Below are 49,713 nucleotides of genomic sequence, written 5' to 3'. Positions count from 1 at the left end.
TAGAAATAGGAGAAAAGTTTAGGTTTATACGAGGAAGAGATGATGGGTATTACCCGATAGGCTTAAATGAAGGCTCGTGGATCAATAAAGAACACCAAAAGGTGTACAACTCCGGCAATCAATTTATCGATGAATACGATGGAAGCGCACCTGGGTTATACGAAGTAGACACAAATAAAATATAGAACTGAATAACACAAGATCTCAATCTAAAATGTTTCCAGATTGAGATCTTGTTTATTTGATTATCAATATTTAAATAGGTAAGATTGCTTATTTTCCAACATTGATTATTAAAGAATTTTTGTATTGTCCAGAGCTTAAACACAACAACCATTTAATTTATTCTAAAATATATATGCTTTGACAGGTCAAATATAGTCGGTAGGAAAGCTCTGGTCAAGCTAACTTATGCTCTGAAATGACAGGGAATTTAAACGAAAGGATAAAAATAAAACTGTATATATGAATTCAGCTGTTTTATAATTTTGATGCAACCATTTCCGTTTTTATAGACTCTAATAGATAGAAGATTTAAATTAATTGTTGGAGATGAAGGGAGCATTCGACTTGGCAAATTATGTGTTTTTAGTTAAAAAGGCTCAAAAGGGAAATCAAGAAGCATTTATTCAATTGATTCAAGAGTATGAAAAGGTACTTTACAATATGGGAAGACGATTTTTAAAGAATGAACAGGATATAGCAGATGTACTGCAAGAGACCGTGATTATAGCTTATCAAAAAATAGATCAGCTTAAAAATCCAAAATACTTCAATACTTGGCTGTGTCGAATAATGATTAATCAATGCAAAAAAATAGTAAGTGCGGAAGCCTATTTTGATATAGAGGACTACCAATTTCCAGTGAATAATCAAGAGGTAGAGCATTTGGCTATGAATGATTTGCTTGTTGGACTAAATCCAATCTACCGAATTCCGCTTGTGTTGTATTACTATAATGGATTTACAGTGAAGGAAATCAGTGAAATTTTAAATGAACCTTCTGGCACGATCAAATCTCGCTTAGCTCGAGGGCGAAGGTTACTGCAAAAAGAATATATTGAACCAGAAGGAGGAGTAGTTTAATGAATAATTTTGAAAAAGAATTGCAAGAAACATTGCAAGAAACTCAAGCGGTTTCTAAAGAAGCTCGTCAAGCTTTTGATATGGCGTATCAAAAAATCTCTCAAGAAAAAAAGCGAGTAAAGCCTAAGAAAAAGCGTATTTTTCCTTTAGTTATAGTTGCAGCAATTCTACTATTAGGGTTTTCATTGGCCTTCACTCCTATCGGTAAAGCAGTGACTAATTTTTTACGTCTAGATCAATTTACTTCTAAGTCTCTTCGGAACGATGGATTTATTACAAAACAAAGTACAAAGGCAGTAAATGAAGAGATTGAAATCAAGCTAAATGAAGTTTATGCGGATCAAAATGAAATTGGGTTGCATTTTACGATTCAGTTTCCCAAACAATCAAAATTCACTGATAAAACGCTCGAATATTATGGGATTAACTTTGCGTTAAAAAATGGAGACGGTCGTTATCTAGTCGATTTTAAAAGTGGGTTGTCAGAAGTACAAGAAAATCTGAATTTATTCTCTTCAATTGTGCCTGATTCTCATTTTGATCATAGTACGAATCAATTAGAACTGACCTATCGTCTAAAGGCAAGTGCGGGTGATGTTCCTCCGCTAGAAAATGCGGTAGTTGTAATTACTCGTTTAACGGCAATGTATCCTATTGATGATACTCCAGGATTTCATGAGGGAAAAGAAGGAGAAACCTTTGAAAAGCTAGAAGGACTTTGGGAATTACCTATCGATACGTCAAAAATTAAATCATTTGATGCGCTTGAATTTACACCGACTGATCCTGCAAGATCAGAAACAGTGTCCGGATTGGTTTATCCAAACTCATTTGTATTGACAACCAGTGATGATAAGTTTACGGCAATGATCGATCCAGATGATATTTGGCTTCAAGCAGTAATCAATGGTCAAGAAGAGCGTTACTTGGCAAGAGAATTTAGCTCTGTTGAAGAAGACGGAAAAGAGTACTATCAGATAATTTTTGATTATCCAGGATATGATCAAGCGGATCTGCTAACATTCCATTTTGGTGATACAGAAATCGAATTTAAGCGTCAATAACCAGAGATCAAAAAAATTCATTGACTTTCTAGACCGATAAATAGATAAAAACCTGTATAAGCAGCTTGCCTCAGCAAAATACTTATACAGGTTTTTTTATCTAGAGATTAATCATCAAGCCAGATTTTCTCCATTTGATTCAATGACTTGCTTATACCAATAGAAGGACTTCTTCCGGCTTCTTTCAAGTGAACCATTTCCTTCATCATCACGATCAACATAAATGAATCCATAGCGCTTACTCATCTCGCCAGTACCAGCACTGATTAGATCGATACAGCCCCAAGGAGTATAGCCAATCAAATCTACGCCGTCCTCGATCGCCTTATCCATTTCAATGATATGCTGTTTGAAATAATCGATTCGATAATCATCATTGATCGTGCCATCTGCTTCGACTTCATCAAAAGCTCCTAAACCATTTTCGACAACCATTAAAGGCACTTCATAACGAGAGTAAATTTGATTTAAGGTATAACGCAATCCAATTGGGTCGATTTGCCAGCCCCAATCGCTGCTCGGTAAGTATTCATTAGACACGCCGCCAAAAAGATTGCCGCCTGATTTGTCATCGCGTTGATCCAGATCAGCTGCAATACAAGTAGTCATATAATAACTGAACGTATAATAATCGACTGTTCCAGCCTGGAGGATTTGTTCATCCTCTTTGGAGATATCTACTTGAATATTATTTTTTTCAAAGTAACGCTTCATAAAATAAGGATATTTTCCTTTTACTTGAACATCTCCGCAGAAATAATTGAACTTATCATTGATTTGCTGCGTTTTTAATACATCTTCAGGACGACAGGTTTTTGGATACATGGTGATGTACGCCAGCATACAGCCGATTTTGAAGTCCGGATTGATTTTATGTCCAGCACTTACGGCTCTTGCTGAAGCTAGGAACACATTATGCAGCGCTTGGTATTGCTCTGATTCGCTATATTCACGGTTGAATAAACCACTGATACGCAAGCCATGTTCCATCGTACCAAAATTGATTTCATTGAACGTCAACCAATACTTAACCTTATCTTTGTACCGTTTAAAAAGAGTTGTTGCATAACGTTCATAAAAACTGATCGTACGTTTATCTAAAAAACCATCATATTTTTTACCTAAATGAAATGGTAATTCAAAATGGGAAATCGTCACAAGCGGTTCAATTCCGTATTTTGCCAGTTCATCAAAGACATCATCATAGAACCGTAAGCCAGCTTCATTTGGTGTTTCTTCATCACCGTTAGGGAAAATACGTGTCCAGGCAATCGATAGTCGATAGACTTTAAAACCCATTTCAGCAAATAAGGCGATATCTTCTTTATAGTGATGATAAAAATCAATCCCCGTATGGCTAGGGTAGTAATAGTTCTCTGTATCGATCTCTAAGTCAAAGGTACGATGAGTACCAGCAGTCCGGCTGCCAGCACGATTATGATCATTGATCGAATCCCCTTTGCCGTCGACATTCCAGGCACCTTCGCATTGATTGGCAGCTGTAGCGCCACCCCATAAAAAATTCTTTGGAAAAGTCATATTTTTGCTCCTTTATCGTTTAAAATAGTGTGGATCAATAAATGAAAACTTGCGGGAAGAAAGAACGCTTATTCCCGCAAGTTTATTTAAGTTGTTAGTTTGAAATAACTGTAGTGATCAATACATCGCCCTGTTTAACAGAGTTTTCAGAAGTTGGGATCACATCAGCATAATCAGGTGTATTTGTTACAATGATCGGTACTTGCGTACTATAGCCAGCTGCTTCGATTTCTTCAATATTAAACGTGACTAATTTATCCCCTTTTTTAACAGCAGCATTTTGCTCTACAAATGATTCAAATCCTTTGCCTTCCAGCTGAACAGTGTCGATACCGATATGGATCAGTACCTCTGTTCCATTATCTGAGATCAAGCCGATGGCATGTTTTGTAGGAAATAGAGTCATGATTGTTCCGTCAAATGGTGCGACGATTTCGCCGCGGCTAGGTTCGATTACAACACCTTTACCCATGATGCCTTCAGAAAATGCTGCATCTCTTGCTTCGCTTAAAGGCAATACAGTTCCTTCTAGTGGAGAAAAAACTTCATCTTTTGCTAATTTCTTTTGTTGACCAGTAGCTGCTAATTTAGCTTCTTCTTTTGATAATTGAATCGTTGGTTCATCGTCTTTAAAGCCTAAAGCCCAAGCTAAACCAAAACCAGCTGCCAGAGCACAAGCATCCAAAATCATATTGTAGATTGCAAATTTCATATTACCATCGGGTGAAATAGTTGCTGTGTATCTAAAAATACCAAGACCGCCCATTTGATAAGCTTCGATACCTAAGCCCATTGCAATGGCACCAGTCACACCACCCACGATACAAGATGCCCAGAAAGGTTTCTTTTTAGGTAAGGTGATCCCGTAAATCGCAGGTTCAGTAACACCGAAGATCCCAGAAATAAAGGCAGGTATAGATAATTCTTTTAGTTTTAGATTTTTTGTTTTTAACATAACTGCCAGAACTGCACCTGTTTGCGCAAACGAGACACTACCTGAACCTGTTAAAAGAGAGGTCGGCTGGCCTTGAGAAAGTGCAATGATCACGAATGGAATCAATGCCCAGTGCATGCCGAACATAACAAGAAGCTGCCAAGAGAATCCGATGATAGCACCGAAAATGATTGGGTTAAAGGCTTGAATTGCAAGTAAACCATTTCCAAGACCATCAGCGACGACATTCATTATAGGGCCGATCACTAAAAAGGTTAACGGAATCGCAATCAATGCAGTGAAAAACGGTACCAAGAACAATTTAACAACATCAGGAATAATCTTTCTTAATTGCTTTTCAAGAAACGCACTAAAGGCTGTTGCGGCAATAATAGGCATTACCGTTGATCCGTAGCCAGCAGCTGGAATCGAGAATGGAATCCCAAAGAAATTCAATCCGCCGGCTTCCGCAAAGGTTGCCGTAGCAGAACCATCAATAAATCCTGTATAAACCAAACTTGAAGCAATCATCATACCTAAAAACGGTGAGCCACCGAATTTTTTCATAGCAGTGTAACCAATGAAGATCGGCAGGAATAAGAATAAGCCATCGCCCATTGCATTGAATACAGCATAGGTTGGACTCGCTGCAAAGCTTGAGCCTAAAGCAAACGCTAGGATCGCATTGACCCCTTTTAGCATACCGGCTGCGGATAAAGGCGCAAGAATAGGTTGAAAAATACCAGAAATCATATCGACGAATCGATCGAATAAATTGCCCTTAGATCCTTCATCAGCAACGGGTTCTAAAACGCCAAGGACTGCATCGACATCTTTACGAACATCAGGGACATGGTTTCCAATAACGACTTGGTATTGTCCACCAGCCTGCATTACAGTAACGACACCATCCATATTTTTTAAAACTTCCGTATTAGCTTTGCTTTCGTCCTTTAATTTGAAACGTAGACGAGTGATACAGTTTGTCAGTGAATTAACGTTTTCTTTTCCTCCGACTTCTTTCACAATGTTTTTTGCAAGTTCTTCATATTTGCCCATTTTCTTTCCTCCAAATGTTTTTTTGTTTAATTTAGAGGTCTCGCCAACTGAATGTCACGATCCATGTCCTTTCCACAGACGGGGGATTGCCAATGCTCCTTTCCTTTTAGAATGTTTATCTTAAGAGAAGCTTCTCTTAATTTCTAGTTTTTTCGATGATCCGAGCTAAGTGGATGGTAATGTAAACTTGTTCATCTTTTGAAATCGTATAATTTCGCCGTGTTTTTAATAGCTCAGCGACTTTTTTTGTTACTTCATAAGCTTCAGGATACTGTGTTGTTACAAGTAAAAACAACTCATTTTCTACCTGATTTTCTTCTTTTTCTGAGGTATTGTTTTTTAAGACACGTTCAGAGAAAAATTTTAAGTGTGTGATAAATCGCTGGAAATAAATGTCATTTTCAACAAAATTGATTTTCAACGTATACTTGATCACAGTCAAAATCTCTTCGATCAGCTGTGTCAAACTAACGGCATCTTCGTGACTATTGTCAATTCCTGCATTTGTGATATGCAGGGCTAGAAAACCAGCTTCATCATCGGTCAAATTTACTGCCAGTTTTTGATTGACGATCTGGATAGCTTTTCTGGCGATTTTTAATTCATTTGGGAAAAAACGTTTGATATCCCACAACAGAAAATTTTTGACTTGGATATTCTTTTTTTCTCGCTGGATCGCTGAGTGTAGATGATCAGCAATAGCGATGAAGGCTATTTCATTTAACTCCTTATTTAAAGTACGGGTAGCGTAGGAAACAATTTCATAGGAAATATTAATGATTTCTTCTGGGATTTCTGAAAACATGCGCTCAATCTGCTCAGATTCAACTCGATTTTCTAATTTAAAGACTTTCTCAACTTTTTCCTCATTGACTTGTGCGCCAGCTTTCATTTGAAAACCTAGACCGTTGCCCATTAGAATAACTTCTTCCTTGTTGTCATTTGTAACGATCACGACATTGTTGTTTAGAATTTTTAAAATCTCCAAATCAGTATTCCCCCCTCAGCCCTATGAAATAGAAAAAACCTAAACAAGCCTTTTTCAGGCGTTGTTTAGGTTTAGCTTAACTTAATAATCACTATCCTATTCACAATGCAAATATACAATATAGAGAAAGCGCTGTCAATGCTTGTTTTAGGAAATAACTCAAAGAATTTGAATTTTCTATATTTTGGAAGAGGATATGATATGGGAGATGAGGTACAAGATTACAATACAATAGATTATTTTTTAAATGTATTTAAAGAATAACCCAATAAGAGTGCACAAATAACGATAAATCGAATTTAAAACAGTAAACATCGTGAAATCTTTGGTTACAATCGATTTCACCTATATAGACCTAATCTGTCGAGGTGATAGTCCAATCTTTAAAAAAGGCTTCAGTACCAATATCGACGAAGAAACCAAGTGCGCCCTTCGCATCCTTACCGTGTTTCATATGTTCTACGACTAAAACAGGTTCTTCACAATCATTTAAATAAAATTCAGCTTTGGCATCAGTAATCACTGCTTTTAAGCTGATCCATTCATCAAGACCAATATCCGCCGGACCTTCAAAATCAGTGATACCTAAATTTCGGAAGTAATCAAAGGTGTATTTAGGATAAGAGAAATATTGAACACCGCGATTTTTTCTGACAGGATCATTGATTCGACCATTTGTGGGTCTCACGTAAAAGGATTCGAAGGCAGTATCATCTTCATTGATTCTAAATGCAATACCAATAAATCCACGTGCAAAATCAGGTGCATCCGGCAATAAGCGACTCAACATTTTTACTTCGATTGTTCCATTATGAAAAACGGAACCAGTTAATTTGGCGTACGTATTTTCATCAAATGCCATCAATTTGTCTTTTTTCACAACTCTTAAAACAGGCTCGTCATTTAGTGTTACATATTCAACAGCGGTATGAACGGCTTCGATGGGTGTTGTTTTACTATTCATCAAAAATTCCTCCTTAAATGCTTATCATCTTTAATGAAAGTATAGTTAATCTTTTTGAAAATGTGAAGTAGGCACTAATTTGTAACTGTCTATCCAAGCTGCTGTTTATAAAACTGCCCCCATTGTCTCATCGATTCAATAACTGGCAGCAGACTTTCTCCTAACGGTGTAAGTTGATATTCGACATGAGGCGGCACTTTTTGGAAATCGATTCGCTCTACAAGGCCATCTAAGATCATTGCGTTAAGACTTTCCGTCAGCACTTTCTGGGAAATACCTGACAATGAGCGCTTTAGCTCCGCATTTCTTTTGGGGCCGGATATGAGATCACGAATGATTAACGTTTTCCATTTACTGCCGATTAATTGAACAGTTGTTGCCACGTCACAAAGCGGCATTTCTTCTTTTTTTATCATTGAAGCTTCGCTCCTAGTCTTTGGAAAAAAATTGTTTACAGATGTTCCTTTTGCATAAAAGAATTGTGTCATGTTTAAAGTGGAAAATCAACTAGAAATAAAAAAATGAGAGCAACAGAGTTATGTAGTTGAAAAACAGGATTGAATTGTTACCGTTAATACTGTAAACTGAAATAAGTGATATAATTTTTGTCAATTTGTCGTAGTTACCGTTGTCAAAGCATGATAGTAAAAAATGAAGCAGTCGTAGAAATGGATTATTTGGCTTATCATGATTTGGAAGCGTTAACATCCCTTCTGCAAATCAAGTTTTTTTATTTGAATGTATCTAAAAGAAAAGAGGAATAGAAAGATGAGTAATGAGAATGTAGTACTAGCAAGGAATACGGAGAAGGCACCGCAAAGCCCCTTATCGTCACAAACTGTCGCTTTTTCCCACTACAATAACCTTTCGGCACAATTGCCGATCGATCCTGTATCGGGTAAATTGGTTGCTGGGGGTATCAAAGAACAAGCAGAACAATGTTTTAAAAATATCAAGGCAATTGTAGAGAGTATCGGTCATGCGATGAGTGATTGTATTAGAGTCTCTATCTTTGTTAAGAACATCACAGATAGCGATGCAGTAGATGATGTGTATACTTCTTTTTTCAAAAGCTATCAGCCTTCAAGAACAGTCGTTGCTGTAGATGCGTTGCCTATGGGAGCGTTAGTTCAAGTTGAAGTGCTGGTTTCAAACGGAGAAGGAACGATTCCCAATGCACCGCAGGCAGGCGATCTAATCAAGTTGACAAACAATACACAACATGCGCCAACTAACGCGTTATCAACACAAACAGTTTCGTTTTCTCATTACAATAATTTGTCAGCACAATTGCCGATTGATCCTAAAACTGGCAGAGTAGTAGCTGGCTGTATCAAACAACAGACAAGTCAATGCCTAAAAAATATCAAAGCGATTTTAGAAAGTATTGATGTACCGCTTGATGATATCGTCAAAATCAATATCTTCCTTAAAGATTTATCAAAAATAGAGGCAGTGAATAAAGTCTATACGACATTTTTCCCAGATTCAGGGATTGCTCGAACTGTGGGCTATGTGCCAGCACGTACTGTGATTGCAGCAACGGATTTACCGATGGGCGCTGCAGTGCAAATCGAAGCCGTAGTCTCTCATGGAGATGGCACGCCACCACAAGCAGTTGAGGATAGACATGGACTGATTATTGAAGCGAATAATACCAATAATGCACCAAAATGTCCTTTCTCAACCCAAACTGTCGCTTTTTCACACTATAATCATCTTTCCGGTCAATTACCGATTGATCCAAAGACAAATGAAATCGTAGCTGGCGGGATCAAGGAGCAAGCTAGACAGTGCTTAGAAAATATCAAGGCAATTATTGAAAGTGTCGATCATCGAATGGAAGATATGGTTAAAGTGAATATCTATGTTAAAGATCTGGAAGACATGGATGCTGTAGATGAAGTCTATGCGAGCTATTTTCCAGATGGTGTACCAGCTAGAAGAGTTGTTGGTGTGTCAGCCTTACAGAAAGATGCATTGGTTCAAATTGATGCAATTGCAGGAAATGCAGAAGGAACACCACCAATCATGTAGTGATCAGAGGCAACTGACAGGGAGTTTTCCATCTAAAAATCAGTTTTAAAGTAAACTCATGACACCTTTGATTCTCAGAGGGCGCATGAGTTTATTGTTCTTTGGTGTATACTAAAGAAAAGAAGATAAGGAAGGAGCGGATCGAAATGATAGGTATATTTTCTTCAATAGATCAACTATTACTATTTCTGGTGGCGTTTGGCATCGTTGTGTTGTTTTTTGCAGTACTTATTGATCGTTCTAACGGCTTGTTTTTAGCTAGAAATCCGCTGAATGTTAGCAGTTATGAAACGACTCCTGAAAATGAGGCAGAAAGAAAAGCAGGCAAGCTATTTGTTTATTGGGCGTATCGTGGAGTGAGTGTATTGATTCCGATCTGTTTGTTTTTGCATAGTGGTATTTTATCGAAGCTCCTGGCAATCCTATTTATTATAGGAAACGTATATCTTTTGACAGTACGAAAAAAATGAAATAGGTTGCTTGATGAAGTGTGGTATTAGATTGTTCCCTTGTACGATGCATTTCAACCTACAGTTGAGTGCAAATTGTTCCTGTTCAACAAATCGTTTATTGAAACTTTCACATCTAAGGGGGTATATTGATGTTAGAGATAGGAAAAAAAATAAAAGAATTAAGACAATCAAAAAAGATGACGCAAAAAGCGCTAGCAGATATTTTGAACGTTACTCCCCAAGCCGTCTCAAAATGGGAACGAAATGAGAGCTATCCAGATATCGAAATGCTAGTGAAGTTGAGCGACTATTTCAATGTTTCTACCGATGAACTTTTAGGAACAAAGAGTCAAAGCGTCTTTGATTCTCTTTATTCAAAGCTGAAGGGGAGAACGCAAATGAGCAAAGTACAAAATCACTCACCAAAGGAACGCTCAAATCGAGAAGAGCAACAAAAAAAGATCATCATCTTTGATATGGCCTTTAGCTTTATTTCAGACAAAGGGCTGATGCAGACGCAGGTTTTAAGTCACAAGCTTAGCTTATTGATGAAGCAGCAGGAACAGGCAATCAACATTGATGTATACAATTCAAAACTGATAGACCGATATGGAGATCAAGCAGATGTTATCTTATTGACACCCACATTTAGTTATGCAAAAGCAGAGCTGGAAAAAAAGTTTCCCGAAACACCAGTCCTGGCTATTTCTAAAAAACAATACGGGATGTTGGATGTTGAAAAATTGTATGATGAGATAATCGGAGTCTTAGGTTCGGTGGGCAGCTAAACAGTATTTTCATAGTAGTATGGACGAATCCTTAAAAGACTTGTAACGTTTTTAAACGATATAAGTCTTTTTTCTATCAAAACATTTTCACAATAAAAAAGTGTTGACAAATCATATCAATGAATGTATTATATAAATATAAACAGACCGACAGTCGGTCTTGGGAAAAATGAGAAAGGAGGTTACCTAGTGAGAGTAGTAAAAGAACATGACGAAAGAAAAAACGAAATCATAGACACAGCAGAAACATTTTTCATCACAAAAGGCTATGATAAGACTACGATCAATGATATTTTGAAAAAAATCGGTATTGCCAAAGGAACATTCTATCATTATTTTAAATCAAAAGAAGAAGTGATGGATGCAGTGATCATGAGAGTAGTTGAAAAAGATGCCGCTATAGCAAACGACATTGCCAAACAAAATGGTGTAAGCGCACTGGATAAGATTCTTCAGTTTTTAATCACACAAGCATCAAGTGAGGATGAACAGAAAAGCGACATACTTGAGCAGTTTTCTAAAGTAGAAAATGCATTGATGAAGCAACGTGCATTAGAGGCAACGATCGAACATATTTGTCCAATTCTGGCGGAAATTATTGAAGCAGGAGTAAAAGACAAAGAATTTACTACACCGTATCCATTAGAAGCGATTCAGTTTTTGATTGCAGGAATTCAATCTTTAGTAGATGAAGGAACAGCGAACCAGACACAAGAAGTGATGGAGCAGAGAGTCCACGCATTCATTGATATCATTTTCAGAGTGTTAGGGATCCATGAAACAAAAGACAACAAAGCAGACGTTATGAAAAAATTTGCATTAATTTTCGAACAATAAACTCAACAAAAAATATGTTGAGTTTAAAAAATAAAACAAAAATGACCGTCGGTCGGTCTATAAAAGAAAGAGGAGAATAATATGAACCACACAAAAACAATCCAAGCAGTAGCACAAAGAAGTTTAGTCGCAAAAGATACATGTGAGCAAGTTTTAGGAGCGTATGAAAAGTATAGTGAGAAGAACATGAGTCGATCTTCAAGAAAGCACATGATTGAGATCACAGCGGCTATTTCAGAAACAACAGGAGTAGAACCAGAAGTCTGTGAAACAGTGATGAGTCACTTTTTCGATTTACTATCTGAAGAAGTAAAGAAGAAAATTCCCTTTGTAAAATAGTTAAAAATAAGACAAATAAAAAATAAGAGAGAAAAGAAGAGGAGAAATTTATTATGATAACAAAACTTATGGTAGCGGCTGGTGTACTTGTATGTTTAGGAATTGTCTCTCAAGGAGTAGAGCGTTCAATCGATAAAGAAGAAGTGAAACACTTTGTAACAGAGCATTTTGAAGAGCAGGATGAAGGAGAAGACTGGATCGATTTTCAAACAGATGATAAAAAACAAGAAACATTTATTGAAAGAATAGGGTTTTAAAAAATAAGAGATCCTTTGTAGGAAATGAATAGAGTATCAGCGAAGACTTAGACATTCTAGGTGTTTGTTGATACTCTATTTGTGATTATTAGCCAATAATGATAAAAAGCTGTTTAAATAGTAAATAATGAACTTCCATATCGTAATCAGCAGCAAATAAGTTTATAATAGATGGCAGTATATAAATATCGGAGGGTTCTCACATGAAACAACTGGGGTTTGATCCACAAAAATACATCGAAGAGCAATCAAAATATATCCTTGAAAGAGTCGATCACTATGATAAATTGTATTTAGAATTTGGTGGAAAGCTAATCGGGGATATGCATGCTAAACGTGTACTGCCAGGCTTTGACGCAGATGCCAAAATCAAGCTTTTACAAAAATTAAAAGATCAGGCTGAGATTTTGATTTGTGTGTATGCAGGAGATATCGAGCGGAATAAAATTCGCGGCGATTACGGCATTACCTATGACATGGATATTTTACGTCAAATCGATGAGTTAAAAGAGTATGGTTTGGCAGTCAACAGTGTGGTCATCACACGCTACAGTGGACAACCTTCTACAAAAATGTTTATTAATAAGTTAGAACGAAGAGATATCAAAGTCTATAAACATGCGGCAATCGAAGATTATCCATCCAATCTCGAAAAAATCGTCAGTGAAGAAGGCTTTGGCAAAAATGAGTACATCCCAACCACTAAACCAATCGTGGTGGTTACAGCACCAGGACCAGGGAGTGGAAAATTAGCCACTTGTTTGAACCAACTTTACCATGAAAGTCGTAACGGAAAGACCGCCGGCTATTCAAAATTTGAAACCTTCCCAGTTTGGAATGTACCATTGAAGCATCCACTAAATATTGCGTATGAAGCAGCAACGGTTGATTTAAAAGATGTGAACATGATCGATTCATTCCACTTTGATAAATACCAAGAAGTTGTTGTTAACTACAATCGTGATGTTGAAACGTTTCCTGTGATCAAACGGATCATTGAAAAAATTACGGGAGAAGAATCGGTTTATCAATCCCCAACAGACATGGGGGTTAACCGTGTGGGCTTCGGGATCATCGATGATGAAGTAGTCAAGGAAGCTTCGAAGCAAGAAATCATTCGCCGTTGTTTTGCGACAGAATGTGACTTTAAAAAAGGCTTGATCGATGAGGAAACAGTCAATCGGATTAAATTGATCATGGAAGAAGTCGAGCTGAAAAAAGAGGACCGAAAAGCCGTACTGCCTGCTCGTCAGTATTCAGAGCAATTAAGAGAACAAACCCAAAGTAACGATACACCGGCTGTTATTGCATTTGAGCTAGCGGATGGCAGGATCGTAACTGGGAGAACCAGCAATTTAATGGATTCTTGTTCATCGGCTATTTTAAATTCAATTAAAATGTTAGCAAATATTTCAGATGAAATTTTATTATTATCTCCAGTGATCCTTGAAACGATTCAAACAATGAAGAAGAAGGACTTACACAGCAAAATAACTGCTTTGAAAGCCAATGAAATCTTGATTGCTTTAGCAATTAGTGCCGTTACGAACCCAACAGCGCAACTAGCTTATGATAAATTATCCGAATTGAATGGGGTACAGGCGCATTCTACGGTTATGTTGAGTAAGAATGATGAGCAAACATTAAGAGAGTTAGGCTTGGATATTACGAGTGATGCAGTTTATCCTTCTGAGAATTTGTATTATATTTAGGGTGTGCAATGATCCACTAAAAAACGGGCATCACTCTGCTTAAAACGATTCAACTTATTGATTCAAAGGCTAAATTAAAAGACAAAACACTAAGAATAGCGGATAATTTCATCAGTTGATGGGGCTACCGCTATTTTATTTTTTAAGCTGAAGCAACGAAAACTATTTACTTTAGTTCAGTAATTTGTTAATATGAGAATGATCGTTCTAGAAAAGGTGGGAGGCAAGAATCCATGGGAAGAGTAAAAGAATTTGATGAACAAATTGTTTTAGAGAAAGCTATGCAGCTCTTTTGGGAAAAAGGTTACGAGAAAACCTCTATGCAAGATTTAGTTGATTATATGGGTATCCATCGTCGTAGTATTTATGACACGTTCGGGGATAAGCATGAACTATTTTTGAAATCACTTGATTGCTATGAACGTAGACTAAATGGAATCATCAATCAACAAGTGACACAGAAAATGACAATTCATGAACAGCTGGAAACACTATTTTTAATTACCTTATCTGTAAATGATGAGAATCCCAAAGGCTGTCTGATTGTTAATACAGCAACAGAATTATCTTTATTGGATCGAGCAATAGAAAACAAAGTTCAAGAAATATTTAAAAAAAGTGAAATGTATCTTTATCAGTTGCTGATTGAGGCTGAAGCAAAGGGAGAGCTAGCTAGAAACCAGCAGTTGCCAGAGTTAGCAAGTTATTTACATAATGCTTGGGTTGGTCTTAGAGTGTTAGTGAAGACCACGAATGATCAAGCAAAATTACAGTCGATCGTAAAAACGACATTGTCGATAATAAAATAGAAAGAAGGAAACGAATTGAACAAAAAGTATGTAGTCATTACAGGAGCCAGCTCGGGGATTGGTTATGAAACAGCTTTAGCTTTTGCAGAAAAGAAAAAGCACATGATACTAGTAGCAAGAAGAAAAGAGCAGTTATCAGCATTACAAAAAAAGATTCAAGAACAATATCCTGAATTGGAGATTATTATAAAAGTTAGTGATTTATCAAAAAAAGAAGAGGTTTATGCATTATACGATGCACTAAAAATATATGAAATCGAAACATGGATCAATAATGCCGGAGTAGGAACGTTCGGCGCATTAATTAATAATGAGTTGAAACAAATCGAGCAGTTAATCCAAGTCAACATAGAAGCGACGACTATTTTATCCATACTCTATGCAAGAGACTATGCCAATAAACCTGGAGCACAACTTATCAATGTCTCATCAGCGATGGGCTATGTGATTGGACTAGGGAATGTTGCATATTCCGCTTCAAAATTTTATGTGAGTGTTCTGACCGAAGGCCTTGCTGCTGAATTGAAAAACGCGACCTTAAAAGCAAAAGTTTTGGCACCAGCGTATACTGACACTGCATTTATCCAACAATCGAGTGAGAAAAAATCAGTAGCTACGAATATTCAGCTACGTTCACCGCAGGAAGTTGCAACTTACTTACTAGCACTTTATGAAAGTGAGCATATTTTAGGGATTGTTGATGAGAAAAACCAATTTACCTTAAGTGATGCAAGGTTTCCAGTATTTTCTCTATAATTTTTTTAAATTTATTAGAACGATCATTCTAATAAAGCGTCCTTTGGTGAGCTATAGAAAACCGTTTATCCAAGCGAAAGAGAACATAAATAGGCAATAAAGGCAATTAATTTTACGAAATATCAAACAAGAAAGTAGGAAGCGAAAACATGAAAGCAGCTCAAATTAATAAATATACTAAAGAAATCCACGCTCAAATCAAAGAAATACCAATTCCGGAAATTTCAGACACACAAGTATTAATAAAAGTAAAAACGGCGGCTGTAAATCCATTAGAAATGTTGAACATCACTGGAGCAGTAAAACTGATTCAAGAGTATCAAATGCCTTTGACACTGGGAAATGAATTAACAGGTGTCGTAGAGAAAGTTGGCAAAGGTGTCGAAGATTTTAAAGTCGGAGACGCAGTGTATGCGAGATTACCAATTGATCACATTGGCGCTTTTACAGAGTATGTTGCTATCGATGCTCAGGCTATTTATTTTTTACCTAAATATTTAGATTTTGTTACAGGAGCAGCCGTTCCATTGACTGGTTTAACAGCGTATCAAGCTCTTCATGAAAAATTAAATGCCCAACCAGGACAAACCGTTTTTATCTCAGGTGGTTCAGGCAGCTTTGGTCAGCTGGCCATACCGATTGCCAAATCAATGGGCTTAACCGTAATCGTTTCAGGAAACGCAACAGCTAAAGAAAGAACATTAGCTGTTGGTGCAGATCGCTTTATTGACTATAAAACAGAAAATTATTGGGAAGTGATAGAGCCAGTCGATTTTGTGATTGATACTTTGGGCGCTTCAGAATTTGAACGGGAATTATCGATCATTAAACCAGGCGGTCGTTTACTGAGCCTCAGAACAGGACCGAATAAAGACTTTGCTGTAAGTCAAGGTTTACCGAAATGGAAACAATTTTTATTTGGTTTAGCCGGTTCAAAATATGATAAAAAAGCAAAGGAAAAAAATGTCGAGTATCAGTTCATTTTTGTTCGAGCAGATGGGAAACAATTGGAGCAGGTATCAAAGATTATCGAGAAAAACAATATAGTTCCTGCAATCGATCCGTCAGAATTCCGGTTGGAAGATATCAATCAGGCGTTAGAGTTAGTTGCAAAAGGTCATCCACAGGGGAAAGTAGTGATAAAATTTGACTAATGAAATAGTTAAAGGTTATCTAAAAAACCAGTTAGATAAGCTGTATGAAACAAGCTGGAAAAGGATACCAAGTGCTAAGTAAACATGGAATGTGAAGGCTATTCAAAAAAATAAATCGATGGTTATGAGACTTAAAGGGAGAACTCTTTGAGTCTTTTTTTATGTTGCAAGAATTGTAATAAATAAAAAGGCAAATCGTCATGAAAGGTGTACTTAAGCGAAAAAACGTATTCTCATAAAAAAACACCCCCTTTCTTTTTCTCGTTTCATAGCGTAGAATAGCAAATTGAAGAAGCCAGTCAAAAATGAGGAGGTTAAGTCATGAGAATATATAAAATATTAAACAACAACGTGATCATCACAAAAGATGAGCATGAAATAGAACATGTGATCATGGGTAAAGGAATTGGATTTAAAAAAAGTGCAGGAGAAACATTAGATATAACAAAAGCCGACAAAATTTTTCATTTAGAGGATGCTGGCTTGCAACAACATTTTAATTCACTTAGTAATGAAGTACCTTATCCAATTCTAAAGGTAACAGAGGAATTTATTGATATCGCCAAGAAAAAGCTAAAGCAGAAATTAAATGAGAGCTTGCATGTATCTCTTGTGGATCATATTTTTCATGCGCTAAAAAGACATCAAAATGGACAAGCAATCACCAATTCGTTGATTTGGGAGATCAATCGCTTATACCCAAATGAATTTGAGCTGGCAAAAGATTTACTAGATATGCTTGAGCAGGAAACAAAGGTTCGCTTGCCAGATGATGAGGCAGGTTTTATTGCAATGCATTTGATCAATGCAGAAATGAATGAAGAAATGAATACCACCGTTGCAATCACGAAAGAAGTTTCGGCTATTTTAAAAATTGTGAAATATCATTTAGGGATCGAATACGATGAAGAGTCATTGAATTTTTATCGTTTTTTGACGCATCTGAAGTTTTTTGTACAGCGTATCACCAATGGAACGTTACTCGACAGCGAAGATCATGACCTGTATCTATTAATGAAAAAGAAGTACCCATTAGCGTATGATTGTGCAAATAAAATTGCAGAGTATGTGTATACGACTTTCCATCTGGATTTAACGTCTGAGGAAATGCTGTATCTTGTGATTCATTTAAAACGTTTATATACGAGAGAGAAAACACTTTCAAAAAAGGATTGACTTCCATTTTTGAAAATGCTATCATTTGAGACAGATAAATAAATAACGTATCAGGTTAGTGGATTGTGACTGTTCGGCAGGCGACACCTAAACTTTTACTAAGGAATTGCACACAGGGGTAGTGTATGCATTTTTTAGTAAAGGTTTAGGTTTTTGTTTTGCCAAAAATAGATCCGGAACTATTTTAAACCAGTTGAAAACAACCTTTTGCAAGTATGTTCTTAGGAGGATTTATCATGGATACGAATCAATTAGCAGAAAAAATATTAAAAGAAGTCGGTGGCGAAGAAAACGTACAATCACTCGTTCATTGTGCGACACGCTTACGATTTAAATTGAAAGATAGAACGATTGTGGATAAAAATGCTGTGGAAAGTATTCCCGGTGTTGTAACGGTAATGGAAAGTGCTGGACAATTCCAAGTGGTGATTGGCAACACAGTGCCTGAAGTGTATGAGGCGATTGGAAACATTTCAAATCTAACTGGTGATCAGACCAGTTCAGATAATAGTTCAAATGAAAATGAAACGATTTTTGGTAAATTTGTAGATATGATTTCCAGCTTATTTACGCCTTTACTTGGTGTGATGGCAGGAGCAGGGATTTTAAAAGGGCTACTTTCTATTGCTACGACGACAAAATTGATCATCCCTGAAACGTCGACGTATATCATTCTAAGTGCAATTGCGGATAGTTTGTTCTACTTCTTGCCCGTTTTACTAGCAATTACAGCGGCAAGAAAATTTAAAGCCAATGTCTTTGTTGCTGTAACGATTGCAGGTGCTCTGGTTTATCCAACGATTATTGGGTTGGCAGAACCAGGAGTATCGGCTGATTTCTTTGGAATTCCAGTGGTGATGGTGAAATATACGTCAACAGTTATTCCGATTATTTTGTCTATTTACGTCATGAGTATTTTAGAGAAATTCCTGAATAAACGTTTGCATCAAAGTATTAAAAACTTTATTACACCAATGATTCTGTTGGTTGTAGTGGTACCTTTAACGTTAATGATTTTTGGACCATTCGGCGTATATGTAGGGAATGCGATTGCGGATGTGTTGATCACAGTGATTAATTTTAATCCGATTATTGCGGGTGCCTTAATTGCAGCTTCATGGCAAATTCTTGTGATGTTTGGTTTACACTGGGGTATCGTGCCGGTGATGATGAACAATATTGCTACAATGGGGAAAGATCCTCTGAAACCAAGTGTGGCGATTTCTGTATTTGCACAGGCTGGTGCTGTTTTAGGTGTGATGTTGAAGACCAAGAACAAAGAATTTAAAGCATTATCAGCTTCTGCTGTTGTCACTGCTTTATTTGGAATCACAGAACCAGCTGTTTATGGTGTGACATTAAGATTAAAACGTCCGTTTATTATTGGTGTGATTTCAGCCGCAGTTGGTGGCGGTATAGCTGGTTATGCAGGTAGTATGGGATATGCAGCCGGTCCATCTAGTATTTTAATGATTCCAGCTTTTTATGGACCAACAGGAGAAGGCTTTGTCGGCTTCTTGATCGGTATTGCCGTAGCATTTGTTTTGGCGGCGGTTTTAACTTATTTCATCGGATTTGAGGATATTCCAGAAACAACAACAGGAACAAACGAAGTATCGACAGCAAAAACAGCAACACATGTTGGCGTAAAATCAGAAATGATCAGCAGCCCACTAACGGGTGACATTGTGCCACTAGAAAACATTAATGACAAAGCGTTTGCTTCAGGAACATTAGGGCAAGGCTTAGCGATTTCCCCAACCAAAGGAGAAGTGGTTTCACCAGTCAATGGCACAGTGACTATGGCCTTTGCAACAGGACATGCGGTTGGTTTAACTTCAGAAAATGGTGCGGAAGTATTGATTCATATTGGTTTAGATACCGTTCAATTAGACGGGAAACACTTTGAATTAAAAGTAACACAAGGCCAAACTGTAAAAGCTGGCGATCCGTTGGTCGTATTTGATATCGAAGCCATTAAAGCAGCTGGCTTTGACGTAACAACACCAGTTATTATCACGAATACAGCAAATTATGAAGATGTTGTAGTCAGCGATCAAGCACAAGTGGATACAAGCGATCGTTTGATTACATTATTATAAAAAGGAGTGGCATTTATGACACAAGAAACTATATTTCCAGAGAATTTTTTATGGGGCGGCGCGATTGCAGCTTGCCAAGCGGAAGGAGCATACGGTCAGTATGGTCGTGGTATGGCCGTTTCAGATATTTCCTTTTTCGATAGTCAAATCGATCGTCAAGATTTAGCCAAGCATCGTAATGTCACAACAGAAAAAATTGAAGAAGCGATGAAAGATCCGAATACAAAACGATATCCTAAACGTCGTGGAATCGATTTTTATCACCGTTATAAAGAAGATATCGCCTTATGTGCGGAAATGGGCTTTAAAGTGTTCCGTTTTTCAATGGCTTGGAGTCGTATTTTCCCAACAGGGGAAGAGGTAAAACCGAATCAAGAAGGACTGGATTTCTACGATGCTGTTTTAACTGAAATTGAGAAATATGGCATGGAACCACTTGTGACCATCTCTCACTTTGAAATGCCTTTAGCACTTGTGAATAAATACAAAGGCTGGACAGATCGTAAAGTCGTTGACTTATTTGTTCGCTTTGCGGAGTGTTTGTTTACGAACTTTGGGCAACGAGTGACTTACTGGATTTCATTTAACGAAATTAATGCAGGACGTTTTTCAACCTTTAAATCTACAGGTGTCGTAGCAGATAAAACCGATAATTATATCCAAGATTGCTATCAAGCAGTCCATCATCAATTTGTTGCAGCAGCACTTGTTACCAAACGATTGCATGAAATCAATCCCGCTGGCAAAATGGGCTGTATGATCGCACGTTTTACAACGTATGCGGCAACCTGTAAGCCAGATGATGTCTTACAAATGATGCATGACGATCAATATGACAACTTCTTCTATACAGATGTGATGCTTCGTGGGGCTTATCCTGGCTATATGAATCGCTTCTTTAAAGAAAATGGTGTTTCAATCGTTTGGACAGACGGAGATAAGGAATTATTAAAAGAGTACACCTCTGATTATTTAGCATTTAGTTACTATATGTCGAATGTGTCGAGTGCACAGCCAGATGAAGGTGAAATGACAGATGCCAACTTGAAGAAAGGACTAAAAAATCCTTATCTAGAAAGTTCTGCCTGGGGCTGGCAAATTGATCCTAAAGGGTTGCGTTATACGTTAAATAATCTATATGATCGCTATCAAGTGCCTTTATTTATTGTAGAAAATGGCATCGGTGCCGAAGATAAAGTAGAAGCTGATGGAAGTATTCATGACACCTACCGCATCGATTACTTACAAAAACATCTTGTGCAAATGAAAGAAGCTTTGATTGATGGGGTTGATTTAATTGGGTATACGACGTGGTCTTCGATTGATATTGTTTCTTCAGGTACTTCTGAAATGTCAAAACGTTATGGTTTTATCTATGTCGATCAAGACGATGACGGTAATGGGACGTTGGCGCGGAGTAGAAAGGATTCGTTCTATTGGTATCAAAAAGTGATTCAGAGTAATGGATCAGAGTTGCCAGTTTCGTAAAAATAGAATATTTAAGCACCATACGCAGATTGGATGATTGCGTATGGTGCTTGTTTGTTAAAGTCTTTACTCGATGTTAGTACTTTGTTTGTACCCTATCTATTAAGAGAGTTAGGCTTGGATATTACGAGTGATGCAGTTTATCCGTCTGAGAATTTGTATTATATTTAGGGTGGTTATGATTAAATTAAGTTTTAGAGAAGTGACGGTATATCATTCTGAGGGATGATTTGAATTACCTTTAATGAAAAGACAAGTAGTTGGATAGTCAATTACTTGTCTTTTTTTTGTTCGATGTTTTTTTGAATGTTTTTAAGTCATTGTGATAAATTTAACGATAAGAGTATTTTCATTTATTAACTTTGTGGTAAGATTAGTTTATATTCATTGGTAAACGGTGTGGATAAAATGGAAAAACAGGAATAAACACAAGTGTGGCTACTGCTCTAATAGCGCAGCCTATCGAGGAAATAGAAGAAAAAATGAGATAGGTAACTGTGGCAGGTTATAAAACATTAAAGAACCAACCAAACATGATGGTAACGCCTTGTGCCATGATGCAGTTGAACATTGGCAATTTGAAGCGAGAATCATTTAAAACAATTTTAATTAAAAGTTTCAAGTTGTTTTCAAAATTAGCGTTTCCGGATTCAAAACAGTGTTCTACATGTTCAGAAGAAAATTATTATAAAGGATATATTTCAGAAGCCATTATAAGAAAAGATTCAGTTAGTGTATGTAACTGGAAAGTGAAATAGTAAGGGATATTGTGTAAAATTATTTGATCTTGTATATGAGATTTATAAAAAGATTTAGTGGTGAAAAATAAGATGGTACTATCAGTGGTAGTGTATCATTATGAGGAGAATCCGTTTATGAATAGTTAAAATTACTTTACTTTGAAAGAATTAAGAAAAAATCAAAGAGACAAATTTCTGTTTCTCGATAAGTAAAGGTGAGAAAAAAATGGAAAAAAATAAAGCGTTCAAAAAGCTGGTTATCGGTCAAATGTTTGCGAATATTGGCGATATTATATACACAATTGCTGTCGTGAGTTCGGTTTTTACCCTAACAAATTCTGCGTTAGCTGCTTCTTTAGCACCAGTTATTATGACTGTTGGGACAGTATTTTCCGGATTGTTGACACCGGTTTTAATTAATTATGCTACATTGACAGAAGTTTTGCGGAAAACGCAATTGTTTAAAACATTTATATTAATAGGATTAGCTGTGTATTTGAACTTAAAAGTAAATAATGAAAATCTGTTCTTTTTATATACATTTATTTTTAGTATTTCTTTTTTAGATGGTTGTGCAGAGCCAATCACCAGGGCACTTATACCTCATTATGCTGAAAAGTTTTATTTGATACGTGCGAATAGTATTTTCAGTACAATGCTTCAAATTGTTAGTATTGGCGGTTGGGCAGTGGGCTCTTCTTTATTGATACTTTTCTCTATTTCAGGCCTGATTTGGATCAATGTTGGTATCTTTGCTATTGCTACTTTAGCTTTTTGGTATTTACCAACCGTTTCTACGACTGATAATGCTGATGAAAATAGATGGAAAAACTTGATTTCTGGATGGCAGGAAATACGCAAACAACCTATTATATTTACAATTGTGAGTATGGATATACTTGAGAGTATTGCAAATACGGCGTGGATTTCAGCCGTTGTATTGGTTTTTGTGAAAGATGTTTTACATGTTTCAGAGAATTGGTGGGGCTACATTAATGCCACTTATTTTCTCGGCGCTGCTTTGGGAAGTATGCTTGTATTTTATTTAAATGTAATGGTCGATAAAAATAAATCTAAAGTAATAGTCATCAGTTCGATCCTAGGCGGAGTTATTACATTACTCGTTGCTTTAGGAGGAAATCCACTTCTTATTTTAGTCTATTCAATTCTGATAGGTATTTTTTTGCAAGTTAAGAATATCCCTCAGGCGACGATCTTACAACAGAAGGTTGATAGAAATAAATTAACATCTGTGTATGCTGCAACAGGTATATTAAATACTGCAACCTTCTCTTTATCGTCATTATTGATGGGGGCTGTAGCGGATACGTTAGGTGTGAATATTGTTTTTGTCTTTTCAGGAATACTACTATTTGTAGTTGCTTTTATAGCGAGAAATAAAAGGAAATTATTAGATGAGTAGACAAAAGGAGTAAACTGTCAATTCAGCTAATAGTAATGAAGCTAGTTTATAGAATTATAAGTGACTATTATGAGATCTGAAGGGAAGTCTGCCTCAGGTCTCTTTTCTTGTTGAAAAAGATTGTATTAAATGAATAAAAAAGGGAACCTGATAAAAAACGTCTGTTGATCCTATTATATAGGGGCTTTTTACCATACAATCAAACAAAGGAATGATCGTGTCGAAGGCTTCACGGACTTGTGAAGTGTATCCTTCGGTCGGCATCGAAACAAAGACCAATCATCATCATAAGAAATTGTCTATCTGCGTCATCAAGTCGCTTTACAAAAGCAACAGATCGAAATACTAAAAAACGAATTCTATCAATCGTAGGGCTATCAAAGCTTCACGCAAGAAAAATTCCAACTCATCCAAACATTAACTACTCGAGACAACAATCTGTTAAACATTACGTGGCTATGCGAAATCATCCAAGTTTCACGTTCTAGTTATTACAACTGGAAAAATAATTACAAGCAATGAGATCGACGAGACGCCAACAATTAAGCGGATTTCGAGGGGATTTGAAAAGTCTATCAAATACGTGGGAAAGACAAAGGCTAAAGTGGAATCCATATGACCCTGCTTCATATGGGTATTTTGATGAATCGAAAAAAGGTTCAACGTTTGATGCGGAAATTCAACTTGTTCTGCCCAATTCGCAAACCCAATCCTTGTAGGCTGTTTGTTTTTAGGATTATTTGTAAATGAAATTCATAATATAAAGTCCTGGAAGATAAAAATAAATTATTAAATGAATTGTTAATTATGTTTATTATGATATAATTTGTTCATAATTGAGAAAGGAGAACCTATGAAAAAATTTTGTTTAATAGCTCTGCTATTATTGTTGGTTGTAGGATGTACAAAAATTAATGGTAATGATAAAGACACTGAGAATGAAAAATCCTCAATTAGTTTGGGGTTTCAAGGAATGAAATTGTTAATTAAAAATAACACCAAAGACATTATTACAATTATAGACTCTGATACTGAGTTTTTAACAAAGAAAAACAATAAATGGGTGTCAATTGATGAGACTCAAGGACTTACGGTGTTTACAACAAATGTTTTGAGCAATGAAGAGACAGAGCTAGATTTAGCGAATCGACTTTCGCAGATTAATGAAAAAGAGGTTAAGGTAACAATTCATTACGAACATGAAAATGAAAGTAAAGAAAAAAGTATTGTATATACGAGATAGGGGAGAGAAGTATGAAAAAGTTGTTGTTGTTAGTTTTATTGAGTTTTTCATTTGTAGGAAAAGAAGCTGAGGCATTATCGATTGAAGAGAGTCTTAGTCAACATGAAAGTGAAACGATTGATTTTAGTAAAAGTGTAACTAAGAGTAAAAATATGACTAGAAGTGGAGAACAAGAAATAGTTATAGATGGAGAAAAATGGGACCAAACGATAAAAGATGCTTACAAGGAAAAATATCCGGAATATGAAGGCGAAGTCAAAATTTTTGATATAAATGATGATACGAAAGAAATAAAGTTTGAAGATACAGTTGGAGAATACGAAGATTCTCGTGCTAGAATACGAGTATCGGCACCAGTGACAGGTAATCCAAATAGTAGTATTGGGAAAGTTCAACTTTACTATTTTTTGAGTAACGGTAAGGTAGAAATGGCTTCCGGAACAGCATTTAAAGTTGCTAATGATAGATTTGCTACAGCAGGTCATGTATTCTATGACAAGGAGCATGGGTATGGTTGGGCTGGCTCAGGTAGTATTTTACTGGGCTGTAAAAAATCCTCAACAGGTGGAATAACTACAACGGCATTATATGGTATTACTCAACAAATTGCAAATAATGATTGGATTCAAACACCTTTACATGATGCCTGGAGATCTGATTTTGGTCATTTGAAAGTAAGACATTATGCCGGCACAGCACCAGCTAATTTAAAAATTAAAAAAAATGCACCTAATAGTGGATATGGAATGAGCTATGGATACAATGGAACAGTTAATCAAGTTACCTTTTCAAAAAGTTCTGGCAATATGGTATCTACTAGCCAACCGAAATGGTTTGGTTGGTTATATGAATCTTCTGACATTCAAATCGTAGGAGGTATGAGTGGAGGTCCAGTTATGAATGCATCAAACGAAGTGATAGGAATAAATTCAAATACTGGAAACGGTGTAAGTAGATTTGTAAAAATGCAACCTAGGATAGCAGACTCTTTTTTCAAATAAGGAACTGAAAATTTAAACGTGTCTTGGAAAAAAGCTGTGAGCAATTGTGCTTCCCAAAAATAAAACAAGCCTAACTATGATGATATTCTCATAATTAGGCTTGTTTTTTAGATGCGTAAAACACCTTTTTATATGTTTTTTTGCGAAAAAATCAAAAAGTGAGTGAGAATCGAATTATATCCCATTTTCATAATGCTATCCTCGATCAGTAGTGGTTAGGGCTATTGCTGATTAACTTTAAAATTCGCTTTTAGGTGCTTAAATCAAATTATTTTTGAGTTTTTCTATTTCTTGATCTAAGTTTTTTTAGAGTATTTTTGTTTTGTCATACGTAACTATTTTAAGTGCATTCCATAATCATAAGAAGCATAATGCGTATTGTTTAAATTGCCAAACGAATAGGCATTTGACCAGACATTGGCTCCTCTTTGTTTATCATATCCTACAGAACTTCCTAATTTAGATTTTGAAGCATGTGGTAGTGGATGTTGTACGCCGGAATATCCTCGTTTTCCTCCCCAAACAACATTGGCACTGTAAGACCACTTTCCTCGATTAATAGAAACTGTAGCTCTGGATAAAGGATTTTGAATAGCAGGTTGCTCAGCTGTTAACAAGTTAGGATTTGAGTAATCTACAATATTACCATCTGAGTCAGTAGCGATAAAGCCTGAACTTAGATTACTTGGTAGTATTAAAGATTTCAATGTGTCTGTAGATTCATCCGCATGAACTTGAGTAAAAGAAAAAGCTGATGTTGCGATAGTAATACCAAGTCCCAAAGTTAAAAAAATAATTTTTTTCATTTAATCACTCCTGAATTTTTTGTTAAAGGATTGAACCTTTATGTAAAAAATGGTAACATTTGTTTCATGAAGTGTAAATAGTTTTTTAATTAAAAAAATCTATTTGTATGTAAAAATATACTAAAAGGAGGTTTTTTATGAAAAGGCTAATTTTGAAGATTGGGTTACTTTTTTGTTTTTTTACAATGGTATTTGGATTGATAATTGAACATAATAATAACGAGAATATAAAACATGTGGATTCGCAATATAATATAGATGGATATAAGATAAAACTACCTGAATCGGCAGTAGAAAAAAATCCAGAGCTCGCTTTCAGCATACTCCAGAAGAGTGCGAATAAAAATGACACGTCTTTCATTAACAGAGTGACAGAATATACTGTAAAGAGAGAGCAAGGAGAAATTGATTTAGCATCGGATATTATTAAAGTAACCTACTTTATTGACGACAATGCTAAAACATCTTTTTTATCGAAATTTAACCCGAAAGTAATTAAAGGCGAGACAGAACACTTATTTAATAGCAATGTATTCACTGAAATCAATAAGATAAAAAAAGTTACCAGGTCTGATATTGTAACTGGCGATTATTTTTTACAGGGAACTGATACGCAGATACAAGAGATGGTGCTTGATAATATATCTGCGTATAAAGATCAAATGGGGTTAACAATAGTTGCAGAAGAATTGATCGATGATTCAATGACGCTTCCAATCGAATTGATCCCTACTTTAGATATTCAAGCTTTGCTGGTGTTGGGAGCATTATTTTTTTTATGTTGTTTAGTGATCTATAGTTTGTTAATAACACGAGACATACAGATACTAAGGATGAATGGCTATAGTGTACTGGAAATAGCCTGGCACTATTTATTGAGAGACATCAATAGTTGGATGTTGGCAACGTTACTCTTTCTATTACTTGCTAAAGTTATATTCCCAACTTTTTTAATGAACATTCAATTACTAATTATGCTTATCCTGTTAACTGCTCTATTGAACCTGATTATTTTTATCATGCTAAAGTTTATTTCTCATTTATCAGCAAAAAATGCTCTAAACTATAAAAATTATGATAAGGATTTTTTTTATATCACATATGCAATAAAAATTTTCTTTTTGTTTACAGTTATCACTAGTCTGAGTCCATTAGCAGAGCTTTTAAAAGACTCTTGGCGATATGCATCATCCGTTAGTCAACAGAAGGTTCCCGAAAATGCGAAAGTAGGTATTTTTTATCCATTATTAATTGGTAAAGATAATAAAGACATAACCTATAATACGAATGTGTTTTTTGAAAATTTAAGTCGATCTGCAGATAGAATAGTTGGAGATAGAGGATTTATCATAGATATTTCGTCTTATGAACAAACGGATTCATTCTTCGATAAGGTCATAAAAGTTGATAATAGTTATTTAAAGAAGCATATTAAAGTAGATTATCAAAATAAAAAAATAAAGACAGAGACGAAAGACGGTGAAACGCTCTTTTTAATTTCGGAAAAGCTAAAAGATAGAAGACAAGAAATCAGGGACTATTACAAAGTTAATTATGATATGACACTTACGTTTATCATTATTTCTGATAAAACAAAATTGCCGTTATACAACAATAAAAAAAGAGAACTCACAGGTGCTTTATTAATTGAAGTTCTAAAAAGTCCCGAAGATATTCCTATTATCAAAGGCTTGGGCGGCATTGATCCATTGAAAATAACATTAGGAAATCGTTCTCCAGAATCGATGTATAAACAATTGAAAAATAGTATAGATACGGAATATCTTGATGACAATCTAGTAAACATCGTTAAATTATCGGATGTAAATAAAGTTATTTTATTGAGACAGCTCGGAACGTTTTATATTTATCTGTTTCAAACACTGTTTAGTTTAAGTCTAACGATATTTATTATTATGCAGTGTGCAATAGCCTATTATAATCAAAAGAAAAAAATCATAACGATTTTGAGAATGCACGGCTATTCATTTTTTCAAACATATAAAAATTTCTTTTTGCTATTACTAATTCAAAATACGTTGTTTACCCTATTGTTTATGGCAACATATCCAGAACGATTAATAGGGGCATTGGTTACTTGTTTATTGTTGGCGCTGGTTGAATTTGTGACAAGTATCATTGTAATCGTTACATTTGATCGAGTGAAGAAGGTTGAAGATAGTTAAAAGGAGGATTCGTTATGATTTTAGAACTCAAAAATATTAATAAAAGTTATCGAGATAAACAAATCCTAAGCAACTTTAATCTGCAAGTACAAAGAAATGAGATGCTTGCTATTTATGGAAAAAGTGGCACAGGAAAATCAACAATTTTGAATATAGCGGGTTTATTAGATGATTTTCAAAAAGGAGAATTAAAACTGCTTGGTGAAAAAGCGCCTAAAATAAATTCGAAGAAAGCACTACTACTAAAAAGAACTTGTATCTCGTACCTCTTTCAAAACTATGCCTTGATAGAAAGTCAAAGTATTGGCAAAAATTTAGAGGTAGCTCTTCATTACACTGATTTTTCCAGTAAAGAAAAAATCAAATTAAAGGAAGGTGCGTTAGATAAAGTTGGTTTGTCTACCCCTTTGAATAAGAAAGTTTATGAATTATCTGGGGGAGAAAAGCAGCGTGTTGCATTGGCTAGAGTATTGCTGAAACCAAGCAAACTTATTTTAGCAGATGAACCGACGGGGTCTTTGGATAGTGAGAATAGAAATAATATATTGGATATACTATTTCAAGAACATCAGTTAGGGAAAACGCTGATTATTGTTACCCATGATCGTTATATCTTAAATAAATGTAATAGGCATATTGAACTGTTGTAACCTAGCTAGAGCATAAAATTATTTGTCAGTGGATAGTTTTTAGTTTGTTTGGATTTTTGTTGATGTTTGCATATATAGTTCTATTTGTTGTGAATTAAAAAGCTTGGTAGGCGTTCTGACTGAGAACCATACTGCCAAGCTTTTTTATCTTTTTAAACCTGATACTAATCAATATCGGTTTGGTTAATATGGATAAACTTTATAAACCCATTTGCCGCTAGGATTTTAACTCAAAATATTTTTTCAGTTTTTCTTTTTTTAATGTCAGAGTTATATCTTACTCCACTTAAGTATTATTTCTAGAATTAAAAAACGACGAATCACCTATCCGTCGTTTTAACATTATATTCATAGTATAAGTACTGTCTACAGCTACTCTTGATCATATAACCAATAGAACGATAACTTATTACCATCAGGATCAGAGAAATCAACGTATCGAAGGATACCAGGTACATCCTCTATCACCTCATCAACGATTACGCCAAGTGATTTTAAACGTTCAAATTCTTTGTCTAAGTCTTCTACTCCTAAACGTAAACCATTCTCTGAAACATTCATTTTTTCTTCGAAAAGTTGAATCCAAATAGAACCAACTGGATACTCAATAACACCTTCAACAGGGTTAATTTTTTCATCACTCATAAGAAGCTTTTCATACCAAAGTGCAGATTCATCCAAATTACTTACCGGTAGACCTACAGTGACACTCTTTACATTTAAACTCATAACTATTTCCTCCATTCCATCAACTTACGACTAGTTTATCACTTCACGGTCGAATAATATTATCCTAGATTGTGTTCTTTAAACGGGAGATCAAAAGTTTTCCCACATTCACTAATATTGGCGGGTCTTCTGGTATTGGTTCTCTCAGTTTGATCGTATAATGATTACCGGAACAGTTTGGAAAAGATAACTTGTCATCTTCTTTCCCCCTCAAGCTATTGCCTAAGTTAAAGTAAGATAGAATATTATTAGAACGGCTTATCCCGCAAGCTAATAAATAATAGTCTCCACTTGGAATATTTTTCAATGTATTTCCGATTAAATTTTTTGTAGCTAATCCAGATATAGGCATATGATTCGGGATAAGTGTCCGGAAAAGTCCAATAAATAGGATACCCTTTTCAAATTCATCAGGTACGTCAATCGTTACTGTGCAAAAAGAATGACTCTTTTCTTCAAAATGCGCGATCGATTGATCCTTATCATCCGTTTCAAAACGTTTCATATCATCAAAAAGCTCACTCATTTCAGTTTTGTACGCTCTAGGAGAACTACCTGTATATTTTTTAAACGTATTCGTGAAACTACCGCTGCTTTCAAAACCTGAATGTTCTTGTAGGTCGAGTACTCGCTTTTCTTCATCTAGTTCAAAGATCGCCTTTTCAACTTTTAAACTAGAGAGAAATTCAGCAACACTGAATCCATTGATTTCTTTAAACTTCCGACTAAAATGATGTTTATCATAACCAAAGTGAACGGCAATTTCCTCACTGGTCATTTTTCTACTAACAGCTTCTTCTGAAATGAAAGAAAGAATTTCAGGCATTTTTGTTTTCATTTTTGTTCCTCCTTTAAATAAAAATCCTTGAAAATCCCTATAAATAAGGATTTTCAAGGATTTTTGTATCACGCCCACTCGATAAACTAATAGAATCTATAAGCTGAAAATCACCAGTTTAAAAGGATTTAAGCTAATTTGAATCGTTTAAAAAGCAGTTAGTTTATAAGAGTTAGTATCAAAGTGGTGCTAAGTTTTCAAAGATAACTTTCTCCAAAAGTTCAAGATTGGAATGAATCACACCGTCCATATATGCTTTATAAACTTCTTCCTTATCTGCGGGATTCAATTCCAGTACATATCCTTTTTCTAATGCTAGACAGCGAATAGCTTCTCTTTGTCCTCGACCATTTCCTTCTCGAAATGGGTGCATATGGTTTAAATCATCTAATATAGTAGCAAGCTGTTTACTAATCTCTATTTTTGAAAGATTTCCAGATAAAAATTCTTGAATCAAACCATTAATATACTGCTGACCTTGTGGGAAAGATTGGAATGCCATGAAGGGATAACCTTGTTTACTGATATTGACTTTGCGATATTCACCAGCCCAAGTGTACATATCCTGAAAAAGATACTTATGAATGTCCTTAATAGAGTCCATAGAATTGACTAAAATGGGCTTTTCAGCTAATTCAGCTATCCTGTTAGATACAAAAAGATGTTCAGTTAAATGTAACTTTTCTAAATCGTCAATAGCAGGAATATTTTTTAAAACCTTTGAATTAGGGTAAGTGTAAAGATTCTCGTTATCTATATAGTTATAATTGTTATTCATGAGTTAATTTCCTAAGACAAAAGTAAGAATATCATTTCTGCTTTTCTTTCCATCATGAATGTCTTTTAGAAGTTGAACCATGTCTTTTGTTGGCTCGAATCCCTCATACATACTTGAACCTAAAGAGTTCTTCATTATGGTATATTCTTTTTTTGTTTGAAATTGTACACCTTGAATGGATAATTCTTGTTCATTTAGTTCAATTTGAAATGCCATAATAATCCCTCCTTGTGTTTGTTCATTATACTATGTTTTTTAGCTGTTTTCAAAAAAACAAGTAGTTAGATAGTTAACTACTTGTTTAAATCTATCGCTCATCAGTATCAGTTCGGCTAATACTGATGAACTTTAAAATCCTATTTGCTGCTAGGAGTTTAAATCAAAATATTTTTGAGTTTCTCTTTGCTTTTAAGTTTCTGTGTTTCTTGAGTTAATGTTTTTAGTATTCGCTCATGCTCATAGAAGAGGTTATCGGGAATAGAATGATTATGGATGTTGTTTCTTTGTGAATTGAATGTTTCGTGCCAGTTCTTTAATTGTTGGATTGAATGATTTAGTTTATGTAGATCTTGATAGGTGATCATTTTTACTGGGTGAGCCATGTTGAACCTCCTAATGATTTCTATTTTTTCATTCGTTGTTTTTGTCCTTAAGTCCATTTTAGAGTTTATTGCTCTAAAAGTCAATAGAGTTTATAACTCTATCGTAAAATAATTAAAAAGGAGACAAGTCATGCAATATATAAAGCGGATAAGAGAATTACGTGAAGATAATGATTATACACAGAGAGAAGTTGCAGCGCTGTTAAGTGTTGGACAAAGAACTTATGCTGATTATGAATATGGAAAAACGAGAATACCTTTGGATTCCATGATTATCTTAGCTAAATTTTATGACGTTGACATGAATTATATTTGTGGAATGAGTCATGTGAAGAACTCATTTCCTGAAAAATAGTTAGTTTAATGCTAGATGATAGATAGTTAGTTTAAGAGTTTATAACTCTAGGATAGAATAATCAAAAAGAGGGATGGCTATGGATTATATTAAGCGAATAAGGGAATTACGTGAAGATAACGATTATACACAGAGAGAAGTTGCAGTGTTGTTAAACGTGGGTCAGAGAACTTATGCTGATTATGAATATGGGAAGACGAGAATACCTTTAGAATCTATGATTAAACTTGCAAAATTTTATAAGGTTGATATGAATTATATTTGTGGGGTTAGTGATGTGAGAGTACCTTTTCCGAATAATAAGGGGAAATGAAATTGCAAATATACATGAATAAATTATCTTTATCTTCGTAACAAGACAAGATTGTAGTTATTGAGAAAAACAAGCAGAGTATTTAAACTCTACTTGTTTTTGTTTTTTTAACACCATACATCTATATGTTTTAAGTCAATAAAGTTGAGTCAGCATACTTTTTGACAATAAAAATAATTATTTGGTTACGTCCATAAAATTCTCAGTTAAAAAATCTGCAATAGGTTGAATAATTGCCTGAGCTAGTAGAACAGGTACTGCATTACCAATCTGCTTATAAACCTTATCAATTTGTGCATTTCTACTTATTTCTCTACCTGTTTTTCCTAGTGACGAACCTGAACTAAATTTGAACCAATCTGGAAAAGTTTGAATCCTACTGATTTCCTTAATTGAGAGACGTCGGTTTTCACCATGAAAAATCCATTTATTATGACCAATCTTTTCCATAGGAAACCCGTCAGGATGTTGTGGTGCTTGTCTACCACTAGCTTGAATGGTGAAGCTTTGATCATCCCAAGATTTTTTTCTATTGCGTGACATATAAATCGTACTATAAGAACCTTCAAAATACTCTCCAGGGTTATTTTTCAAATCGCTAATTGCATCTCTTAATGTTGCCCAAGGTAAAATATTAGTAAAGAGGCTTAATTCATTTGGATCTCCATGAGTAGGTTGAGGTAACTCGTAATGATACCCATATTTTTGTTCAATTTTTTCTTTATGAACACCAATTAAAAAGACACGTTCCCTTGCTTGAGGAACACCATAATCACGTGCATTAACTAAATGTGGTGTTACTGTATATCCTGCGCTAGCAAAATCTTCAATAATTTGTTTTAAAACCTCACCTTTTCCAAGTGTCATCATACCTTTAACATTCTCAGCAACGAAGAATGCAGGTTGTGTTTGAATTAGGGCTCGGATAAAGTGTATATAAAGAAAGTTTCTTTCATCATCAATCAATCGAGGTCCTGCTTCGCTAAAACCAGGGCAAGGAAACCCACCAATCATCAAAGTATTTTCTGGGAAATGGGCAACTTTTTTTATATCTTTTTGGTGTTGTAAAATACTATCACTAAAATTTAATCTATAGGTTTCATTGGCCTCTTTAAACATATCATTTGTATATATTGTATGGAAAATACTGTTTTTCCTAATCTTATCATATGTTTTTTTATCACTATTAAAAGCTGACATGGCATTATCATATCCTAAAGTAGAAACTAATCCAGCAAGCTCGGTTCCCAAATCAAGTCCTCCAGCTCCAGAAAAAAGAGATACAACATTAATTTTATCTTTACGAGCATTAACATTTTGAATTAATTGAAAATCCTCTTCGCTTTCAATAATTTTACTTGTTTCCTCTTCTATTTTTTTCATTAAAACAGATTTTACTTCATCGTTAGATAGATTTAATGCAGGCTTGAACTTCCCTCTAGAACGTTGGTTTTTATCTTTATAAGTTACGTTGTTTTTTGCTTGAGTAGTAGACATTATTTTCCCCCTCTGATGTTATTATAGCCAATAAAATCTATTAGAGCTACTATAACAAAAATACGCTAAAAAGGCCAGTTTTTTTCTTTTTTTTATGATAAAAAAATGTAATTGAATCCGAATAATTTTGATCTAAAGAATTTACTTAGATCATATAGGAATTATATTATGTTTCTCAAGATAAGACTCTTTTAAAATATATTTAGATTGTTTTTCAGGTGAAAGTTTAGAGAATGCGAGTTTAGCTTCTTCATACATAGCATTGCCATTCCATTAGTTTTCAAAGGGTCAGCATAATCTAGTGTACTGACCAAACTATCTGTCAATTCATCATAATCCCAGTGCACTCTTACAGCAAAGGGACGATTTCCGTCGTACGGATTAATGCCTTGATATTTTAATGCCCCGGGAAAAAAGTTTATTGCTTTTAATATAATAAAATGTTCTTTGATTGGATAGCTCTCTATAGGTATCAATTGTTTTAAAACATCATTATATGATGAAATATCCTTTCTTTCTGAGACAAGCATCATATTAGCCAAACCAGAATCAGGAATTACAACTCCACAGACAATTGCATTTTTTTTACTATCAGGCAATCCTCTGCCTATATAAACCAAATCACGAATTTCTTTTTCTGTCATTATAAAAGGTTCAGATTTTCTTCTCCATTTTGTTGTAATGTCCACTAACCAACCTAACGTCAAGTAGCCTCCTTTTTTGCTACCAATCCCAGTGGGGCTATCAATAATATCATTCTCGAAAATATTTTGCAAATTTTTAGTTGCTGTTTCTAGGATTCGTTTAGCATCTTCTCCAAAATAATCAAAAGCACGTAACTCTGTTAATTTATTTTCCTGAAATTCATTTGAAGACGAAAGTTTGCAGGAAATTTTAAGTTCTACACTGTCATTTGTATCCTTGGGGTTGACTAAAAGTATATAGACATCAGTTTTACATTCACCACTAATACCTTGCGGAGTTGGTTTTCCCGAAATAGATACCACATACTCCTTTCCTTGGTAGAAAATACAGCTATTAACTGGAAATTGTGAAATAATATGATCTTCAAACAGTCGATATTCTTGTGTACTCATAATTCTTCTCCTCTTATTCAAAAGTATTTTAAAATTAAAAGTAGACCCCATCTTATTTGATGAGGTCTACTTTTTCCAAACGTTATTTTGTTATGGAAAATGGTAGGGAACCATATCATTTTCAATGAAAATCAAGCATTTCATAAGTTGAAAAACGTTGATTTATCGGCATTCCCCATCCTTATTATGTTGGCTCTTTATTCCCACTCAACAGTAGCAGGTGGCTTACTCGTAATATCATAAACAATCCGATTCACATGATCCACTTCATTCACGATCCGCACAGAAATCTTCTGCAACACATCCCAAGGAATTCTAGCAAAATCAGCTGTCATTCCATCAATCGAAGTTACTGCACGAATGCCCACAGTATAATCATACGTACGACCATCACCCATCACACCCACACTACGGATGCCAGGTAACACAGTAAAGTACTGCCAAATATCACGATCTAAACCAGCATTGGCGATCTCTTCACGTAAAATCGCATCAGAGTTACGCACGATTTCTAATTTATCTTCAGTAATTTCACCAAGTACACGAATCCCTAAACCAGGACCCGGGAATGGTTGGCGCCAAACAAGTGCTTCCGGCATGCCTAATTCGATCCCTAAAGCACGAACTTCATCTTTAAATAGAGTATTTAACGGTTCGATCAATTCAAATTGCATATCTTCCGGCAATCCGCCCACGTTATGGTGAGATTTGATTGTTTGCGCTGTTTCAGTGCCGCTTTCTACGATATCTGTATAAAGAGTTCCTTGTGCTAGGAAGTCGATACCATCAAGTTTTGTCGCTTCGTCATCGAAAACATAAACAAATTCATTTCCAATGATTTTACGCTTTTCTTCTGGATCAGAAACGCCAGCTAATTTATCTAAGAAGCGTTTTTTCGCATCTACTTTAATGATGTTTAAGCCGAATTTACCAGCTAAACTATCCATTACTTGTTCTGCTTCACCTTTACGCAATAAACCATGATCCACAAAGATACACGTTAATTGATCGCCGATCGCTTTTTGTAAAAGCACACCAACAACGCTTGAATCCACGCCGCCTGAAAGACCAAGAAGGACTTTTTTATCGCCAACTTGTTCACGGATTTTATTGATTTCCATTTCGATGAAGTTGCCCATTGTCCAGTCGCCTTCGCAATGACAAATATCAAAAGTAAAGTGACGTAATAAGTCATTCCCATATTCAGAGTGACGAACTTCTGGATGGAATTGCACACCGTAAAGGTTGCGAGCTGTATCTTGAACAGCTGCAAACGGACAATCTGCACTAGTTGCGACAGTTTCAAAGCTATCAGGGATAGCAGCGACTAGGTCACCATGACTCATCCAAGCGATTTGTTTTTCAGGTGTTCCTTTAAAAATAGGCGAATCAGGAATCAAAAGTGATAGCTCTGACTTGCCGTATTCACGGTTGCCAGCAGGCTCAACTTTTCCACCTAAATTATGCATCATTAGTTGCATACCGTAACAAATCCCTAGAATTGGAATGCCTAATTCATAAATTTCAGGATCGATACTAAACGCATTTTCATCATAAACACTATTTGGGCCACCAGAGAAAATAATTCCTTTTGGTGCCATTTCGCGAATTTCATCCGCTGTGATTCGGTGGCTCAATAATTCTGAGAACACGCCAAATTCACGAATACGTCGAGTAATCAATTGGTTATATTGACTACCAAAGTCTAAAACAATAATTTTTTCGACAGTTGTCAAATCGGCAACATTGGTCACATTTATTACCCCTATCCATTTAGATTTATCTAATAAGAGGCTGTAAAAAAAGCGTTTAGGTTCGAGCCAAGAAGGAACAACACGCAAATGTTGCGTCTTGTACTTTTCAACATCAAATCGCTAGGCTCTTGTGTTTCAAAGCAAAGAACCTGCTCTTTTTACACCGTTTATGGAGAATTTTCCGTTAGGAAAATTCTGACCCCTTTAGAATCAAGTTAAGTGATACTTTGTGATCTAGCTCCATGAAGCAATCCACAAGGAAAATAGACAATCTTCAACTGGAACAAAAAGCGTTCCACTTTCAGATTCCTAATTGCCTTGATACACAATGAATGAAATGAGTTGATGTAGAAAGGTACCTACTCGGTTTCATGCGGATTAAACGCTTCATTCCGCTTTTCTTAGTATTTCCGCATAAAGATCTCATCAATGATATGATTTTCAGTCTTATGAAGTATAATATCCGCTCTGCCTCGTGTTGGCAAGATATATTCCTCTAAGTTTTTCAGATTGATATTTTTCCAGACTTCCTTGGCCATCGCAAAGGCTTCGTCACGGTCTCCGATCGCATATTGATAATAGTAATTATCAGGATCAAGAAAGGCGGTATCGAGTAAGGCGCCAAATCGTTCAAGGTACCATTTTTCAATCAGTTTTGAATCAGCATCGATAAAAACTGAAAAGTCGAAGAAGTCACTGACATATATCTGCTGGTTGGCAGGTAGTTGCAGTGTGTTGATTCCTTCAACGATCAGAATATCCGGCTGTTGAATCACTTCATATTCGCCTTCGATAATATCATAAACACTGTGCGAATAAAGTGGTGCTTTGATTTCCTCTTGGCCGTTTTTGACTTGATTTAAAAAGTCGATCAACTTTTCCATGTCATAGCTTTCAGGAAATCCTTTTCGATCCATAATGCCCTTAGCTTCTAATACTTTATTTGGATATAAAAAGCCGTCCGTTGTGATCAGTTGGACATTGCGGCGTTTAAAGGTTCTGGATAAAATCAGCTGTAGCAAGCGGGCGGTGGTACTTTTCCCAACAGCCACACTACCAGCGATCCCGATGATAAAAGGCGGTACAGGTACATATTCATGCAAAAATAGCCCTTTGCTAACAGTCAAAGACTCAAATTCTTTCATATACAAATGAATCAGATGCGTCAGTGGCACGTAAATGTCCTGCACATCCTGCAATGAAATTTGATCATTGAAGCCTTTAATATCTTCTAATTCTTCTTCTGTCAGCGGCGCTTTGCCGTTATGATAGAAGCCCTGCCATTCCTTCCGTGAAATGGGGTAATAATTCATTTTATCGTCCATCGGTTCCTCCACCAAAGCCAGCATTTCGTTCTTTGCCCATTATAGCATCTTTCATAAAACAACAAAACCCTACTGAGTTGTTAAAGTAGAGTTTTATTGGTTATTTTTATTTATTTATAATCAGTGCACTAGTCTCTTCTAAATCAAAAGAAGATAAGTCAAGTTTTGTTGATGTATTCGTCTTAGGATCATATTTCGTGAGCTGATCATCGAACATGAAATAATAAAGCCCACTATTTTGAGTGAAAAATGGAGGATTTATATGTTTTTCTTGTTCTAATTTTTCATATTCAGGAAAATGAATAAACGATTCTGATTGCTCTTTCAAATTATAAACGGTCCATGTATAGCTTTTTACATATAATTCATAGTGACGAATAATCAGGTTTTCGTTTTGCTCGTCAACATAGATTTCCATCGGGTAAGGATAAGTCAAAGTGAGATACTCTTTATTTTTTGTTGCTAGATCATATACAAGTACTCGATTTGCTTCTCCTGGTTCACCATTTGCACCCATGCCAATATTGGCTTCTGTCATATAAAGTTTATTTTTAAATTCAACCATTCTCATGTATGCACTTGTTTCATCACCTAAGTCTGTTTCTTCAACCTCTTCAAATTCCTTCGTCATTTTCACTAACATATTTTTACTTGCTCCATCGTCAGGATTAGTATAGCCACATAAAACATAAAGATAATCTCCTAGAGGAATTAGTTGATTGGTTAGGATACTTTCCTTTTTCCGGAGTTCTTTCTTTAGCTGAAGTTTCAAGTTTTTATCATATTTATAGAATTCTGTTCGATCACTAAAACAAGCAGTTGTATAAAAAAACTCTCCATCCACGTTTGAAGTATAAGCATCGTTTCCTTCGGCTTTGGCGAGGTCAATTGATAAATCACTGCCAATTTTTGACAGAAAAACTTCTAATTTGGGACTTTCGGATGTTTTAGTATAATAAGAATTATTCATTTCCCAAAAGTCAGTGCGCCACAAATTTAGATGTCCATCTGTTCGTTTAAGTTGTTCCACTTTTTCTAACTGATTATCTTTTTCTTTAAAAGTTGTGATATTTTTTGAATCAATAATGGCTAAGTCGTATTCTTTTGTTTTTAGAGTAGTTGTCTTTTGGCAACCAGTAAGTATCAGTAAGGATAGTAATGAGGTTAGTCCTATTAATTTCAGCTTCTTGTTGTTCATATTCATCTCTTCTACCGCGATTCTTATTATATTTTTTGACTAGTTTAGATATGTACTTAATTAGATTGTATAATGTAAAGATATTCTTTTCAATGTTATTATAACAATTAGTTGGTTTTTTATTAGCTTTTTAGATATGAAATAGTATGTTTTAAAGGAGTAAAAAAATTTTCTTTTGAGCTGTATACATAGAGAGCTGAAATCATTCTTTCTTTCAGCGAAATTAGCTATTCAATGGTATGATAAATAAAGAAAATGAGCCGAGAAAGGAAAATACTTGATGAAAAAAATTGTTTTATTTGGAGATAGTATCACAGCAGGATATGGTGAAGAAGCCATCACGCCTATTCTGCAAAATCTGATCACAGAAGATTTGGCAGCGCAAAACTATGAAGAAGTCATGATCGTCAACGCTGGAATGCCGGGCGATACGACACAAGATGCAATGAAGCGTTTAGAAAAAGAAGTACTGGCAGAACAAGCGGATATCGTAACGATCTTTTTTGGAGCCAATGACACAAATAGCGATAACTTAGTTTCTTTAGAAAAATATGCAGAAAATATCGAAACAATGATCGCTGAAATCGGCAAAGAAAAAGTGATTTTACTTACACCGCCTTATGTGGATTGTGGGAGAAAACCGAATCGAGACGATGATCGCATTCGTGAATATGCTGAACGTGTAAAAGTGATCGGTGCAAAGTACGAGCTTCCCGTGATTGATGTCTATAAAGCAATGGTAGCTTATCCAGGAACAGATGAATTTTTACAGGCAGACGGACTACACTTTTCTAAAACCGGCTATGACTTACTTGCTGCCTTGATTGTTCGTGAAATAAAAGGTAGACTGATGACAAAAGATAATAGTTAGGAAGAAGAAAATGGGAAATCATTATTATACAGAAAATCCAGATCTTGCTCATGACTTAGAGCAGTGGTCGTTTGAATTAAGAGGGAAGAAGTTCCAGTTTTTGACTGATAGCGGAGTATTTTCACGCAATACAGTGGATTATGGTTCTCGTGTATTGATCGATGCTTTTGACTGGGAAGAATTGCAGGAGGGCAAGATGTTAGACGTTGGCTGCGGCTATGGTCCAATTGGCTTAACGTTGGCTTCATTAAGCGGTAGAACAGTTGAGATGATCGACGTCAATCAACGAGCAGTGGCGTTAGCGCAAGAAAATGCAAAGAAAAACCAGATAGAAAATGTCGATATCCATACATCAAATATTTATGCCGACGTTCATGAACAACAATATGCTGCAATCATTAGTAATCCGCCGATTCGTGCAGGGAAAAAAGTCGTGCATGAGATTTTAAGTGAAGCCCATTCACTGCTTGTCACAGGAGGTACATTAACTGTAGTCATTCAGAAGAAGCAGGGAGCACCTAGTGCAGAGAAAAAAATGAACGAAGTCTTTGGCAATGTAGAAATTGTCACAAAGGACAAGGGTTATTATATCTTGAAAAGTGTGAAGGAATAATTGATTTTAGTGTTTACATTGGTCAAAGACTAAAAAAGCAAGCTTAGGCTCCGCCAGATCGATTGGTAGAGCCTAGGCTTATTTGTATGCCTTGATTTAAAAACAGTGATGACAACGATTTTAATGGTTAAAAGTGATTTTCATCAAAGCATTCGTTGTTTGGAGATATTCCAGTAAAACAACAAGGACATTTCCGGGAATGCTGCAGTTTTGATAGGTTTTGGTGTTTATTTGCCTAAATGCTATCTATATTTTTTATAAGAATAACTATATTTTGTTTATTCTTATTTTAGTTTGAAAGCGCTATAATTCGAATGTGAAACAAATTGAAGAAAGGAGTTGAGCTGATGAGAAGAAAGTCAAAACGAGCGGTTTTCTTTTCGAATATTTGGCGTTATAAAGCACTGATTTTAATGGCGATTCCAGCGATGGTTTGGATGATTTTTTTCTTTTATATTCCAGTGTTGACCAATGTCGTGGCGTTCAAAGACTTCCATATTTCCCCAGATGGTTTTATCGCTAGTTTAAAGGAGAGTCCTTGGGTTGGTTTTGAGAACTTCAAATTTTTATTTTCTTCCAATGATGCCTTTTTGATTACGAAAAATACAGTGTTGTACAACGTGACCTTTATTACTTTGAACCTTGTCATTTCTGTATTTTTTGCAATCGTGATGAGTGAATTACGGAATAAACGTTTGGTGAAAGTGTATCAAACGATGTCATTGCTGCCGTACTTTTTATCATGGGTAATTATCGGATATTTTGTTTATGCCTTTTTAAGTCCGGATAAAGGGATGTTCAATCAATGGATTGTAAGTCGTGGTGGAACGCCAATCAATTGGTACAGCGAGCCTAAATTTTGGCCGTTTATTTTAGTCTTTATTGGCACGTGGAAAGGAATCGGCTATAACAGTATCATTTATTTTGCTTCGGTCATGGGGATCGATCCTACGTATTATGAAGCTGCAATGGTGGATGGAGCCAGTAAATGGCAGCAGATAAAAAATGTTACGATTCCACAATTATTACCATTGATGACGATTATGACGATTTTGGCTGTAGGAAATATTTTTAGAGCCGACTTTGGGCTGTTTTATAATGTGCCACGAAATTCGGGTTCATTGTATGAGGTTACGTCTGTTTTAGATACGTATATTTTTAATGGACTGACTGCAACAGGAGATATCGGAATGACCGCAGCAGCTGGGTTATATCAATCGACTGTCGGCTTTGTTTTGCTGATGGTTACGAATGGAATCGTTCGTCGATTTGACAATGAATCGGCATTATTCTAAGGAGGAGTGAAAACATTGAGGAAAAAGCCCGTTTCAAAAGTAGAAATTCGTTCGTTTAATAAACCGGTCAACCTGTTTTTCAATCTGTTGATTGCTGTTTTTGCTCTTTCTTGTGTCTTGCCATTTTTATTCGTTGTGGCGATTTCATTTACGAATGAAACAGCATTAGCCACTTATGGATATAGTTTTTGGCCGAAAGAATTTAGTTTTTTTGGTTATACGTATTTATTTGGACAGATGAATGAAAAAATTATTCAGGCCTTGATGGTGACGGTGTTAGTGACTGTTTTGGGAACAGTGATCAATAGTACAGCGACTTCCTTGTATGCATATGTGATTTCTAGATCTAATTTTCCATTTCGTCGTTTCTTTACCGTTTTTTGTTTGATTACGATGTTGTTTTCACCAGGGATGGTAGCAAATTATTTGGTCATGACGAACTTACTACAATTGAAGGATACGATTTGGGCGTTGATCTTGCCGATGGCAGTCAGCCCGTTTAATATTATTGTGATGCGAACATTTTTCAAACGTTCCGTTTCAGATTCGATCATTGAATCAGCTCGGATCGATGGGGCATCAGAATTGCGGATTTTTGTGCAAATTGTGTTGCCGTTAGCTGTTCCGGGGATCGCAACAATTAGTTTGTTTGCGGCGTTAGGTTATTGGAATGACTGGTTCAATGCGTTATTGTATATTCAAAAAGATAGCTTAGTACCTTTACAGTATTTATTGATGAAGATTCAAAATAATATTCAATATTTAACTCAAAATGCAGGTGCTAGCAGTCAGTTGTCTGGTGGGATGGCGGCAATTCCAGGGGAATCAGCTCGAATGGCGATCGTTGTAATCTCTACCTTACCGATTGCGGTGAGTTATCCATTTTTCCAAAAATATTTTGTAAAAGGTTTGACAATAGGCGGAGTCAAAGAATAAAACATATAAATTGGGAGGAACAAAGATGAAAACGTGGAAAAAAGTAGTCGGATTGAGCACTGCAGTTGTTCTTTTAGGTGCTTTGACGGCATGTGGCGGCAGCAAGGATAAGACAGCGAGCAGCAGCAATAAATCAGATGAAAATACTTTATTGATGTATCAAATCGGCGATAAACCAGAAAATTATGATGCGCTAATGGACGTGGCAAATAAGCGTCTAGAAGAGAAAACAGGAGCTAAGTTGAATATTCAGTATATTGGCTGGGGCGACTATGAAAAGAAAATGAGTGTAATTGTATCTTCTGGTGAAAATTACGATATTGCATTTGCTGATAACTATGTACCGAATGCACAAAAAGGGGCATTTGCTGATCTAACAGAATTGGCTCCTAAATTTGTGAAAGATGCGTATGATCAATTAGATGAAGCGTATATTAAAGGGAATTTAGTAGATGGGAAACTGTATGCGTTCCCTGTAAACGGCAATGTTTATTCCCAACAAGTTTTGACTTTTAATAAGCAATACTTGGACAAATATGACCTGTCGATTGATGATATCGAATCCTATGAAGATGCCGAAAGTGTTTTGAAGACATTCCATGAAAAAGAGCCAAATATTGCTGCATTTGCGATTGGGCAAGGGTTTAAAGCGCAAGGTAATTTTGATTTTCCGATTGGTAACGGCTATCCGTTTGCTGTTGATTTGAATGGAGACACAAGTAAAATCATCAATCAATATGAAAATAAAGATTTTGTTGAAGTGCTGAAAACAATGAACAAATGGTACAAAGCAGGATATATCCCTTCGGACGCTGCTACAAGTAATACAGAGTTTCCATTAGAAGGGAATACGTGGTTCATCCGCCAAGAAACGCAAGGGCCTTATGATTATGGTGACACGATTTTAAGTAACGCTGCGGGTCAAGAGCTTGTTTCAAAAGCATTTACGACACCATTGAAATCTACAGCTCAAGCACAAATGGCAAATTTTGTTGTGTCAAATACGTCTAAAAATAAAGAAAAAGCAGTGGAAGTTTTAGGTGAAATAAATAGTGATCCAGAATTGCTAAATGGCTTAGTTTGGGGAATCGAAGGGGAAGCTTGGGAAAAAATTCCTGATAAAGAGGATAAGATCAAACTATTGGATGGCTATAAACCAAATACACATCTATCTGCATGGAATACAGGCAACAATAAGATTTTATACACCCAAGATACAATTACAGATGAAATGATCAAAAAACGTGATGAATCTATCGCTGAAGCTGAAACATCACCGATCTTGGGCTTTAACTTTGTTACAACAAGCGTGAAAACAGAACTAAGTAATATCGCTAACGTGATGAGTCAGTATCTAGATGGTTTAAATACGGGAACGGTCGATCCAGAAGTAACGATTCCAAAATTAAAAGAAGCATTGGACAATGCTGGATATGAAAAAGTCCAAACTGAAATGCAAAAACAATACGATGAGTTCTTGAAAAAATAGAGCTTGTGCGGACAGAGAACCAAGTGATTTCGATAATTTATCGTCGTTACTTGGTTCTTTTAAAAATGAACGACAATAAAAATGCGTATCTTATATACGATATGGTCTTTTAGTTGGCATAATTGTAAGAGTTATTTATTATAGTAGAAGAGAAGGAGCGGAGAAGATGGTCGGAAAAGCATTAGAAACATTATTTATCAAAATATGGGTGATTATAAAATTAAATCTGTTCTTCTGGCTGTTTAGCTGTTGTGGGTTGCTTATTTTGGGTGTCGGACCAGCCTTTAAGACAGTTAATGAATTGTTTGTTCGCCATGAATTTCATTATAAGGAAATCACTTTAAAAGAAGGTTGGAGCAGTTTTAAACAGAATCTACTTAGGGGGAATTTGCTATTTTATGGTTTGGGCATAGTATTGACGATTTTGGGATACAATTTATTTTTATCTGTACAGATTCAAGGTCTGCTCTTTTTGGTCATTGATTTTATTTTAGTTTTTGGAATGATTTATGCGCTAGTTACTTTTCAATATACGTTATTATTGGATAGTTATTATGAGATCAGCTTGTTTAATTTAATAAAGCTAGCTGTTATTTCAACGCTATCCAGTTTTATGAATCTTTTGAAAATCGCGATCGGTATTAGTTTGATTTTGTTGATCACTTGGAAATACAAAGGACTGTTTCTATTTGGAACATTTTCTATGATTCAAATTTGGAGCTTTACAGCAACTAAATCATGGCGCCAAACGATCGACCAGCGCTTAGAGGCTTATGCGTAAAAGACCACCTCTGGCTATTTATAAAAAAACGTTATTGAACCGCCTGCTGAAAAACTATGCACTGATTCTTGTCTCTTTGATTTTAGTAGGTATGGTCAGTATCGGACTGAATACCTATTGGCAGTCGATGGGCAGGGGTGAAACAACAACTCAAGAAGCGGTCGATATGATCAATCAATCGATCAATGACAAAAATTTACAAGGAAAAACCATTTTGAATGGATTGACAGATAATCAAGATAAGATCAATAGCTTAAACAGTTATATGGATTCTTCGATTTCCGATTATTTGGATTATTCTTATGACCAGCAGTTGAAAACGGGGAACTATTTATTTTTACCTAGTCAAGTCAAAAACTTTTATACGATGTATGACAACATTGAATCGATCATTATTGTTTTAAATAATTATGATGGCTATTACTTGTCCACTGCTGAAAATAAAAGCGGGAAAAAAGATGCAGGTACACCAAGTCTGGATAATACATTTTATTTATCCTATCCCATCATTAATCCAGTGACATCAGAGGTTCTAGGCAGTTTTTACTTGGCGTTTTCCAAGCAGGACATTATTGACAGTCTGATTCATTTAACCACATTTAATGGATTGTCAGCGTATGTATTTTCGAATACAGGCTACCCGCTTTTGGCTTACACTGAGATTACGGATAAAAGCGATCAACAGCTGATCCAACAGCAAATGAAAAAAACGTCGGCATTGCCGATTCAGTCGCTGACAGAAAATAATTTATTAGCGCATTTAGAGACACCGAGCGGTTTTAACATTTTAGTGACGATTTCAAAGGAGACGATCATTAAGACTGTCTTGCTTGATTTGCGCATTTTAATGCTGGGAGGCGGAGTGCTGATTTTGATTCTTTTGTATTTGCTCTACCATACGTTTACAAAGTATTCACAGCAAGTAGATATCATTATGGATTCGATGGCGCTTGTTACACAAGGGGATGTAAATACGCGGATTGATGAACAAGCTACTCAATTTGAATTAAAAGAGCTATCAAAAGGAATCAACACAATGCTGGATAATATCGAGCAGTACATTTCTGATATCTACAAATTAGAAATCAAACAACAGGATGCTCACATGAGAGCATTACAATCGCAAATCAGCCCACACTTTTTATACAATACATTGGAATATATACGAATGTACGCATTAAGTGAAGGAAGCGAAGAGCTGGCAGATGTTGTCTATGCTTTTTCTACGCTATTAAGAAATAATACAGACCAGGCGAAAACAACTACGTTAGAAAAAGAATTGAGCTTTTGTGAGAAGTATGTTTACTTGTATCAAATGAGGTATCCTGATCGGGTTGCTTATCATTTTGAAATCGATGATGCGTTGAAAACACTCGTTCTGCCTAAGTTTTCAATCCAGCCGTTGATTGAAAATTATTTTGTCCATGGAATCGATTTTTCTCGCAATGATAATGCGATCAGTGTGAAAGCGCAGTTGATCGGAGCTCGTGTGGAAATTATGATTCGTGACAATGGGAAGGGAATATCAGCGCAAAAGTTAGCTGTGATCCAATCAAAATTGAACCAACAAGAAATCGAATTACATGATTCAATCGGTTTGCAAAATGTCAATGAGCGGTTGCGTGCGTATTTTAGTCCAACATTTTTGATGCAGATCAAGTCAAATGAAGTAAATGGGCTGACTATTATTTTGTCATTCGAAAAGGAGCAAAAAAATGAGCTATAATGTTTTACTAGTCGATGATGAATATATGATTGTCAATGGGTTAAAGAGAATCATTTCTTGGGAAGAAGAAGGCTTTTCGATCAAAGCTACTGCCAGAAATGCGAAAGAAGCTTTGGCCTTGATGGAATCAGAAGAAATCGATTTGGTGATTACTGATATTACGATGCCGGAAATGACAGGGCTTGAATTTATTGAGGCAGCGCAAAAAGAGGCTTGCCAATTTGAATTTATGATTTTATCAGGATATCAGAAATTTGATTTTTTGAAGGGTGGCTTACAACTGGGAGCGATCAATTATCTGATGAAGCCAGTAGATAAATTGGAGCTGTTGAAAAGCGTCAAGAAGGCTAAAAAAAGGTTGGATAGCCGTAATCTACAAGAAACGAGAGAAGGCATGTACAGCGAGATCCTGTTGTCTCAATGGGTCAATGGAGAAATTGAAATCAGTAATTATGAAGAGCTGAGTCAATTCGTTGATAATTCTGAAAAAGCAGATTGGACAGCTCTAATCTTTGAGATTCCTCGTGAAAGAAAACAAGAACTAGGTTCTTGGCTAAAGCAGCAGCAACAGGCGTTGTATTTTTCACGTAATCTAGGCGATAAAAGTTTATTGATACATATTTTTAGAGGGAGTAAGTATCAGCTGAATCAATTACTAATGACAAATCCTCTGCTGGAGAGTGAAACCGGTGACTGGTTGCTAAGTATAGGAGAAACCGTCAGCGACTGGGAGGATGTACCCGATAGTTTTGAAAAAGCTAATCAAACACTGCAGCGTCATAAGTTTTATGAAAGAAGTGGCAGCAATATTTTATATGCTGTTTTCTCTGATGATTTTGATTTATCTACAGATATTATTAATTTCAATAAAACCTTGATGGTAGGGGATTTTCCAACTATAGAAGAAACGATCACCGAAATTTTCACTAAAACGCAAAAAATAGGTGCTCGTCCAGAAGATGTTCGTCACATTACATTTATGTTGTTTATGGATATTTATCGGCGGTTTAATCATATAGATGAAGAGGAGTATCAGCAAATTCTAGATGATATCAATCACTCTTCAAACGCAGATAAGCTCTGTGAGATCCTAACGTCTACAATCAAAGAAATCACTAGAGAAAAATTTACCTATGATTATTCAGAAAATGTGCAAAAGGTGATCGATAGCATTCGTGCCAACTATGCGACAGATATCACATTGAAGTCAGTTGCTCAGTCACTGCATCTAAACGTCATGTATTTGGGGCAGCTATTTAAAAAAGAAACGAAAAAAAGTTTTTCTCAATATTTGAACCAATACCGGATGAAGAAAGCACAGAATTTATTATTGTATACAGAGGATAACGTCAATGAAATTGCCGATCAAATCGGATTTAACAACAGTACCTATTTCTCACAACTCTTCAAAAAAATGAATGATCTGACACCTAAAGAATTTAGAGAAAAATATAAACATCATTATCATTCTGTAGATGATGAATAAAAAGCTTCTTTGATAAAACTAAAAGTTAGTTTAGCTCAAGGGGCTATATCCGAATAAACAGCGAGGAGAGCGGGACAAAACTAAAAATCTGTTTTGTTTCGCTCTCTAAACCCGAATAAACGGCGATAAAAAAGCAGCTCCTTCGGAAATAAGCCTGAATTCACAAAAATTTGAAGAGCAATTTTCGTGAATTTAGGCTTATTTCTTGGAGCTAAACGCTTTATACGAAAACTAAAACGGTAAAAAAACAAAAAAAGGCTACCTCCTACTAAAACCGTAGTTAGCCAAATTTGGTCTAGAACACTTTAACAGCTATCCGTTAGAGTGTTCTTTCTATTTTGTAAATAACTTCCTCCAAGTTCATTATAACGGGACTGATCGGAAAACATCCGATAAATAATACGTACTAATAAATGAACGGTCGCAACAACCGATTTTTT

49 protein-coding genes are annotated in these 49,713 nt (G+C 35.7%); 33 read left to right on the top strand and 16 right to left on the bottom strand.

Going from position 1 to position 49,713, the window contains the following annotated elements; all coding sequences use genetic code 11:
• The 3 genes from BCR25_RS20330 to BCR25_RS07365 form a co-directional block, all read left to right on the top strand.
• Positions 1-185, top strand: a 185-nt coding sequence (locus BCR25_RS20330) for a hypothetical protein (RefSeq protein WP_169818996.1), incomplete at its 5' end; no start/stop codon positions are given.
• A gap of 385 nt (positions 186-570) precedes the next feature.
• A complete protein-coding gene (locus BCR25_RS07370; RefSeq protein WP_083242606.1) occupies positions 571-1,086 on the top strand; it encodes an RNA polymerase sigma factor in 516 nt (171 codons plus the stop codon).
• Entirely contained in the window at positions 1,086-2,150 is a 1,065-nt protein-coding gene (locus BCR25_RS07365; RefSeq protein WP_069662980.1) for a DUF4179 domain-containing protein, read from the top strand. Before BCR25_RS07370 ends, BCR25_RS07365 begins: the two co-directional genes overlap by 1 nt.
• Positions 2,151-2,264: 114 nt before the next feature.
• On the opposite strand, the gene BCR25_RS07360 is transcribed toward BCR25_RS07365, so the two are convergent.
• The 5 genes from BCR25_RS07360 to BCR25_RS07340 all read right to left on the bottom strand — a co-directional run bounded on the left by BCR25_RS07360 (position 2,265) and on the right by BCR25_RS07340 (position 8,050).
• On the bottom strand, positions 2,265-3,689 hold the full coding sequence (locus BCR25_RS07360; protein ID WP_069662979.1) for a glycoside hydrolase family 1 protein: 1,425 nt from the start codon (positions 3,687-3,689) through the stop codon (positions 2,265-2,267).
• Between the two features lie 94 nt (positions 3,690-3,783).
• A complete protein-coding gene (locus tag BCR25_RS07355; RefSeq protein WP_069662978.1) occupies positions 3,784-5,682 on the bottom strand; it encodes a beta-glucoside-specific PTS transporter subunit IIABC in 1,899 nt (632 codons plus the stop codon).
• Positions 5,683-5,818: 136 nt separating this feature from the next.
• A complete protein-coding gene (gene licT / locus BCR25_RS07350; protein WP_069662977.1) occupies positions 5,819-6,670 on the bottom strand; it encodes a BglG family transcription antiterminator LicT in 852 nt (283 codons plus the stop codon).
• A gap of 355 nt (positions 6,671-7,025) precedes the next feature.
• Entirely contained in the window at positions 7,026-7,634 is a 609-nt protein-coding gene (locus BCR25_RS07345) for a hypothetical protein (RefSeq protein ID WP_069662976.1), read from the bottom strand.
• Between the two features lie 89 nt (positions 7,635-7,723).
• The gene (locus tag BCR25_RS07340) at positions 7,724-8,050 is read right to left on the bottom strand and encodes a winged helix-turn-helix transcriptional regulator (protein ID WP_069662975.1); all 327 of its coding nucleotides are present in this window, start codon (positions 8,048-8,050) and stop codon (positions 7,724-7,726) included.
• Between the two features lie 352 nt (positions 8,051-8,402).
• Here BCR25_RS07340 and BCR25_RS07335 point away from each other — a divergent pair, with 352 nt between their 5' ends.
• The 18 genes from BCR25_RS07335 to BCR25_RS07255 all read left to right on the top strand — a co-directional run bounded on the left by BCR25_RS07335 (position 8,403) and on the right by BCR25_RS07255 (position 25,948).
• Positions 8,403-9,671, top strand: coding sequence for a RidA family protein (locus BCR25_RS07335; protein WP_069662974.1), 1,269 nt, complete (start codon positions 8,403-8,405; stop codon positions 9,669-9,671).
• 146 nt (positions 9,672-9,817) lie between these two features.
• Positions 9,818-10,141 (top strand): hypothetical protein, encoded by a 324-nt coding sequence (locus BCR25_RS07330; RefSeq protein ID WP_069662973.1) that lies wholly within the window; start codon positions 9,818-9,820, stop codon positions 10,139-10,141.
• 131 nt (positions 10,142-10,272) lie between these two features.
• Positions 10,273-10,911: a helix-turn-helix domain-containing protein gene (locus BCR25_RS07325; RefSeq protein WP_069662972.1), complete on the top strand. Its 639-nt coding sequence runs from the start codon at positions 10,273-10,275 to the stop codon at positions 10,909-10,911.
• Between the two features lie 189 nt (positions 10,912-11,100).
• Positions 11,101-11,748, top strand: a complete 648-nt coding sequence (locus tag BCR25_RS07320) for a TetR/AcrR family transcriptional regulator (protein WP_069662971.1) — start codon at positions 11,101-11,103, stop codon at positions 11,746-11,748.
• Positions 11,749-11,829: 81 nt separating this feature from the next.
• Positions 11,830-12,087, top strand: coding sequence for a hypothetical protein (locus BCR25_RS07315; RefSeq protein WP_069662970.1), 258 nt, complete (start codon positions 11,830-11,832; stop codon positions 12,085-12,087).
• A 53-nt stretch (positions 12,088-12,140) separates the two neighbouring features.
• Entirely contained in the window at positions 12,141-12,344 is a 204-nt protein-coding gene (locus BCR25_RS07310; protein ID WP_245792295.1) for a hypothetical protein, read from the top strand.
• A gap of 203 nt (positions 12,345-12,547) precedes the next feature.
• A complete protein-coding gene (locus tag BCR25_RS07305; RefSeq protein WP_069662969.1) occupies positions 12,548-14,056 on the top strand; it encodes a DUF1846 domain-containing protein in 1,509 nt (502 codons plus the stop codon).
• Positions 14,057-14,289: 233 nt separating this feature from the next.
• Positions 14,290-14,865, top strand: a complete 576-nt coding sequence (locus tag BCR25_RS07300; RefSeq protein ID WP_069662968.1) for a TetR/AcrR family transcriptional regulator — start codon at positions 14,290-14,292, stop codon at positions 14,863-14,865.
• A gap of 15 nt (positions 14,866-14,880) precedes the next feature.
• A complete protein-coding gene (locus BCR25_RS07295) occupies positions 14,881-15,621 on the top strand; it encodes an SDR family NAD(P)-dependent oxidoreductase (protein ID WP_069662967.1) in 741 nt (246 codons plus the stop codon).
• Positions 15,622-15,770: 149 nt separating this feature from the next.
• The gene (locus tag BCR25_RS07290; RefSeq protein ID WP_069662966.1) at positions 15,771-16,775 is read left to right on the top strand and encodes an NADP-dependent oxidoreductase; all 1,005 of its coding nucleotides are present in this window, start codon (positions 15,771-15,773) and stop codon (positions 16,773-16,775) included.
• Positions 16,776-17,096: 321 nt separating this feature from the next.
• Positions 17,097-17,951, top strand: coding sequence for a BglG family transcription antiterminator LicT (gene licT / locus BCR25_RS07285; protein ID WP_069662965.1), 855 nt, complete (start codon positions 17,097-17,099; stop codon positions 17,949-17,951).
• Positions 17,952-18,187: 236 nt separating this feature from the next.
• Positions 18,188-20,053, top strand: coding sequence for a beta-glucoside-specific PTS transporter subunit IIABC (locus BCR25_RS07280; RefSeq protein WP_069662964.1), 1,866 nt, complete (start codon positions 18,188-18,190; stop codon positions 20,051-20,053).
• Between the two features lie 15 nt (positions 20,054-20,068).
• A complete protein-coding gene (locus BCR25_RS07275; RefSeq protein WP_069662963.1) occupies positions 20,069-21,541 on the top strand; it encodes a glycoside hydrolase family 1 protein in 1,473 nt (490 codons plus the stop codon).
• Positions 21,542-22,038: 497 nt separating this feature from the next.
• Positions 22,039-22,299 carry an SPASM domain-containing protein gene (locus BCR25_RS07270; protein WP_069662962.1) on the top strand — a complete coding sequence of 87 codons (261 nt, stop codon included), beginning with the start codon at positions 22,039-22,041 and terminating at the stop codon, positions 22,297-22,299.
• Between the two features lie 208 nt (positions 22,300-22,507).
• Entirely contained in the window at positions 22,508-23,704 is a 1,197-nt protein-coding gene (locus tag BCR25_RS07265; protein ID WP_069662961.1) for an MFS transporter, read from the top strand.
• Between the two features lie 615 nt (positions 23,705-24,319).
• Entirely contained in the window at positions 24,320-24,454 is a 135-nt protein-coding gene (locus BCR25_RS20965; RefSeq protein ID WP_139124546.1) for an IS3 family transposase, read from the top strand.
• A 103-nt stretch (positions 24,455-24,557) separates the two neighbouring features.
• Positions 24,558-24,947 carry a hypothetical protein gene (locus BCR25_RS07260; protein WP_069662960.1) on the top strand — a complete coding sequence of 130 codons (390 nt, stop codon included), beginning with the start codon at positions 24,558-24,560 and terminating at the stop codon, positions 24,945-24,947.
• Between the two features lie 11 nt (positions 24,948-24,958).
• Positions 24,959-25,948 carry a trypsin-like serine peptidase gene (locus tag BCR25_RS07255; protein ID WP_069662959.1) on the top strand — a complete coding sequence of 330 codons (990 nt, stop codon included), beginning with the start codon at positions 24,959-24,961 and terminating at the stop codon, positions 25,946-25,948.
• A 335-nt stretch (positions 25,949-26,283) separates the two neighbouring features.
• Here BCR25_RS07255 and BCR25_RS07250 read toward each other — a convergent pair whose 3' ends face one another.
• The gene (locus BCR25_RS07250; RefSeq protein ID WP_069662958.1) at positions 26,284-26,754 is read right to left on the bottom strand and encodes a hypothetical protein; all 471 of its coding nucleotides are present in this window, start codon (positions 26,752-26,754) and stop codon (positions 26,284-26,286) included.
• A 137-nt stretch (positions 26,755-26,891) separates the two neighbouring features.
• Between BCR25_RS07250 and BCR25_RS07245 the strand changes: the two genes are divergently transcribed.
• Both BCR25_RS07245 and BCR25_RS07240 read left to right on the top strand, forming a co-directional pair.
• The gene (locus tag BCR25_RS07245; protein ID WP_069662957.1) at positions 26,892-28,940 is read left to right on the top strand and encodes a DUF1430 domain-containing protein; all 2,049 of its coding nucleotides are present in this window, start codon (positions 26,892-26,894) and stop codon (positions 28,938-28,940) included.
• Positions 28,941-28,957: 17 nt separating this feature from the next.
• Positions 28,958-29,590 (top strand): putative bacteriocin export ABC transporter, encoded by a 633-nt coding sequence (locus BCR25_RS07240; protein WP_211272501.1) that lies wholly within the window; start codon positions 28,958-28,960, stop codon positions 29,588-29,590.
• Between the two features lie 372 nt (positions 29,591-29,962).
• Here BCR25_RS07240 and BCR25_RS07235 read toward each other — a convergent pair whose 3' ends face one another.
• From BCR25_RS07235 to BCR25_RS07215, 5 genes are all read right to left on the bottom strand, one after another.
• Positions 29,963-30,319, bottom strand: a complete 357-nt coding sequence (locus BCR25_RS07235) for a VOC family protein (protein WP_069662955.1) — start codon at positions 30,317-30,319, stop codon at positions 29,963-29,965.
• Between the two features lie 64 nt (positions 30,320-30,383).
• On the bottom strand, positions 30,384-31,157 hold the full coding sequence (locus BCR25_RS07230; RefSeq protein ID WP_069662954.1) for a helix-turn-helix domain-containing protein: 774 nt from the start codon (positions 31,155-31,157) through the stop codon (positions 30,384-30,386).
• A gap of 178 nt (positions 31,158-31,335) precedes the next feature.
• A complete protein-coding gene (locus BCR25_RS07225) occupies positions 31,336-31,935 on the bottom strand; it encodes a Fic/DOC family protein (protein ID WP_069662953.1) in 600 nt (199 codons plus the stop codon).
• A 3-nt stretch (positions 31,936-31,938) separates the two neighbouring features.
• Positions 31,939-32,151 (bottom strand): hypothetical protein, encoded by a 213-nt coding sequence (locus BCR25_RS07220; protein ID WP_069635547.1) that lies wholly within the window; start codon positions 32,149-32,151, stop codon positions 31,939-31,941.
• Between the two features lie 158 nt (positions 32,152-32,309).
• Positions 32,310-32,537, bottom strand: coding sequence for a hypothetical protein (locus BCR25_RS07215; protein WP_069662952.1), 228 nt, complete (start codon positions 32,535-32,537; stop codon positions 32,310-32,312).
• A 130-nt stretch (positions 32,538-32,667) separates the two neighbouring features.
• On the opposite strand from BCR25_RS07215, the gene BCR25_RS07210 reads away from it, so the two are divergent.
• Together BCR25_RS07210 and BCR25_RS07205 are read left to right on the top strand one after the other, a co-directional pair.
• The gene (locus BCR25_RS07210; protein ID WP_069662951.1) at positions 32,668-32,892 is read left to right on the top strand and encodes a helix-turn-helix domain-containing protein; all 225 of its coding nucleotides are present in this window, start codon (positions 32,668-32,670) and stop codon (positions 32,890-32,892) included.
• Between the two features lie 79 nt (positions 32,893-32,971).
• Positions 32,972-33,205, top strand: coding sequence for a helix-turn-helix domain-containing protein (locus tag BCR25_RS07205; protein WP_069662950.1), 234 nt, complete (start codon positions 32,972-32,974; stop codon positions 33,203-33,205).
• A 177-nt stretch (positions 33,206-33,382) separates the two neighbouring features.
• Here BCR25_RS07205 and BCR25_RS07200 read toward each other — a convergent pair whose 3' ends face one another.
• The 5 genes from BCR25_RS07200 to BCR25_RS07180 form a co-directional block, all read right to left on the bottom strand.
• A complete protein-coding gene (locus tag BCR25_RS07200) occupies positions 33,383-34,702 on the bottom strand; it encodes a DNA cytosine methyltransferase (RefSeq protein WP_069662949.1) in 1,320 nt (439 codons plus the stop codon).
• 191 nt (positions 34,703-34,893) lie between these two features.
• The gene (locus tag BCR25_RS07195; RefSeq protein WP_069662948.1) at positions 34,894-35,799 is read right to left on the bottom strand and encodes a hypothetical protein; all 906 of its coding nucleotides are present in this window, start codon (positions 35,797-35,799) and stop codon (positions 34,894-34,896) included.
• Positions 35,800-35,996: 197 nt separating this feature from the next.
• Entirely contained in the window at positions 35,997-37,553 is a 1,557-nt protein-coding gene (gene guaA / locus BCR25_RS07190) for a glutamine-hydrolyzing GMP synthase (RefSeq protein WP_069662947.1), read from the bottom strand.
• A gap of 401 nt (positions 37,554-37,954) precedes the next feature.
• Positions 37,955-38,878, bottom strand: coding sequence for a type I pantothenate kinase (gene coaA, locus BCR25_RS07185; protein ID WP_069662946.1), 924 nt, complete (start codon positions 38,876-38,878; stop codon positions 37,955-37,957).
• 106 nt (positions 38,879-38,984) lie between these two features.
• Positions 38,985-40,076, bottom strand: coding sequence for a hypothetical protein (locus BCR25_RS07180; RefSeq protein ID WP_069662945.1), 1,092 nt, complete (start codon positions 40,074-40,076; stop codon positions 38,985-38,987).
• Positions 40,077-40,356: 280 nt separating this feature from the next.
• Here BCR25_RS07180 and BCR25_RS07175 point away from each other — a divergent pair, with 280 nt between their 5' ends.
• From BCR25_RS07175 to BCR25_RS07140, 8 genes are all read left to right on the top strand, one after another.
• Positions 40,357-40,947 (top strand): GDSL-type esterase/lipase family protein, encoded by a 591-nt coding sequence (locus tag BCR25_RS07175; protein ID WP_069662944.1) that lies wholly within the window; start codon positions 40,357-40,359, stop codon positions 40,945-40,947.
• Positions 40,948-40,957: 10 nt separating this feature from the next.
• Entirely contained in the window at positions 40,958-41,560 is a 603-nt protein-coding gene (locus BCR25_RS07170; RefSeq protein WP_069662943.1) for a class I SAM-dependent methyltransferase, read from the top strand.
• A 347-nt stretch (positions 41,561-41,907) separates the two neighbouring features.
• Positions 41,908-42,855: an ABC transporter permease gene (locus BCR25_RS07165; RefSeq protein ID WP_069662942.1), complete on the top strand. Its 948-nt coding sequence runs from the start codon at positions 41,908-41,910 to the stop codon at positions 42,853-42,855.
• A gap of 15 nt (positions 42,856-42,870) precedes the next feature.
• On the top strand, positions 42,871-43,791 hold the full coding sequence (locus BCR25_RS07160) for a carbohydrate ABC transporter permease (protein ID WP_069662941.1): 921 nt from the start codon (positions 42,871-42,873) through the stop codon (positions 43,789-43,791).
• Between the two features lie 25 nt (positions 43,792-43,816).
• Positions 43,817-45,280, top strand: coding sequence for an ABC transporter substrate-binding protein (locus tag BCR25_RS07155; RefSeq protein WP_069662940.1), 1,464 nt, complete (start codon positions 43,817-43,819; stop codon positions 45,278-45,280).
• A gap of 166 nt (positions 45,281-45,446) precedes the next feature.
• Positions 45,447-46,061 (top strand): YesL family protein, encoded by a 615-nt coding sequence (locus tag BCR25_RS07150; protein ID WP_069662939.1) that lies wholly within the window; start codon positions 45,447-45,449, stop codon positions 46,059-46,061.
• Positions 46,054-47,787 (top strand): sensor histidine kinase, encoded by a 1,734-nt coding sequence (locus tag BCR25_RS07145; RefSeq protein ID WP_069662938.1) that lies wholly within the window; start codon positions 46,054-46,056, stop codon positions 47,785-47,787. The genes BCR25_RS07150 and BCR25_RS07145 overlap by 8 nt, the downstream gene beginning before the upstream one ends.
• Complete coding sequence (locus BCR25_RS07140) at positions 47,777-49,273, top strand: response regulator transcription factor (protein ID WP_069662937.1); 1,497 nt, start codon at positions 47,777-47,779, stop codon at positions 49,271-49,273. The genes BCR25_RS07145 and BCR25_RS07140 overlap by 11 nt, the downstream gene beginning before the upstream one ends.
• The last annotated feature ends 440 nt before the right edge of the window (positions 49,274-49,713 follow it).

It is taken from the genome of Enterococcus termitis, from assembly GCF_001730305.1.
Taxonomy (GTDB): domain Bacteria; phylum Bacillota; class Bacilli; order Lactobacillales; family Enterococcaceae; genus Enterococcus_L; species Enterococcus_L termitis.
The sequence above is the reverse complement of the archived record's forward strand: the minus strand, read 5'-3'. Positions and strand labels throughout refer to the sequence as shown.

Bases quoted from the DNA above. Each gene is read 5' to 3' on its own strand.
- BCR25_RS07340 (WP_069662975.1), bottom strand. From the start codon at position 8,050: ATGATAAAAAAAGAAGAAATGCCGCTTTGTGACGTGGCAACAACTGTT.
- BCR25_RS07205 (WP_069662950.1), top strand. From the start codon at position 32,972: ATGGATTATATTAAGCGAATAAGGGAATTACGTGAAGATAACGATTAT.
- BCR25_RS07215 (WP_069662952.1), bottom strand. From the start codon at position 32,537: ATGGCTCACCCAGTAAAAATGATCACCTATCAAGATCTACATAAACTA.
- BCR25_RS07180 (WP_069662945.1), bottom strand. From the start codon at position 40,076: ATGAACAACAAGAAGCTGAAATTAATAGGACTAACCTCATTACTATCC.
- BCR25_RS07265 (WP_069662961.1), top strand. From the start codon at position 22,508: ATGGAAAAAAATAAAGCGTTCAAAAAGCTGGTTATCGGTCAAATGTTT.
- BCR25_RS07290 (WP_069662966.1), top strand. From the start codon at position 15,771: ATGAAAGCAGCTCAAATTAATAAATATACTAAAGAAATCCACGCTCAA.
- BCR25_RS07325 (WP_069662972.1), top strand. From the start codon at position 10,273: ATGTTAGAGATAGGAAAAAAAATAAAAGAATTAAGACAATCAAAAAAG.
- BCR25_RS07150 (WP_069662939.1), top strand. From the start codon at position 45,447: ATGGTCGGAAAAGCATTAGAAACATTATTTATCAAAATATGGGTGATT.
- BCR25_RS07310 (WP_245792295.1), top strand. From the start codon at position 12,141: ATGATAACAAAACTTATGGTAGCGGCTGGTGTACTTGTATGTTTAGGA.
- BCR25_RS07360 (WP_069662979.1), bottom strand. From the start codon at position 3,689: ATGACTTTTCCAAAGAATTTTTTATGGGGTGGCGCTACAGCTGCCAAT.
- BCR25_RS07330 (WP_069662973.1), top strand. From the start codon at position 9,818: ATGATAGGTATATTTTCTTCAATAGATCAACTATTACTATTTCTGGTG.
- BCR25_RS07335 (WP_069662974.1), top strand. From the start codon at position 8,403: ATGAGTAATGAGAATGTAGTACTAGCAAGGAATACGGAGAAGGCACCG.
- BCR25_RS07175 (WP_069662944.1), top strand. From the start codon at position 40,357: ATGAAAAAAATTGTTTTATTTGGAGATAGTATCACAGCAGGATATGGT.
- BCR25_RS07155 (WP_069662940.1), top strand. From the start codon at position 43,817: ATGAAAACGTGGAAAAAAGTAGTCGGATTGAGCACTGCAGTTGTTCTT.
- BCR25_RS20965 (WP_139124546.1), top strand. From the start codon at position 24,320: ATGACCCTGCTTCATATGGGTATTTTGATGAATCGAAAAAAGGTTCAA.
- BCR25_RS07165 (WP_069662942.1), top strand. From the start codon at position 41,908: ATGAGAAGAAAGTCAAAACGAGCGGTTTTCTTTTCGAATATTTGGCGT.
- BCR25_RS07365 (WP_069662980.1), top strand. From the start codon at position 1,086: ATGAATAATTTTGAAAAAGAATTGCAAGAAACATTGCAAGAAACTCAA.
- BCR25_RS07220 (WP_069635547.1), bottom strand. From the start codon at position 32,151: ATGGCATTTCAAATTGAACTAAATGAACAAGAATTATCCATTCAAGGT.
- licT (WP_069662965.1), top strand. From the start codon at position 17,097: ATGAGAATATATAAAATATTAAACAACAACGTGATCATCACAAAAGAT.
- BCR25_RS07145 (WP_069662938.1), top strand. From the start codon at position 46,054: ATGCGTAAAAGACCACCTCTGGCTATTTATAAAAAAACGTTATTGAAC.
- BCR25_RS07225 (WP_069662953.1), bottom strand. From the start codon at position 31,935: ATGAATAACAATTATAACTATATAGATAACGAGAATCTTTACACTTAC.
- BCR25_RS07315 (WP_069662970.1), top strand. From the start codon at position 11,830: ATGAACCACACAAAAACAATCCAAGCAGTAGCACAAAGAAGTTTAGTC.
- BCR25_RS07170 (WP_069662943.1), top strand. From the start codon at position 40,958: ATGGGAAATCATTATTATACAGAAAATCCAGATCTTGCTCATGACTTA.
- BCR25_RS07195 (WP_069662948.1), bottom strand. From the start codon at position 35,799: ATGAGTACACAAGAATATCGACTGTTTGAAGATCATATTATTTCACAA.
- coaA (WP_069662946.1), bottom strand. From the start codon at position 38,878: ATGGACGATAAAATGAATTATTACCCCATTTCACGGAAGGAATGGCAG.
- BCR25_RS07140 (WP_069662937.1), top strand. From the start codon at position 47,777: ATGAGCTATAATGTTTTACTAGTCGATGATGAATATATGATTGTCAAT.
- BCR25_RS07305 (WP_069662969.1), top strand. From the start codon at position 12,548: ATGAAACAACTGGGGTTTGATCCACAAAAATACATCGAAGAGCAATCA.
- BCR25_RS07245 (WP_069662957.1), top strand. From the start codon at position 26,892: ATGAAAAGGCTAATTTTGAAGATTGGGTTACTTTTTTGTTTTTTTACA.
- BCR25_RS07300 (WP_069662968.1), top strand. From the start codon at position 14,290: ATGGGAAGAGTAAAAGAATTTGATGAACAAATTGTTTTAGAGAAAGCT.
- BCR25_RS07210 (WP_069662951.1), top strand. From the start codon at position 32,668: ATGCAATATATAAAGCGGATAAGAGAATTACGTGAAGATAATGATTAT.
- BCR25_RS07280 (WP_069662964.1), top strand. From the start codon at position 18,188: ATGGATACGAATCAATTAGCAGAAAAAATATTAAAAGAAGTCGGTGGC.
- BCR25_RS07250 (WP_069662958.1), bottom strand. From the start codon at position 26,754: ATGAAAAAAATTATTTTTTTAACTTTGGGACTTGGTATTACTATCGCA.
- BCR25_RS07235 (WP_069662955.1), bottom strand. From the start codon at position 30,319: ATGAGTTTAAATGTAAAGAGTGTCACTGTAGGTCTACCGGTAAGTAAT.
- BCR25_RS07260 (WP_069662960.1), top strand. From the start codon at position 24,558: ATGAAAAAATTTTGTTTAATAGCTCTGCTATTATTGTTGGTTGTAGGA.
- BCR25_RS07200 (WP_069662949.1), bottom strand. From the start codon at position 34,702: ATGTCTACTACTCAAGCAAAAAACAACGTAACTTATAAAGATAAAAAC.
- BCR25_RS07275 (WP_069662963.1), top strand. From the start codon at position 20,069: ATGACACAAGAAACTATATTTCCAGAGAATTTTTTATGGGGCGGCGCG.
- BCR25_RS07255 (WP_069662959.1), top strand. From the start codon at position 24,959: ATGAAAAAGTTGTTGTTGTTAGTTTTATTGAGTTTTTCATTTGTAGGA.
- BCR25_RS07355 (WP_069662978.1), bottom strand. From the start codon at position 5,682: ATGGGCAAATATGAAGAACTTGCAAAAAACATTGTGAAAGAAGTCGGA.
- BCR25_RS07230 (WP_069662954.1), bottom strand. From the start codon at position 31,157: ATGAAAACAAAAATGCCTGAAATTCTTTCTTTCATTTCAGAAGAAGCT.
- BCR25_RS07345 (WP_069662976.1), bottom strand. From the start codon at position 7,634: ATGAATAGTAAAACAACACCCATCGAAGCCGTTCATACCGCTGTTGAA.